At 60.4% G+C, this 57671-nt stretch carries 44 protein-coding genes, 1 pseudogene and 1 riboswitch (1 of these 46 running past the window's edge); of the genes and pseudogenes, 12 read left to right on the top strand and 33 right to left on the bottom strand.

The window, feature by feature from the left end; translation table 11 throughout:
• The 8 genes from parC to F8N62_RS19700 all read right to left on the bottom strand — a co-directional run.
• On the bottom strand, window positions 1-1641 hold the 5' portion of the coding sequence (parC, locus tag F8N62_RS19735) for a DNA topoisomerase IV subunit A (RefSeq protein ID WP_150712255.1). Its footprint begins 627 nt before the window's first position; the window shows 1641 of its 2268 coding nt (coding positions 1-1641); the start codon lies at window positions 1639-1641; the stop codon falls past the left edge of the window.
• A gap of 7 nt (window positions 1642-1648) precedes the next feature.
• The gene (locus tag F8N62_RS19730; protein WP_150712254.1) at window positions 1649-2173 is read right to left on the bottom strand and encodes a TIGR02281 family clan AA aspartic protease; all 525 of its coding nucleotides are present in this window, start codon (window positions 2171-2173) and stop codon (window positions 1649-1651) included.
• On the bottom strand, window positions 2170-3159 hold the full coding sequence (locus tag F8N62_RS19725; protein ID WP_150712253.1) for an esterase-like activity of phytase family protein: 990 nt from the start codon (window positions 3157-3159) through the stop codon (window positions 2170-2172). Before F8N62_RS19725 ends, F8N62_RS19730 begins: the two co-directional genes overlap by 4 nt.
• Window positions 3159-5063, bottom strand: coding sequence for a DNA topoisomerase IV subunit B (gene parE, locus F8N62_RS19720; RefSeq protein WP_150712252.1), 1905 nt, complete (start codon window positions 5061-5063; stop codon window positions 3159-3161). The genes F8N62_RS19725 and parE overlap by 1 nt, the downstream gene beginning before the upstream one ends.
• A gap of 54 nt (window positions 5064-5117) precedes the next feature.
• Window positions 5118-5726: a YqiA/YcfP family alpha/beta fold hydrolase gene (locus F8N62_RS19715; protein WP_150712251.1), complete on the bottom strand. Its 609-nt coding sequence runs from the start codon at window positions 5724-5726 to the stop codon at window positions 5118-5120.
• Between the two features lie 159 nt (window positions 5727-5885).
• Window positions 5886-6701 carry a 3',5'-cyclic-AMP phosphodiesterase gene (cpdA, locus tag F8N62_RS19710; RefSeq protein ID WP_150712250.1) on the bottom strand — a complete coding sequence of 272 codons (816 nt, stop codon included), beginning with the start codon at window positions 6699-6701 and terminating at the stop codon, window positions 5886-5888.
• 98 nt (window positions 6702-6799) lie between these two features.
• Complete coding sequence (locus F8N62_RS19705; protein ID WP_150712249.1) at window positions 6800-7252, bottom strand: DUF1249 domain-containing protein; 453 nt, start codon at window positions 7250-7252, stop codon at window positions 6800-6802.
• A complete protein-coding gene (locus tag F8N62_RS19700) occupies window positions 7243-7860 on the bottom strand; it encodes an NUDIX domain-containing protein (protein ID WP_150712248.1) in 618 nt (205 codons plus the stop codon). Before F8N62_RS19700 ends, F8N62_RS19705 begins: the two co-directional genes overlap by 10 nt.
• A gap of 206 nt (window positions 7861-8066) precedes the next feature.
• Here F8N62_RS19700 and F8N62_RS19695 point away from each other — a divergent pair, with 206 nt between their 5' ends.
• A complete protein-coding gene (locus F8N62_RS19695) occupies window positions 8067-8813 on the top strand; it encodes an RsiV family protein (RefSeq protein ID WP_150712247.1) in 747 nt (248 codons plus the stop codon).
• On the opposite strand, the gene cytX is transcribed toward F8N62_RS19695, so the two are convergent.
• Window positions 8782-10074 carry a putative hydroxymethylpyrimidine transporter CytX gene (cytX, locus tag F8N62_RS19690; RefSeq protein WP_150712246.1) on the bottom strand — a complete coding sequence of 431 codons (1293 nt, stop codon included), beginning with the start codon at window positions 10072-10074 and terminating at the stop codon, window positions 8782-8784. The two genes, F8N62_RS19695 and cytX, sit on opposite strands and share 32 nt — an antisense overlap.
• Window positions 10075-10243: 169 nt before the next feature.
• Window positions 10244-12133 carry a phosphomethylpyrimidine synthase ThiC gene (thiC, locus tag F8N62_RS19685; protein WP_150712245.1) on the bottom strand — a complete coding sequence of 630 codons (1890 nt, stop codon included), beginning with the start codon at window positions 12131-12133 and terminating at the stop codon, window positions 10244-10246.
• A 167-nt stretch (window positions 12134-12300) separates the two neighbouring features.
• Window positions 12301-12406, bottom strand: a riboswitch (TPP riboswitch).
• Between the two features lie 192 nt (window positions 12407-12598).
• Between thiC and F8N62_RS19680 the strand changes: the two genes are divergently transcribed.
• On the top strand, window positions 12599-14032 hold the full coding sequence (locus F8N62_RS19680) for a TolC family outer membrane protein (RefSeq protein WP_150712244.1): 1434 nt from the start codon (window positions 12599-12601) through the stop codon (window positions 14030-14032).
• Window positions 14033-14236: 204 nt separating this feature from the next.
• Here F8N62_RS19680 and waaA read toward each other — a convergent pair whose 3' ends face one another.
• Together waaA and F8N62_RS19670 are read right to left on the bottom strand one after the other, a co-directional pair.
• On the bottom strand, window positions 14237-15517 hold the full coding sequence (gene waaA / locus F8N62_RS19675; protein WP_150712243.1) for a lipid IV(A) 3-deoxy-D-manno-octulosonic acid transferase: 1281 nt from the start codon (window positions 15515-15517) through the stop codon (window positions 14237-14239).
• On the bottom strand, window positions 15510-16430 hold the full coding sequence (locus F8N62_RS19670; RefSeq protein WP_150712242.1) for a LysR family transcriptional regulator: 921 nt from the start codon (window positions 16428-16430) through the stop codon (window positions 15510-15512). The genes waaA and F8N62_RS19670 overlap by 8 nt, the downstream gene beginning before the upstream one ends.
• 102 nt (window positions 16431-16532) lie before the next feature.
• Between F8N62_RS19670 and F8N62_RS19665 the strand changes: the two genes are divergently transcribed.
• From F8N62_RS19665 to F8N62_RS19650, 4 genes are all read left to right on the top strand, one after another.
• Entirely contained in the window at window positions 16533-16865 is a 333-nt protein-coding gene (locus tag F8N62_RS19665; protein WP_008027887.1) for a DMT family transporter, read from the top strand.
• A 132-nt stretch (window positions 16866-16997) separates the two neighbouring features.
• Window positions 16998-18173 carry an NAD(P)/FAD-dependent oxidoreductase gene (locus F8N62_RS19660; protein ID WP_150712241.1) on the top strand — a complete coding sequence of 392 codons (1176 nt, stop codon included), beginning with the start codon at window positions 16998-17000 and terminating at the stop codon, window positions 18171-18173.
• Window positions 18170-18982, top strand: a complete 813-nt coding sequence (locus tag F8N62_RS19655) for an aldo/keto reductase (RefSeq protein ID WP_150712240.1) — start codon at window positions 18170-18172, stop codon at window positions 18980-18982. Before F8N62_RS19660 ends, F8N62_RS19655 begins: the two co-directional genes overlap by 4 nt.
• A gap of 32 nt (window positions 18983-19014) precedes the next feature.
• Window positions 19015-19980 (top strand): metal ABC transporter ATPase, encoded by a 966-nt coding sequence (locus F8N62_RS19650; RefSeq protein WP_150712239.1) that lies wholly within the window; start codon window positions 19015-19017, stop codon window positions 19978-19980.
• Window positions 19981-19991: 11 nt separating this feature from the next.
• Here F8N62_RS19650 and F8N62_RS19645 read toward each other — a convergent pair whose 3' ends face one another.
• The 5 genes from F8N62_RS19645 to msbA form a co-directional block, all read right to left on the bottom strand.
• On the bottom strand, window positions 19992-20798 hold the full coding sequence (locus tag F8N62_RS19645) for a hypothetical protein (RefSeq protein ID WP_150712238.1): 807 nt from the start codon (window positions 20796-20798) through the stop codon (window positions 19992-19994).
• Between the two features lie 61 nt (window positions 20799-20859).
• A complete protein-coding gene (locus tag F8N62_RS19640; RefSeq protein WP_150712237.1) occupies window positions 20860-21567 on the bottom strand; it encodes a hypothetical protein in 708 nt (235 codons plus the stop codon).
• 2 nt (window positions 21568-21569) lie between these two features.
• Entirely contained in the window at window positions 21570-22544 is a 975-nt protein-coding gene (locus tag F8N62_RS19635; protein WP_150712236.1) for a glycosyltransferase, read from the bottom strand.
• 130 nt (window positions 22545-22674) lie between these two features.
• Window positions 22675-24096: a bifunctional D-glycero-beta-D-manno-heptose-7-phosphate kinase/D-glycero-beta-D-manno-heptose 1-phosphate adenylyltransferase HldE gene (gene hldE, locus F8N62_RS19630; RefSeq protein WP_150712235.1), complete on the bottom strand. Its 1422-nt coding sequence runs from the start codon at window positions 24094-24096 to the stop codon at window positions 22675-22677.
• A 172-nt stretch (window positions 24097-24268) separates the two neighbouring features.
• A complete protein-coding gene (gene msbA / locus F8N62_RS19625) occupies window positions 24269-26071 on the bottom strand; it encodes a lipid A export permease/ATP-binding protein MsbA (protein WP_150712234.1) in 1803 nt (600 codons plus the stop codon).
• Between the two features lie 154 nt (window positions 26072-26225).
• Here msbA and F8N62_RS19620 point away from each other — a divergent pair, with 154 nt between their 5' ends.
• Complete coding sequence (locus F8N62_RS19620; RefSeq protein WP_150712233.1) at window positions 26226-28079, top strand: bifunctional O-antigen ligase/aminoglycoside phosphotransferase family protein; 1854 nt, start codon at window positions 26226-26228, stop codon at window positions 28077-28079.
• 146 nt (window positions 28080-28225) lie between these two features.
• Here F8N62_RS19620 and F8N62_RS19615 read toward each other — a convergent pair whose 3' ends face one another.
• The 16 genes from F8N62_RS19615 to glnE all read right to left on the bottom strand — a co-directional run bounded on the left by F8N62_RS19615 (window position 28226) and on the right by glnE (window position 47208).
• Window positions 28226-29110, bottom strand: a complete 885-nt coding sequence (locus tag F8N62_RS19615) for a glycosyltransferase (RefSeq protein ID WP_150712232.1) — start codon at window positions 29108-29110, stop codon at window positions 28226-28228.
• Entirely contained in the window at window positions 29107-30261 is a 1155-nt protein-coding gene (locus F8N62_RS19610) for a glycosyltransferase family 4 protein (protein WP_150712231.1), read from the bottom strand. Before F8N62_RS19610 ends, F8N62_RS19615 begins: the two co-directional genes overlap by 4 nt.
• Window positions 30258-31142 carry a DUF6625 family protein gene (locus F8N62_RS19605; RefSeq protein WP_150712230.1) on the bottom strand — a complete coding sequence of 295 codons (885 nt, stop codon included), beginning with the start codon at window positions 31140-31142 and terminating at the stop codon, window positions 30258-30260. Before F8N62_RS19605 ends, F8N62_RS19610 begins: the two co-directional genes overlap by 4 nt.
• Before the next feature lie 55 nt (window positions 31143-31197).
• Window positions 31198-32631, bottom strand: coding sequence for a PIG-L deacetylase family protein (locus F8N62_RS19600; RefSeq protein ID WP_150712229.1), 1434 nt, complete (start codon window positions 32629-32631; stop codon window positions 31198-31200).
• An 8-nt stretch (window positions 32632-32639) separates the two neighbouring features.
• Window positions 32640-33536, bottom strand: coding sequence for an antimicrobial resistance protein Mig-14 (locus F8N62_RS19595; RefSeq protein ID WP_150712228.1), 897 nt, complete (start codon window positions 33534-33536; stop codon window positions 32640-32642).
• Window positions 33536-34666 carry a glycosyltransferase gene (locus tag F8N62_RS19590; protein ID WP_150712227.1) on the bottom strand — a complete coding sequence of 377 codons (1131 nt, stop codon included), beginning with the start codon at window positions 34664-34666 and terminating at the stop codon, window positions 33536-33538. Before F8N62_RS19590 ends, F8N62_RS19595 begins: the two co-directional genes overlap by 1 nt.
• Window positions 34650-36407 carry a carbamoyltransferase gene (locus F8N62_RS19585; protein ID WP_008146248.1) on the bottom strand — a complete coding sequence of 586 codons (1758 nt, stop codon included), beginning with the start codon at window positions 36405-36407 and terminating at the stop codon, window positions 34650-34652. Before F8N62_RS19585 ends, F8N62_RS19590 begins: the two co-directional genes overlap by 17 nt.
• A 174-nt stretch (window positions 36408-36581) precedes the next feature.
• Complete coding sequence (locus F8N62_RS19580) at window positions 36582-36917, bottom strand: YceK/YidQ family lipoprotein (protein WP_150712226.1); 336 nt, start codon at window positions 36915-36917, stop codon at window positions 36582-36584.
• Window positions 36918-37116: 199 nt separating this feature from the next.
• Entirely contained in the window at window positions 37117-38568 is a 1452-nt protein-coding gene (locus F8N62_RS19575) for a lipopolysaccharide kinase InaA family protein (RefSeq protein WP_150712225.1), read from the bottom strand.
• Window positions 38568-39320, bottom strand: a complete 753-nt coding sequence (locus tag F8N62_RS19570; protein WP_150712224.1) for a lipopolysaccharide kinase InaA family protein — start codon at window positions 39318-39320, stop codon at window positions 38568-38570. The genes F8N62_RS19575 and F8N62_RS19570 overlap by 1 nt, the downstream gene beginning before the upstream one ends.
• Complete coding sequence (locus F8N62_RS19565) at window positions 39317-40051, bottom strand: lipopolysaccharide kinase InaA family protein (RefSeq protein WP_150712223.1); 735 nt, start codon at window positions 40049-40051, stop codon at window positions 39317-39319. The genes F8N62_RS19570 and F8N62_RS19565 overlap by 4 nt, the downstream gene beginning before the upstream one ends.
• Complete coding sequence (rfaP, locus tag F8N62_RS19560) at window positions 40051-40857, bottom strand: lipopolysaccharide core heptose(I) kinase RfaP (RefSeq protein WP_150712222.1); 807 nt, start codon at window positions 40855-40857, stop codon at window positions 40051-40053. The genes F8N62_RS19565 and rfaP overlap by 1 nt, the downstream gene beginning before the upstream one ends.
• Complete coding sequence (locus tag F8N62_RS19555) at window positions 40854-41978, bottom strand: glycosyltransferase family 4 protein (protein WP_150712221.1); 1125 nt, start codon at window positions 41976-41978, stop codon at window positions 40854-40856. The genes rfaP and F8N62_RS19555 overlap by 4 nt, the downstream gene beginning before the upstream one ends.
• Complete coding sequence (gene waaC, locus F8N62_RS19550) at window positions 41978-43039, bottom strand: lipopolysaccharide heptosyltransferase I (protein ID WP_150712220.1); 1062 nt, start codon at window positions 43037-43039, stop codon at window positions 41978-41980. Before waaC ends, F8N62_RS19555 begins: the two co-directional genes overlap by 1 nt.
• Window position 43040: 1 nt before the next feature.
• Window positions 43041-44075: a lipopolysaccharide heptosyltransferase II gene (gene waaF, locus F8N62_RS19545; protein WP_150712219.1), complete on the bottom strand. Its 1035-nt coding sequence runs from the start codon at window positions 44073-44075 to the stop codon at window positions 43041-43043.
• A 193-nt stretch (window positions 44076-44268) separates the two neighbouring features.
• Window positions 44269-47208 carry a bifunctional [glutamate--ammonia ligase]-adenylyl-L-tyrosine phosphorylase/[glutamate--ammonia-ligase] adenylyltransferase gene (gene glnE / locus F8N62_RS19540; RefSeq protein WP_150712218.1) on the bottom strand — a complete coding sequence of 980 codons (2940 nt, stop codon included), beginning with the start codon at window positions 47206-47208 and terminating at the stop codon, window positions 44269-44271.
• Window positions 47209-47592: 384 nt separating this feature from the next.
• Here glnE and aceE point away from each other — a divergent pair, with 384 nt between their 5' ends.
• From aceE to msrA, 5 genes and pseudogenes are all read left to right on the top strand, one after another.
• On the top strand, window positions 47593-50238 hold the full coding sequence (gene aceE / locus F8N62_RS19535) for a pyruvate dehydrogenase (acetyl-transferring), homodimeric type (RefSeq protein ID WP_150712217.1): 2646 nt from the start codon (window positions 47593-47595) through the stop codon (window positions 50236-50238).
• A gap of 11 nt (window positions 50239-50249) precedes the next feature.
• Window positions 50250-52205, top strand: coding sequence for a dihydrolipoyllysine-residue acetyltransferase (aceF, locus tag F8N62_RS19530; protein WP_150712216.1), 1956 nt, complete (start codon window positions 50250-50252; stop codon window positions 52203-52205).
• 270 nt (window positions 52206-52475) lie between these two features.
• Window positions 52476-53869 (top strand): annotated as a pseudogene (locus F8N62_RS19525) (alkaline phosphatase D family protein).
• Window positions 53870-54148: 279 nt separating this feature from the next.
• Window positions 54149-56842 (top strand): putative bifunctional diguanylate cyclase/phosphodiesterase, encoded by a 2694-nt coding sequence (locus F8N62_RS19520; RefSeq protein WP_150712215.1) that lies wholly within the window; start codon window positions 54149-54151, stop codon window positions 56840-56842.
• Between the two features lie 123 nt (window positions 56843-56965).
• A complete protein-coding gene (gene msrA, locus F8N62_RS19515; protein ID WP_150712214.1) occupies window positions 56966-57613 on the top strand; it encodes a peptide-methionine (S)-S-oxide reductase MsrA in 648 nt (215 codons plus the stop codon).
• Window positions 57614-57671 lie beyond the last annotated feature (58 nt).

Below are 57671 nucleotides of genomic sequence, written 5' to 3'. Positions count from 1 at the left end.
CCCGGCCGCCAGTGCTTTGAAACCATCCCCGGCCTTGTAGGAAAGTCCGGTGGCGTCGATTTCGTGCCCTTTGGCGGAACGAACCCAGCCTTTTTCCGACAGCACAACGCTGACTTTCTCGTTCGGCAGCAGATCGTGCTCGGTCAGGGCCTTGGCCTCGGCGCGCTCGACGATTGGCGAACGACGGTCGTCGCCGTAAGTTTCGGCATCTTTGATCAGCTCGGTGCGCACCAGCTTTTTCAGCTTGGCTTCGCTGCCCAGCAGGGCTTGCAGCTTGGCTTGTTCCTTGAGCAGTTCATCCTGCTCGGCCCGCAGCTTCATTTCTTCCAGTCGCGCCAATTGACGCAAACGGGTGTCGAGAATGTAGTCGGCCTGGATTTCGCTCAGGGCAAAACGCGCGATCAATGCGGCTTTGGGATGCTCCTCGGTGCGGATGATATGAATCACTTCATCCAGGTTGAGGTAGGCAATCAACAAACCGTCCAACAGGTGCAGGCGGCGCTCGACCTTGTCGAGGCGAAATTGCAGACGACGCCGCACAGTCTGCACGCGGAATTCCAGCCACTCGACCAGCAAGGCGCGCAGGTTCTTCAACTGCGGCTTGCCGTCCAGGCCGATGATGTTGACGTTGACCCGGTAGCTCGACTCCAGCTCGGTGCTGGCGAACAGGTGTTGCATCAGCGCGTCGTGGTCAAAGTTTTTCCGTGCGCCGGGAATAATCACGATCCGGCACGGGTTTTCGTGGTCGGATTCGTCGCGCAGGTCGGCGATTTGCGGGGCCTTGGACGGCTTGGCCTGCATCATGGCCGCGATCTGTTCCAGCACCTTGGCGCCAGACACCTGATGCGGCAGCGCGGTGACAATGATGTCGCCGTCTTCAATGTGGTACACGGCGCGCATGCGCACCGAGCCCTTGCCGGTTTCGTACATTTTCAGCAGGTCGGCGCGGGGTGTGATGATTTCCGCTTCGGTCGGGTAATCCGGGCCCTGAATGTGTTCGCACAGCTGTTCGACCGTGGCTTTCGGCTCATCGAGCAAGCGCACGCACGCCGTCGCGACTTCGCGCAGGTTGTGCGGCGGCACGTCGGTGGCCATGCCGACGGCGATGCCGGTAGTGCCGTTGAGCAGGATGTTCGGCAAACGTGCCGGCAACACCAGCGGTTCGTCGAGGGTGCCGTCAAAGTTCGGGCCCCAGTCCGCTGTGCCCTGGCCCAATTCGCTGAGCAGCACTTCGGAGTAGCGCGACAACCGCGCTTCGGTGTAACGCATGGCGGCGAAGGACTTGGGATCATCCGGCGCACCCCAGTTACCCTGCCCGTCGACCAGCGTGTAGCGGTAGCTGAACGGCTGGGCCATCAGGACCATGGCTTCGTAGCACGCCGAATCGCCGTGCGGGTGGAACTTGCCGAGCACGTCACCGACGGTACGCGCCGATTTCTTGTGCTTGGAATCGGCATCCAGCCCCAACTCGCTCATCGCATAAATGATGCGCCGCTGCACAGGCTTCAGGCCGTCGCCGATATGCGGCAAGGCACGGTCCATGATCACGTACATGGAGTAGTTGAGGTAGGCATTTTCGGTGAAGTCAGCCAGTGACCGGCGTTCTACACCGTCCAGGCTGAGATCAAGGGAGTCGCTCATGCGGGCCTCATCGGTTCGTTGTCTGGCGCAGCAGCATGGTGCCACCGCGCTGGGTAAATTCAAGTTTGTTCAGCGCGCTCATACCGAGCAGCACCTGTTTGCCATCCAGGCCGGGCACGACGATGGCGCGCACATCACGCAGCACAATGTCGCCCAGTTGCAGGCGGTCGACGCGGGTTCGATAACCCTCGGTACGACCGTTGGCGGTGCTCAGGGTCACCCCGAAGCCTTGCTCAAGCTTTAGCCGTTCGGCCATTTCTGCCGGGATCGCCACCTCGGTGGCCCCGGTGTCCAGCAAGAAATCCACCGGCTGGCCGTTGATCTGGCCGCTGGCGACGAAGTGACCCTGGGTGTTGCTGGCCAGTTTCACTTCGATAAAACCTTCACCCTGTTCCGAGGTAACGACGACGTTGGGATTGTGCTGTCGCGCCTCCCACTCGCCGAAAAAGCGTGTCGCCAGAAACAGCGCCGCGCACCAGGCCAGCACCATCAATACCCGACCGGCGCGTTTCCCCGGCGTTTGCGGGGTCATGGTTTTGCACTCCAGCCACCTTGCGGCGCGGCGAAGCGCCAGACGATCGGTCGGTATTCACCATCAGCACGGGCGCCATCGTTGTTGTCGATGCCGACCCACGCCCCATCGGCGTCCACGATCAGTGCTTCCGCCAGGCCGTAACCCTGCGGATAACGGCGATTGTCCTGCAATGCCTCGTCGGCGTACGACCAGCAGCGTTCGACTTTGGCCGTCACCGCGTCTCGGCGGCAGATCTCGAACGCATTACGCTCAAGCGTGAACAGTTTGCCGTTGAACAACGACAGGTCGGCGAAATCTCGCGACACTGCTCGGGCCCGGGGAAATTTCGCTGGCTGCATTTCCATCCCGGCTTCACTCAGCAGCACGCAACCGCCATCGCAATCCCAAACCGTTTGCTGGCGCTTGATCGACAGCAGGCCCCGGCGTTCGCGCTCGGCGGCGAACCACAACTGATCGCCAGCCGGATTGATCGCCAGGCCTTCGAACAGTGCGTTGAAGTGCAGCAGCATGCCGCTGGCCCGGGCTTCGCGAACCAGCATTGGCGAAATCCTCAGCCAGGACGCGGGCCCCACCGGCGGCACGTGCAGCACCGCTGCGTGGGTTTCGCTGACTATGTAGCGCTGGCCGGCGCTGTCGCAGGTGATGCCTTCGAAATCCAGGTCACCACCCCGTACAAAAGACGCGGCCCAGGTCCGCGAACGCAGGCCCCAAGGTAAACCGCTGTCCGGCACGGCAGGCACGGTAATGCCCACGGCTTCTGCCTGCCAGACCGTGTCAGCGGTTTGCAGGCGATAAATCTGATCATCGTCGCGATCGGAAATCGTCCAAAGATCCTTGCCACACTGGGCCAGCCCCGACAGGTTGCCGCCGCGCATGCCCTCCACGGGATGCTCGGACAGCAGGCGCAACTCCGGTGCCGGTTCGGCAAACGCCGAAACGGAGGCCAGGAGTAACGCACACGCCAGGGTAAAGCCAACCCGCATCAGCCAAGAACCTCGGCCAGGTTGCCTTTGGATTCGAGCCAGGATTTACGGTCGCCGGCGCGTTTCTTCGCCAGCAGCATGTCCATCATTTCTGAAGTCGCTTCGTAATCTTCCAGCGTCAGCTGCACCAGGCGCCGGGTGTTCGGGTCCATGGTGGTTTCGCGCAGCTGCGGCGGGTTCATTTCACCCAGCCCCTTGAATCGGGTGACCTGCGGCTTGCCGCGTTTCTTCTCGGCCACCAGACGGTCGAGAATGCCGTCACGTTCCGCTTCGTCGAGGGCGTAGTAAATCTCTTTGCCCAGGTCGATACGGTACAGCGGCGGCATGGCGACGTAGACGTGACCGGCATCCACCAGCGGGCGGAAATGCTGGACGAACAACGCGCACAACAGCGTGGCGATGTGCAGACCGTCGGAGTCGGCGTCGGCGAGGATGCAGATCTTGCCGTAGCGCAACTGGGCGATGTCCGCCGAGCCCGGATCGACACCGATGGCCACCGCGATGTTGTGCACTTCCTGGCTCGCCAACACTTCGCTGCCGTCGACTTCCCAGGTGTTGAGAATCTTGCCGCGCAACGGCAGGATCGCTTGAAACTCTTTGTCCCGTGCTTGCTTGGCGGAACCGCCGGCGGAATCACCTTCCACCAGAAACAGCTCGGAGCGCATCGGGTCCTGCCCGGCACAGTCGGCGAGCTTGCCCGGCAGTGCCGGCCCCGCCGTGATGCGCTTGCGCTCGACCTTTTTGCTGGCCTTGAGACGACGGCCGGCGTTGTTGATCGCCAGTTCCGCCAGGAGCATGCCGGTCTCCGGGTGCGCGTTGAGCCACAGGCTGAACGCATCCTTGACCACGCCGGAGACGAACGCCGCCGCTTCACGGGACGACAGACGTTCTTTGGTCTGGCCGGAGAATTGCGGCTCCTGCATCTTCATCGACAGGACGAAGGCGATACGTTCCCAGACGTCTTCCGGCGCCAGCTTGACGCCACGCGGCAGCAGGCTGCGGAACTCGCAGAACTCGCGCATTGCGTCGAGCAAGCCCTGGCGCAAACCGTTGACGTGGGTACCGCCCTGAGCCGTCGGGATCAGGTTGACGTAGCTTTCCTGCACGCTGTCGCCACCTTCCGGCAGCCACAGCAGCGCCCAGTCGACCGCTTCTTTATTCCCGGCCAGGCTGCCGCAGAACGGCTCGTCCGGCAGGCGTTCGAATTCGTTGACCGCGTCTACCAGATAGGAGCGCAGGCCGTCTTCGTAATGCCATTCGACTTTTTCGCCGGTGGCCTTGTCTTCAAAGCTGACCAGCAACCCCGGGCACAGAACGGCCTTGGCCTTGAGCACGTGCTTGAGGCGGCTGATGGAGAATTTCGGCGAATCGAAGTACTTCGGGTCCGGCGCGAAGAACACGCTGGTGCCGGTGTTGCGCTTGCCGACGGTGCCGACCACTTCCAGTTCGGTTTTCTTGTAACCGTCGGCGAAGGTCATCTGGTATTCGTTGCCGTCACGCTTGACGCGCACCCGGACTTCGGTCGACAGGGCGTTGACCACGGAAATACCTACCCCGTGCAGACCGCCGGAGAACTGGTAGTTCTTGTTGGAAAACTTGCCGCCCGCATGAAGCTTGGTGAGAATCAGCTCGACGCCCGACACGCCCTCTTCCGGGTGAATGTCCACCGGCATGCCACGGCCGTCATCGCTGACTTCCAGGGAGTGATCGGCATGCAGGATGACCTGCACCGACGTCGCGTGCCCGGCCAAGGCTTCGTCGACGCTGTTGTCGATGACTTCCTGAGCGAGGTGGTTCGGCCGACTGGTGTCGGTGTACATCCCGGGGCGTTTGCGCACCGGGTCGAGGCCCGAGAGGACTTCGATGGCGTCTGCGTTATAAGAGCTAGCGCTGGGAGTGGCCATGGGGTCTCGTCGTCCGCCTGTAAAAAGAGTGTTCGGTGAAAAAGAAGCGACGACTCACAGTGCTGTGAAATCAATCGCCTGATACAAATCTGCGCCGATACCGGCAAAACTCAGCATGGCCGGCAAATGCCCGGCAAAACCCTGGAAACTGTGGTCGCCGCCGGCCTGGATGCGCAAGGCGCAGGCCCGGTAGTACTGCTGGGCGAGGCGATAATCGAGCGTTTCGTCGCCGGTCTGCAACCATACCTGATACCGCTGTGGGTCCTGGGGCGCCGGCACTTCCAGTTCGGCCAGGGCCGTCACGTGGTCGTGGGTCAATTCCCAGGCTTCATCGGTATACAGGTTTTTCTGCGTCCCCAGATGTCCGTCGAACATCCGGTGCGGACTGACGGCCGGGTTGATCAACAGGGCCTTGAGGCCATGGCGCTCGGCCAGGTGAGTCGCATAGTAGCCGCCGAGCGAGCTGCCGACCAGCAGTGGCCGCCCAAGCTCGGCAATCGCCTGCTCCAGCTGACCGATGGCCTCGCGCGGATGGTGATGCAAGGCGGGGACGCGCAACTGATCGCTCAAGCCCAGACGCTCCATCACTTGCATCAACTGTGTGGCCTTTTTCGACGAAGGCGCGCTGTTGAAGCCGTGGATATAAAGGATCGAACCGGACATTTGAACTCCCTGTGCGTCGGGTAAAGAAGGCGGAGTTTACTGCAGGAGCCGTAGGAGCTGTCGAGTGCAACGAGGCTGCGATCTTTTGATCCTCCTTTTAAAAGGCAAAATCAAAAGATCGCAGCCTCGTTGCACTCGGCAGCTCCTACAGGGGTTGTGTCAGTAGCCGTCGGAGCCGTAATCGACCTGGAAGTCGAACCCGGTGACGCGTTCCACACCCGTTTCAATCTGACCATCGGGCAACAACCGCAACCACCGATACCCCGGTGCCTGATCCCCGACCTTGAAATCCTCACTGCCCGGCTCGAACTGGATGCAGGTCGAAGGCGAGGCCATCAGGCGTACGCCATTGCGATCCTGATCAATCTCCTGATGTACATGCCCCCACAACACCGCCCGCACCTGCGGAAAGCGATCGAGCACAGCAAACAATGCCTCTGGATTGCGCAAGCCAATCGGCTCCATCCACGCACACCCAATCGACACCGGATGATGGTGGAAGCACACCAGATGATGCCGCTCCGGCGCCTCGCTCAGCGAACGGGCCAACAACTGCAACTGCTCATCCTGCAAGTACCCCGGCACCGAGCCGGGCACCGCCGAGTCGAGCAAGGTGACGCGCCAGTTGCCGATATCCACCACAGGTTCCAGCAACGCGCTCTGCACGGCGGCTTCGGCCATGATCAGCGGCTCGTCGTGATTACCGGGAATCCAGCGTGCCGGGGCGTCGAGCTGGCGGGTCAGGTCACGAAACTGTTGATAGGACTCCAGCGTTCCGTCCTGGGAAAGATCGCCACTGGCGATGATCAGGTCGATCCTCGGCTGTTGCAACCGCACCAGTTCGATGACCTTTTGCAGGCTGTCGCGCGTGTTCATGCCCAGCAACGTCCCGTCCTTTTCGGCAAACAGATGACTGTCGGAGAGTTGCACCAGCAGCGCCGGATCGGCGGTGGTCAATGTGGATACGCTCGGCAAGGCGTTCTCCCAGGGCGTGATCACGGGATGGTTGAGTGCCGCAATTATGCTGGGGGACGATCAAAAGTGGAAATGCCTGAACCTGACGCAGTTCACATCTAACGCACGACTTCGTATTCATGCCCCAAGGCCAGGCAATGACTCAACCATTCGCCCAGAAACATATTCAGTTGGGCTTTTTCATCCGGCTGGTGCATGGCGGCGTTCGGGTAAGGATAGATGCCCCGAAAGCGTCGCGCATGTTCGGCGCTGACCACTTCAGCCATGCAGGCGTCGTGATAGACCTGAACTTCCAGCTGCGGCACCGGCAGCCACGGCAGGCTGTGTTCCTGGCGCACTTGCAAGGTGGTGGTGTACGGACAGACCTGCAGCACTTCGAGGGCCAGCACGCCAAGCATCTGCTCGCCATGGGTCACGGCAATGCGTCGCGCCGCAGGTTCATTGCGCATGTCCGGCAGCAGTCGCATCAGGCGCGCATAGTTGGCCTCGCAGGAGGCTTGCAGCCCCGCCAGGTCAACCCGATAGCGATCGCGCAACTTGTTTACGACCATAACCCCCTCACTTCAGCGCGGTTCAATGCCAGCCATTGCAAGGCAATGATGCTGGCCGCGTTGGCAATTCGTCCGTCGCGTACGGCTTGCAGGGCGTCTTCGAAGGCCCAGACCGTGACGCGGATATCTTCTGCTTCTTCCTCCAGCCCATGCAGGCCGCCAGCCCCGGTTGTCTCGCAACGCCCCAGGTACAAGTGCACGAATTCATTGCTGCCGCCGGGCGATGGAAAATACTTGGTCATCGGCCACAGCGCCCCGAATACCAGCCCAGCTTCCTCCTGCGCTTCGCGGTGAGCAACTTCTTCCGGTACTTCATCCTTGTCGATCAGACCGGCGACCAGTTCGATCAGCCACGGGTTGTCGGTCTTGCCCATGGCGCCGACGCGAAACTGCTCGATCAGCACCACTTCGTCGCGCTGCGGATCGTAGGGCAATACGCAAACGGCATCGTGGCGAACAAACACTTCACGGTTGATTTCGCGGCTCATGCCACCGGCGAACAATTCGTGGCGCAAGTGCACGCGGTCGAGCTTGTAAAAGCCCTCGTAGCACTTTTCGCGCCGAACGATATCGACGGCGGTCGGAATGGCGTTGGCAAAATCAGTCATGACAATCCTCGTATCTGCACCGAGGCTCCTGCCTCGACTTCGCGCCATCCTAACGCGCCCGTGACGTTTGATGCAGCCCCTTTCCCGTCAGCGGGATGGACGGTGAGGGCGAAACCAACTCTAATTAGCTTAGTGGCGAACTGACTGCTTTGTTGAGAGTCGAAGCGGGTAACTTTTCGCCTTTCCCTGTTTTATGAAGGACGCCCATGTCGCTTTTTAAAATCGCCTCCGTGGCCGCAATCGCGCTGACTCTGGGCGCGTGCCAGAGCTTGTTCCAACCCAATTACCGGGCGCCGCTGGAAACCGTTCGCGATGCCGCAGAAACGCTGAAACCGGGTTGCACCACCCCGGAATGCCCGCTGGTGAACATCGATACCCTGCGCTTTCCCGACGAGCCGCAACTGGATGGCATCGTCGAAAAACGCCTGCTGCAAATGACCCGCACCTCGCCCGACGCCCCGGTGGCGCCGACGCTGGCGGCCTATCGCGATGAGTTTTTGCGCACCGCCGGCCCGCGCTACAGCAGCTATCTGCAAGCGAAAGTACGCGAGCAGCATGACGGCTTGGTGATCGTCGAGTTTTCCAGCTACCTGGACACCGGCGGCGCCCATGGCGCGCCGGGCCGCAGCTTTATCAACTATTCGCGCCAGCAGCATAAAGTGCTGACCCTGTCGGACATGCTGGTACCTGGGCAGGAAGAGGCGTTCTGGAAAGCCGCGCAAGTGGCTCACAACAGCTGGCTGATCAGCACCAAGCTCGATCAGGAAGCCGAGTTCGTGAAGAGCTGGCCGTTCCAGAAAACCCAGAACGTCGCGCTGACTTACGGTGGGGTGATCCTCAAGTACGAAGTCAGCACCATCGCCCCTTACGCGCTGGGCCACGTCGAGTTGAAGATCCCCTACCCGCGCCTGAACGGCATTCTCAAGCCCGAGCTGTTTCCCGGCCGTAACTGAAGGCCCGGCCCAGCACCAGCTGCAGCAACCCTGCCACAACCAACGCCGGCAGGGTTGCGCCGATGTCCGGGTACAGATTCGCCAGCAAATGATAGGTGCTCACACCGCCCAACCAGGCGAGCAGCGCCGGCCAGCGCAATGCGGCTGACGCCACTTGAGCACCGCGTTTGCGCAAGATGAAATGATCCACCAGCACTACGCCGAACAGCGGCGCAAACACCGAACCGATCAGCAGCAGGAAGTTCTGGTACTGGGCCAGTGGCGCCAGCAAGGCGATCAGCGTGCAGATCACGCCGATGGCCAACGCCAGGTGCTCGACTTTCAAGCGCAACAGAATCCCGCTGGACACCGCCGCCGAGTGAATATCGGCGAAGGCGTTTTCCGACTCGTCCAGCAGAATCAGCAGCAGCGGAATGCCCAAACCTGCCCCGGCCAATGCCAACAGCAAGGCATTCACTTCGCCGCTCGGCGCGAACGCCAGGGTGTAGGCCACGCCCAGGCTCATCAGCCAGAAATTACCAATAAAGAAGCCCACGGCTGTACCGCCGAACACGTTCTTTGCACGCTTGCCGAAACGCGAGTAGTCGGCAATCAGCGGCAGCCACGACAGCGGCATGGCGATGGCAATGTCAAAACCCACGGCGAACGGCATCGATCCATCGCCGGCTTGCGCCCACAAGGCGGCCAGATCGGCCTTGGCGAACAGGTTCCAGGTCAGCCAGATGCACGCGGCCAGCAGCAGCCAGATGCCCCATTTGCGCAGGATTTGCCGCACAAATGTCAGCGGACCGCTGACGGCGAGCAAGGTCGCCAAGCCACCGAAAAACACGGTCCAGAGCAGCGGATTCGACAGCAGGCTGCCTTCGCTGAACGCACGCGCTCCGAGCAGGCTGGCGGCGTCGCGCATGACGATGATTTCGAACGAGCCCCAACCGATCAGTTGCAACAGGTTGAGCACGGCCGGCAGGCTCGCGCCATGTTTGCCGAGGCTGAGTTTCAGCGCGGCCATCGACGACAGGCCGGTATCGCTGCCGATCACGCCGACAGCGGCCAGCAGCAGAACGCCGACCAGGGTGCCGAGGAAGATCGCCAGCAGCGAGCCGGACAGGCCCAGACCTGGCGCGAGTAGAGCGCCGGTCTGCAACACCATCAGGCCGATGCCGAGGGAGAACCACAGGGAAAACAGATCGCGGCCGCCGAAGACACGCTTGTCCAAAGGCACCGCGATGTCGGGGGAATAAGTGCTGGGTTGAATGCTCAAGGGGGTTATCTCAGAGGGATATTTTTTGTCATTTAGATCCTGGCTGTCTGGTCGGCCGCCATCGCGAGCAAGCTCGCTCCCACATTGGATTTGAGTCGTTACAAATCCCCTGTGGGAGCGAGCTTGCTCGCGATGGCGGCGGTGTGGGCACCGCCGACCTCTGGTCAGATCAAACCTTCTTGTACAGCTGGCTACCTTCCTGCTTGAACCGCTCGGCCTGTTCCGCCAATCCCTGGGCGACTTCGGCGTCGATGGTTTCGATGCGCTGGTTGGCCGCGTACTCGCGGACTTCCTGGGTGATTTTCATCGAGCAGAACTTCGGCCCGCACATCGAACAGAAATGCGCGACCTTGGCCGAATCCTTGGGCAGCGTCTCGTCGTGATACGAACGGGCAGTGTCCGGATCCAGGCCCAGGTTGAACTGGTCTTCCCAACGGAATTCGAACCGCGCCTTGCTCAAGGCATTGTCGCGGATCTGCGCCCCCGGATGACCTTTGGCCAGATCGGCCGCGTGCGCAGCGATCTTGTAGGTGATGATCCCGGTCTTCACGTCATCCTTGTTCGGCAGGCCCAAGTGTTCCTTCGGCGTCACGTAGCAGAGCATCGCGCAACCGAACCAGCCGATCATCGCCGCCCCGATGCCGGAGGTGATGTGGTCATAGCCCGGTGCGATATCCGTGGTCAGTGGGCCGAGGGTGTAGAACGGCGCCTCGTCGCAGCACTCGAGCTGCTTGTCCATGTTCTCTTTGATCAACTGCATCGGCACGTGGCCCGGGCCTTCGATCATGCATTGCACGTCGTGCTTCCAGGCGATCTTGGTCAGCTCGCCGAGGGTTTCCAGCTCGCCGAATTGCGCGGCGTCGTTGGCGTCGGCAATCGAGCCCGGACGCAAGCCATCGCCCAGCGAGAAGCTGACGTCGTAGGCCTTCATGATTTCGCAGATGTCTTCGAAATGGGTGTAGAGGAAGTTTTCCTTGTGATGCGCCAGGCACCACTTGGCCATGATCGAACCGCCACGGGAGACGATGCCGGTCACGCGTTTGGCGGTCAGCGGCACGTAGCGCAGCAAGACGCCGGCGTGGATGGTGAAATAGTCGACGCCCTGCTCGGCCTGCTCGATCAGCGTGTCGCGGAACAGCTCCCAGGTCAGGTCTTCGGCAGCGCCGCCGACTTTTTCCAGGGCCTGGTAAATCGGCACGGTACCGATCGGCACCGGCGAGTTGCGGATGATCCACTCGCGGGTTTCATGAATGTGTTTGCCGGTGGACAGGTCCATGACCGTGTCCGAACCCCAGCGAATGCCCCAGGTCAGCTTCGCCACTTCTTCTTCGATGGAAGAACCCAGCGCGCTGTTGCCGATGTTGCCGTTGATCTTCACCAGGAAGTTACGGCCGATGATCATCGGTTCCAGCTCGGTGTGGTTGATGTTGGCCGGAATGATCGCGCGGCCACGGGCGATTTCGTCACGGACAAATTCGGGGGTGATGATTTTCGGTACGCTGGCGCCGAAGCTGTGGCCGGCGTGTTGCTGGTCCAGCAAGCCAGCGGCGCGGGCCACTTCGAGCTTCATGTTTTCGCGGATGGCAACGTATTCCATCTCGGCGGTGATGATGCCTTTGCGCGCGTAGTGCATCTGGCTGACGTTGGCCCCGGCCTTGGCGCGGCGCGGGTTGTTGACGTGGGCGAAGCGCAGTTTGGTCAGCTCGGCATCGGCGAGGCGTTCCTGGCCGAAGTTCGAACTCAGGCCCGGCAGGCGCTCGGTGTCGCCACGGGATTCGATCCACGGCGAACGCACATCGGCCAGGCCTTTGCGCACGTCAATAATGACGTTGGGATCGGTGTACGGGCCCGAGGTGTCGTACACCACGACCGGCGCGTTGATTTCGCCGCCGAAGTCAGTCGGCGTCACGTCGAGACTGATTTCGCGCATCGGCACGAGGATGTCCGGACGAGAGCCCTGAACATAGATTTTTTGCGAGCGGGTAAACGGCTGAACCGACTGTTGATCGACTTGGGCCGAATCACTCAGGTTCGTCGTATTTTTTAGTTTTATCGTCATCACGGGCTCTCCAGACACATCCAGGCAGTGGATTTTTGTCGGAGCGAACCTGTAACGAATGGACGCGACCAATCAGCGAAAACATGGCTGTTGGTGCTGTGCTCAGTGCTCGAGGGGTGTTCGATTGTCGAACAACATCCCGGACGAAGCACAAGAGGACTCGCCGGGTGACGAGAAATCTTGTTCCCTACGCAGGCGCTAACCTGATCAGGTTCAACGGGATCCGAAATTATTCGATCTCAGCCTCATAGCAAGGCACCCCGACAAGAACCCGGCCAGTCTAGACACAACCGGCAAAGAACGCCAACACCGCGGCAAACACCATGATGAATGGCGCAATTAACGGATTGTTGCCGAAGGTGCGCACAACTACACTCGCAACGGCCGCGCGCGGATTGACGCTGCGCGGTGCGCGCCTTACCTTTGGCGCTCAAATTATCAGCGTAATTTTTTAGGGATCGCCTCATGCTGCGCAAACTTTCACTGGCCCTTGCCGTGTCTTGTGCGTCCAACGGAATGGCCTGGGCAGCAGAAGCGCCCTTATCGACCCGTACCGATCTGGTCAGCGTTTATCAGGAAGCGGTGGACAACAACGCCGACCTCGCCGCCGCCCGCGCCCAGTACGGAGCCCAGAAAGAAGTCGTGCCCCAGGCCCGCGCCGGGTTGCTGCCGAATATCTCCGGCGGTGGCCAGGTCGCCAATGTGCGCACCGACATCGATCAACCGGCGGCGGTCGCCAACCGCAGCGCCAATTCCTGGCAAGCGACTCTGGCCCAGCCACTGTTCCGTGCCGATCGCTGGTTCCAGTATCAGGCTGCCAAAGACGTCAACGAGCAAGCTGCACTGCAACTCTCGGCGACCGAGCAGAACCTGATTCTGCAAACCGCCGAAAACTACTTCAACGTGCTGCGCAGCCAGGACAACCTGGCCTCGACCAAGGCAGAGGAAGCAGCGTTCAAGCGCCAGCTCGATCAGTCCAACGAGCGCTTCGATGTCGGCCTGTCGGACAAGACCGACGTGCTGCAATCACAAGCCAGCTACGACACCGCGCGGGCCAATCGGATCGTGGCGCAGCGTCAGGTGGATGATGCGTTTGAAGCGTTAATCACCCTGACCAACCGTCAGTACAACTCGATTCAGGGCATTGTCCACACGTTGCCGATCCTGCCGCCGGCGCCGAACGACGCCAAGGCCTGGGTCGACACCGCCGCCCGGCAGAACCTGAACCTGCTGGCCAGCAACTACGCGGTCAGCGCCGCCGAAGAAACCCTCAAGCAGCGCAAGGCTGGCCACGCGCCCACGGTGGATGCGGTGGCGAAGTACGAGAAAGGTGACAACGATGCCTTTGGTTTCAGCAACCCGAATGCTTTCGGCCAGGCGTATGGCGGCCCCATCGAGCAACGCACGCTGGCGCTGCAACTGAACATCCCGATCTACAGCGGCGGCCTCACCAGCTCCCAGGTTCGCGAGTCCTATTCGCGCCTGGACCAGACGGAACAGCAGCGTGAAGGTCTGCGTCGGCAAGTGGTGGAAAACACCCGCAACCTGCACCGCGCGGTGAACACCGATGTGGAGCAGGTGCAGGCGCGCAAGCAGTCGATCATCTCCAACCAGAGCGCGGTGGAAGCGACGGAAATCGGCTATCAGGTAGGCACGCGAAACATCGTCGATGTGCTGGATGCCCAGCGCCAGCTGTACACCTCGGTGCGCAATTACAACAACACCCGCTACGACTACATCCTCGACAACCTGCGCCTGAAGCAGGTCGCCGGCACGTTGAACCCGGGGGATTTGGAGGATTTGAAGCGCTTTCTCAAGGCTGACTACAATCCGGACAAGGATTTCCTGCCGCCGGACCTGGCCAAGGCTGCGGCGGAACAGCTTAAAGCCCGCCCGTAAAAGCAAAAGATCGCAGCCTTCGGCAGCTCCTACAGGGTGTACATCAATCCCAATGTAGGAGCTGCCGAAGGCTGCGATCTTTTCTTCAGACGACGCTTGGAATGCATTCCCCCGCAGGAGCTGCCGAAGGCAGCGATCTTTTCTTCAGACGAGGCTTGGAATGCATTCCCCCGTAGGAGCTGCCGAAGGCTGCGATCTTTTCTTTCAGACGATGCGGATCAACCGCCCCAACCCATCCAGCAACCGCTGCAATGCCCCCTGATTGGCACGCATCACTTTCAGCCCCGCCTCCGCCATCTGCTGCGCATCGCGCGGCAGTTCGAATAACTGCTGCACCGCCAGCGCGAGACCTTCGGCGTCTTCGACTTCCCGCAACGCTCCGGCGCTGCGCAACTGCGCGGCGATTTCCAGAAAGTTGAACAGGTGCGGGCCACTGAGTACCGGCTTCGCCAGTGCGGCGGGTTCCAGCAAGTTATGACCGCCATTGGGCACCAGGCTGCCGCCGACAAACGCGCTATCGGCCAAGGCATACAGAAACAGCAACTCGCCCATGGTGTCGCCGAGCAACACCGAAGTACCGGCGCTCACCGGCTCGCCAGTGGAACGACGCACCGTGGCGAAACCCTGCTGCTGGCACAGGTCAAACACCGAATTGAAACGCTCCGGATGCCGCGGCACCAGAATCAACAAGGCATCGCTATGACTGGCGAGCAGCTGACGATGAGCCGCCAGCACCACTTCGTCTTCACCGTCATGGGTACTGGCGGCGATCCACACCGGACGTTCCTGCGCCTGCCATTGCGCGCGTAACTCGGTGGCGCGCTGGAGCAGTTGCGGGTCGATGGTCAGGTCGAACTTGATCGAACCGGTCACCTCGACCGTTTCGTCGCGAGCGCCCAAATCACGGAAGCGCCGCGCCTCGGCTTCGGTCTGCACCGCGAACAGACTCATCTCGGCGAGCATCGGTTGAGTCAGCTTTCTGAAACGCCCGTAACCTTTGGCTGAGCGTTCGGACAGTCGCGCGTTGGCCAGTGCCACGGGAATACCGCGTTTTGCGCACTGGTGAATGTGGTTGGGCCAGAGTTCGGTCTCCATGATCACCGCCAGTGTTGGCCGGACCCTATCAAGGAATCGCGCCGCTGCGCACGGCAAGTCGTAGGGCAGATAGCAGTGCTGAACCCGCGGCTCGTTGGCAAACAACGCCTGAATGCGTTCGGACCCGGTCGGCGTCATACAGGTCACGGTGATCGGCAGCTGTGGATAACGTTGCAGCAAGGCGCGGATCATCGGCGCCGCAGCGATGCTCTCGCCCACGGAAACCGCGTGCACCCAGATGCCGCCCGGCTTCATCGCTGGCAACCCGAGGGAGAACCGCTCGCCGATGCGTTTGGCATACGCCGGCGCCTTTCGCGAGCGCAGCCACAGCCGAATCGCTACCAATGGCAGCCCCAGGTAAAACAGCGCGGTGTAGAGAGTTCTATTCATGGCGGCGGAGTTTATCGGTTTTTTCGCCGATCGCCTGCAAGTGCACGGCAAAACGTTCCGCCAGCCAACGCGCCGCCGGGCCGAGCGGTTCGTCGCGGCGCCAGACCAGTTCCACCACCAGCGCCGGCGGCGTCCATTCGCTGACCAGTTCGACCATTTGCCCCTGATACGCCGGGTATTGCACAACATGACGTGGCAGCCAGGCCCAACCGAGACCGCGCACCAGCCATTCAGCCATGACGTAAAAGCTGTCGGCCCGCCAGACTTGCGGGCTGGCCGGTTCGCTGCCGGGATAAACGCTGGACTGGGTCGACATCAGCAGCTGCCGATGCTGCGCCAGTTGCTGGCAATCTACCGGCGACTGTTTCGCCAAAGGATGGCCGACGCCGCACACCGTGACCATTTCGACGCTGCCCAGCACCCGCCGTTCGAGCGCCTCGGGAATCTGGTCGTGATAAAACAACAGACCGAGATCCGCGCGGCGCTCCACCAGTTTGCGCGCCACATCGCCCTGGGCGGCGCTGGTCAGTTGCACCTCAAGGCTGGGGAATTGTTCCGCGAGGGCCTCGAAACTTTCAATGATCGGCTGGTACGGCATGGCCTCATCCTGCGCCACGCGCAGCCGCGCCTCCTGCCCGCGCATCATCGCCAACGCCCGGCCGTTCAGGCGCTCGCATTGACGCAGCACTTCCCGCGCCTCATCCAGCAGGGCATTGCCGGCCTCGGTAAGTGTCGGCTGACGACCGCTGCTGCGATCGAACAGGCTCACGCCCAAGTCTTCTTCCAGCAGCGCGATCGAACTGCTGACCGCAGACTGCGCCTTGCGCTGATCCCGCGCCACGGCGGAAAACGAGCGCTGTTCCGCTACGCTGACAAACAACCGCAGCTGGTCGAGATTCCATTGAACGTTCATCGGCAACCCATCTTCAAATCAGATAGGTAATGACTTTACCGCATCTGGAGAATCTCTAAAATGCCGACCTCAGACAGTAACGTTGCACTCGAGGATGCTCCCATGACCGCTTACTACTACCTGGCCATTGCCATCTGCGCCGAAGTGATCGCCACTGTTTCGATGAAAGCCGTCAAAGGGTTCAGCACGCCGCTGCCGCTGATTCTGGTGATCGTCGGTTACGGCATTGCCTTCTGGATGCTCACGCTGGTGGTGCGCAGCGTGCCGGTGGGCGTCGCTTACGCGGTGTGGGCCGGGATGGGGATCGTGATGGTCAGCGTTGCGGCGCTGTTTATCTACGGGCAGAAACTCGATGTGCCGGCAATGCTGGGGATGGCGTTGATTGTGCTGGGCGTCGTGGTCATCCAGCTCTTCTCCAAAACCGCGGGGCATTGACGAAAAAGATCGCAGCCTTCGGCAGCTCCTACATTGGAATGCGAACTCTGTAGGAGCTGCCGAAGGCTGCGATCTTTTTTCCCGTCTTAGCTCTGTATACTGCGCCCTCGTCTTGAACACTGAGGTCGTCGCATGCCATCCGTTATTTCCACCGACGTGCTGATCGTCGGCGCTGGTGTCGCCGGCCTCTGGCTGAATGCGCGCCTGCGCCGCGAGGGTTTTTCGACCGTGCTGGTGGAAAGCGCCACCCTCGGTGGCGGGCAGAGCGTCAAGTCTCAGGGCATCATCCATGGCGGCGCCAAGTACGCCTTGCATGGCGCGCTGACCGGCGCCTCGGAAGCCATCGCCGACATGCCGCGCCGCTGGCGTGAAGCCCTCGCCGGCGACGGCGAGCTGGACCTGTCCGGTGTGCGCCTGTTGTCCGAAGCCCATTACCTGTGGTCGCCCGGTACGATCGCCGGCAACCTCACGAGTTTCTTCGCCAGCAAAGCCGTGCGCGGCCGCGTCGATCAGGTCAAGGGCGATCAACTGCCGCCGGCCCTGCAAGACAAGCGTTTCAAGGGCAAGGTCTATCGCCTGGCGGAGTTGGTAGTCGACGTGCCCAGCCTGGTTCAGCGCCTCGCCGATCTGGCGGGTGACGGGCTGCTTGCCGGTCAGCAGATCGAGCCGTTGCTGGAGGCTGGCGTGCTGGTGGGCCTGAAGGTCGACGAGCGCGAAATCCGCGCCCAGCGCATCGTCTTGAGCGCCGGTGCCGGGACTGCAGCGCTGCTCGAAAACCTGGGGCTGACCAAGCCCGCCATGCAACGCCGACCATTGCACATGATCATCGCCAAGGGCCCGGGCCTGAAACCGCTGTACGCCCATTGCCTGGGCGGCGGCACCAAACCGCGCATCACCGTCACCACCCACCCGGCCGCCGATGGTCAATGGGTCTGGTACCTGGGTGGCGACATCGCCGAGGCCGAAGGTGTTGCCCGCACGCCGGCCGAGCAGATTGCAACCGCACAGAAAGAGCTCGGCCAGTTGCTGCCGTGGATCGACCTCAGCACCGCGCAATGGGCAACCTTGCGCGTGGACCGCGCCGAACCGCTGCAATCAGGCCTGACCCGCCCGGACAACGCATTCCTGGCCGAAGAAGGCCGGCTGCTGGTCGGCTGGCCGACCAAACTGGCGCTGGCGCCAGACTTCGCCGACCGCGCCATCAACGCCCTGCAACGTGACGGCATCCAGCCAGGTCAGCCCGCGCCGCTGCCCGAACTGCCGAAACCGCCGATGGGCGTTCCTGCCTGGGAGCAACTGCTGCCATGAGCCTGCCGACCTTGCACGATCTGCATCGCCCGCTGGGCAGTACCGGCCTGGTGGTTTCGCCGCTGGGCCTGGGCACGGTCAAACTGGGCCGCGATCAAGGCGTGAAATACCCCAACGGCTTCAAGATTCCCGACGACGACGAAGCGCGCATGCTGCTCAAACAGGCACGCGACCTGGGCATCAACCTGATCGACACTGCCCCGGCCTATGGCCGCAGCGAAGAACGCCTCGGCCCGTTGCTGCGTGGCCAGCGTCAGGACTGGGTGATTGTCAGCAAGGTCGGCGAAGAGTTCGCCGATGGCCAGTCCCGACACGATTTCAGCGCCGTGCACACCCGGCTCTCGGTGGAACGCAGCCTGCAACGTCTGGAAACTGATTTTATCGATCTGGTGCTGGTGCACTCCGACGGCAACGACCTGGCGATTCTCAACGACAGCGAGGTCTACGCGACCCTCGCCGCGCTCAAGGCCGAAGGCAAGATTCGCGGCTATGGTTTCTCCGGCAAAACCGTCGAGGGCGGGTTGAAGGCCCTGGAGCAAGGTGATTGCGCGATGGTCACCTACAATCTGAACGAACTGAACGAGAAGCCGGTCATTGACTATGCTGCTGCTCACGGCAAAGCCATCCTGGTCAAAAAAGCCCTCGCCAGCGGCCACGTCTGTTTGAGCCCGGGCGTTGACCCCGTGCGCGCCAGCTTCGAGTTGTTGTTTGAACATCCGGGGGTGGCCAGTGCTATTGTCGGCACCATCAATCCGCTGCACCTCGCCCACAACGTCGCGACTGTTGCCCAGGTCCTACGTAGAAACTGATGCCGCCCACGCGGCCTTAAGCAGGAGCCGACATGCCGCGTACGCTCATTAGAAAGAACCCGAACAACTTCAAGACCCTGCCGTTATTCGTCGAAGCGACTCCCGAAGGCCTGAGTTATCAGAGCGTCGGGATGCCGCTGAATTTTTCCCAGACCCTGCAACGTCGTCGCCCGGTGGCGGTGGCCGACAATGAGCGGTTTGCCGTGGAGCTGGCCAACCTCGGGGTCTCGGTGCGCCTGACGCTGCATTGGCAGAATCGCGATTACTGGGTGCTGGTGCGTCAGCGTCGCCAGGACCGCGGCGATGTGGTGCTCAAGCTGATTTCCGGTTACGTGCCGGCCCATGAATTGAACCTGCCGCTGCACACGGCGATCCAGGAGATTGCCGAAGAGTGCCTGCTGGAGACGCCGGAAGGCTGGCTCGGAGGACGCTTCAACGACACCTGGCTGCCGGCGCCCTACGCATCCGCGTTGCACTATCGCGAAGCCTTGCCGTTTCGCCTCAGCCCGTTTTCCGGTGCGGCGCGGCCGGTGCGCTGCGCCAACATGCAATTGATCGAACGGCCGCGCGCCTACGTGCATTTGCCGACAGCCTCGCTGCAGCTGATCTATGACTTGCGCCTGGACGTGCCCAAGGAAGCCAAGTCCCTGAGCCTGTTCCACGTCGACGAACGGCTGGAAGGCGATCAACTGGTGGCCCGACTCGACCGCAAACGTCCGGATTTGTACCTGATGCCGTTGAAAGAGGGTGTGCCACTTCCCGAGCTGTACACGCTCAAGCGCGACAAGCTCATTCCTGCCAGCACCCGAGGGTTGTATCTGGCGGAAAGCTTTGCGATCCAGGAAGGCTGGACGGTGCGCGAAGAGCGTATTCGCTGGAAAGACTGGGTTGCCCAACAAGGGCTGGAAGTCAGGAAAGCGCCGCGTCGGGGCTTGAAGAAACTGAGCGTCAAGGCCCTGCGACTGGTCCGTATGGTGCGCGGCAGCTTGAGTAAATAAGTCCTGCCTGCCTAACCTGCTCGTCGCTTGTCCATCAAGGTGCGTAACCGCGCGAAAAAATGGAAGTAGCGGTTTTCGCGCTTGCCCATGCCGCGCTTGGGTGAAAACGATTCCTCGGCAAATGCTCCAGTGATTCGAACACGCGAAGCTTGAGTATCAATGGTGCAAATCCTGGCTGCGGCCTGTTGCAGTGCAAATTTGAGTAGTCGCTCGGAGTGCAGTTTTCTGCCCGTCACCTTGCTGAACTCGGCAATGCGTTCGATTCTTTTGCCGTAAGCGACAAAGGTGTCACGACCGCAAATCGCCAGCCGGTCATTAAGCCCGCCCCACCACTGCCAGTCGGGGATGTAGGCGTTGAGCCGCCGGGCTTTGGCATGGTTGAACACATACGCGGGAAGCGGTGTGTGGAAGAAGTTGTCTGGACGCACGAACACCACGAAATCAGGATTGAAAGACTCCATCATGGTCGTGACCCGGTGCAACGAATTGAGCTGATAGATCAGGTTGCGCAGTGAAGCGTAATCATCAGCCCAGGTATCACCCAGCGCTTTCACCTGTTCAAAATTCCAGCGTTCCAGCACACCCTCGGTCGACGTCAGCTCCCCGGTCATGGTCTCGAACGGCTCATAATTATGAGCCTGCAGTTCACCTTGTTCGCCGGAGCGCGTGTTCTGTACTTCATCGATTTTATACAGGTGGTAAAAGCACTTTACGTTACTGCCCGGAGGCAGTTGCGCCAGTACGTTTTCCTGGATGGAGGGAAAGCAGATTTGCGAATTTCTCGGGATACCAAAAAAAGCCACCGCAATATTCAACACTCGACAGCACCCCTTGAAAAAAACCGGACTTGTCTGTCGGCACCCGGCGACAAGTCATCCTTCATTTATGACGGCGCAGCAATTTCTGCCACCAGCGACGAGGCCGCAGCGCGACCACGGTAACGTCGGACTTTTGCAACCAGTCCCGTTCATAGTCCCAGGCGTGCCCGCTCCAGCGTTTACCGGCTTCGTTGGAAAAACCCAACGTCATGAGCTGATAGTTGAATGGCGGATGGCCGCGCAGCCAGTCTAGTACCACCAGCGCATTGAAGCCGGTGGTAGGACCGACATAGCGTTTACCATCTGGCCGATTGACCGGGTAATTCCACAAGGGTGGCAGCGGAATCCGCTCCCGGTAGAGCGCCACTTGCGGCAATGGGCACATGGCCTCGGTACAGCCCACCAACACAGTGAAACAACGGCCCTGCGCCTGGCTGAACAGGCGTTGCACTTCAGGCCCGTGGGGAAGGCCAAAAAAGTAGGCGTCCGGCGCATTGAAACCATGCACGAACACATTGACGCTCTGCGCACAAAGCAGTGGCGCCACCAGGCACTTGTTGAAGCTGACGACGACATCATCGACGCCAATATTCAGGGCCTGGAAATCGTCGCGGGTAATGGCTGGATTGTTGGCGACCAGCAAAACCCGGGGAGCCTTGCGCAAGCACTCCTTGAGTTCCTGCGGCAAGCCATCCAGAACCGATTGATCCCCGCCGGGCAGCGCATCCAGCGCCATCGGTTCATCGATTCGAGGCTGTTGACCTTCCATGTCTACTCTGGAACCTTCATGCCGTAACGTAATTTTACCCACAGCCGGGTGAACGCTGAAGGCGGTTGCCAGGGACGCATTTCACGCTGAATCTCGGCAGCGAGCGTACGACCCACTCGGGCAAAGGAGTAATGGTCCTGCGCAAACGCCTGGCCGTTACTGGCGATACGGTCCATCAGCACCGGGTCACTCTGCAGCAGTTTTATCTTCTCTACCGCCTCGTCTTCGGAGCGATAGAAAACCGTGTTGTGCATATCCCGAAAGCCCAGCAACTCGTCTTCTTCACCCTGACTCCAGGCCAACAGCACACAGCCGCACGCCATCGCTTCAAAGTTCTTGATCATGAATTCATTCATACCGATATCGGCACTCACAAAAATCTTGATGCGATTGAGCATTTCCAGATAATCGGCACCCGACTTGGTGCGGGTCACCAACATGCCGGTACGCCGGGCAAGGGATTCGAGAACCGCCCTGCGCTGCGCATATTCGTTACTTTTGAGACTGCCCAGAAATCCAAGCGCAATGTCGCGGGTACCCGACGTGTTGTGCAGCATCTGCTCGTCATATCCCTTGGATACGAACACAGCATCAATGTTTTCAGCCTGCATCCGCCGCGCAACGACGGCGCCGGACACCAGCGTGCGCGAACTGGGCAAACGGCTGTACAGGCGCGAGTACACCCTCAGGTATTTACTCTCGGGCATGTAGTTCTGGTAAGCGTCATGCTCGAGAAAGATCAGGCCGGGAATGCACTTCAATACCCTCAATTGAGGGACAAGGCGCTTGACCCTGGAAAAAATCACCACCCGGTCAAAGTTCTGATAGTTGACCGAGGCGAAAAACGGACCGAGGTTCAGTTGTTGCTTTTTGCTCAGGCGATAGATGACGCACTCGTCGCAGTTCTGCTGCACGATTTCATACAGGCGATCAAGAATGACGCGCTGCTCGTCCATCACCAGGAGCATGACTTTCATAAATCATTTACCACGAGACAAAAGCCGGCAAGAGCATTGAGTCCGTACCGGCCTATATCATCGGGGACGGTTATCTCCTCACGATAAAACCCGTTCATACACAGTATGAAAACGGGAGTCATCAATCTCATCAATGGTTGCGAATTTTCTCGACAATCGCTGTAGTCGAGCTGTTTTCCACCAACCCCAATACTTTCACGGTTCCGCCGTAAGCCGTCACGATGTCTGCACCGACCACCTGGTCGATTCCGTAATCGCCCCCCTTCACCAACACGTCCGGCTTAACCTCGCGCAGCAGGTTTTCCGGAGTGCCTTCAGCAAAACTGATGACCCAGTCCACAGCGCCCAACCCCGCCAGCACGGCCATGCGACGATCAACACTGTTGATCGGACGGCCAGGCCCCTTGAGGCGACTCACCGACGCATCATCGTTGACCGCAACGATCAACCGGTCACCCTGGGCTCGCGCCTGCTCGAGGTAGGTCACATGCCCGGCATGCAGGATATCGAAACAACCGTTAGTGAAGACGATCTTCTCTTTGTGCGCACGCGCGTCAGCCACCGCCAGCAGCAACTGCTCCAGGCCCAGCACACCGCGCTCGGAACCTTCTTCACGCTGAATGGCGCGGCGCAGTTCCGGAGCGCTGATCGCTGCGGTACCGAGTTTACCGACCACGATACCCGCCGCCAGGTTCGCCAACGCCACCGCGTGGGGCAATTCTTCGCCAGCGGCAATCGCCGCCGCCAGGGTGGAAATCACGGTGTCACCGGCACCGGTGACGTCGAACACTTCACGGGCGCGGGCCGGCAGGTGCAGCGCCGGATGGTCCGGACGCAACAGCGTCATGCCGTGTTCGCCACGGGTGACCAACAATGCGCCAAGGTCAAGGTCGTGCATCAATTGCGCGCCTTTGCTCACGAGCTCGTGCTCATCGGCGCAACCGCCGACGATGGTTTCGAATTCGCTGAGGTTCGGCGTGATCAGGCTTGCGCCGCGGTAGATCGAGAAGTCCTTGCCCTTGGGATCGGCCAGCACCGGAATGCCACGGGCACGGGCGGCCTGGATCAACACTTGATGGTTTTTCAGCGCGCCTTTGCCGTAATCGGACAGCACCAGCACCTTGATGCCTTCGAGCAGCTCATCCACTTGCTCGCCCAAGGCCAGCGCGTCGGTGGCGAAGGGTTCTTCGAAGTCGATGCGCAGCAATTGCTGGTGACGACTCATGACTCGCAGTTTGACGATGGTCGGCTGATGCGCAATGCGCTGGAACAGGGCTCGCACACCCGCGCCCTCTAGGCTGTTGGCCAGGCTGTCGGCAGCTTCGTCGTCGCCGGTCACACCCACCAGCGACGCAGGTGCGCCGAGCGCGGCAATGTTCAGGGCAACGTTCGCAGCCCCACCCGGGCGATCCTCGATTTGCTCGACCTTGACCACCGGCACCGGCGCCTCAGGGGAAATCCGTGAGGTACCACCATGCCAGTAACGGTCGAGCATGACATCGCCGACCACCAAAACGGGGGCTTGATCGAATCGCGGCATGGACAACTTCATGGAGCAACCCACATACAAAATGAACAAGGGCGGGATATTAGCACAGGGTTGGCGTAGGACTTGCGCAAGGCATGTACGAGTGCGCCAAAAGTAAAAAGCCGCAGCCTGTGCCTGTTCGCAAACCTCAGGCTGCGATTTTTCCCGGCCGTCCCGGCACTGCCCGCCACCGGACTCAGGCGATGTCTTCCGCCGGGGCATCGAGGCCCATGGCGTTGAGGCGAGCGTAATAGCCGTTCTGGGCCAGCAGTTCGGCGTGCGTACCGCGCTCGACGATGCGGCCCTGGTCCATGACCAGAATCAGATCGGCCTTCTCGATAGTCGACAGGCGGTGCGCAATGACCAGCGTCGTCCGGCCTTTCATTACCTGATCCAGCGCCGCCTGAATGTGTCGCTCCGACTCGGTGTCGAGGGCAGAGGTGGCCTCGTCGAGAATCAGCAACGGCGCATTCTTCAAAAGGGCGCGGGCAATCGCCAGGCGCTGACGCTGTCCGCCGGACAGCAATACGCCGTTCTCGCCGACCTGAGTGTCCAGGCCTTGGGGCAATTGCGCGATGAAGTCCATTGCGTAGGCGTCTTTTGCGGCTTTTTCGATGTCTTCACGCGGCGCGCCAGCCAGGTCGCCATAAGCGATGTTGTTGGCCACGGTATCGCTGAACAGCGTGACATGCTGGGTCACCTGGGCGATGTGCTTGCGCAGGTTCAGCAGTTTGTACTGCTCCACCTCGACGCCATCGATGAGAATTTCGCCCTTGTCATGGTGATAGAAACGCGGGATCAGGTTGGCCAGGGTCGACTTGCCACTGCCCGAACGCCCCACCAGCGCCACCATTTGCCCGGGTTCGACCGAGAAGCTGATGTCATTGAGCACCTGACGCTCAGTGTCCGGGTAGGTAAAGCTCAGGTGGCGCACATCCAGGCGACCGCTAACGGCGTCGCGCTCGACGGTGCCGGTATCGACTTCCGGTGCCACGTCCAGTTGCTCGAAGATACTTTCGGCACCGGCCACGCCTTTCTGAATGGTCGAGCTGACTTCCGACAACTGACGGATCGGCTTGGGCAACAGACCGGCCAGCGTGATGTAGGCGACCATGTCACCGGCGGACGCATCGCCGCGCAGGTACAACACAAGGAACATCAGGACAGCCATGGCGCTGTAGATCACCAGCTGCAGCAGCGGCGTGTAGATCGCGCCGGTGCGGGTCATGCGCAGTTGCTTGTCGGTGTTGCCCTGGCTGGCATTGAAGAAGCGTTTCTGTTCGAACACTTCGCCGCCGAAGCTGCGCACCACGCGATAACCCTGGATGGTTTCCGACGCCACGTGCGTCACGTCGCCCATTGCCGCCTGGATCTTCTTGCTCTGCTTGCGGAATTTCTTGCTCGCGGTACTCACCATCAGCGCAATCAGCGGCAGGATCGCGACCATGACCAGTGTCAGTTTCCAGTTCATGAACAGCAGCGAGGCAAACAGGAAGATCACCGTCATGCCTTCACGGATTACGACCTTGATCGCATCTGTGGCCGCCCCGGTGACCATGGTCACGTTAAAGGTGATGCGGGAAATCAGGTGACCCGAGTTATGCTTGTCGAAGTAGCGGTTGGGCAGGACCAGCAGGTTGTTGAACAACTGCACCCGCAGGTCATGGACCAGCCCGAGAGAAACCTTGGCCAGGAAGTAGTTGCCCAGATAAGATCCCAACCCCTGCCAGGCAGCGATCAGAATGATCAGCAGCGGCACGGCTTGCAGCAGTTGCAGATCGCGCAGGTACGGGACACTGGGAAACAGCACCGCCTCTGGATTGGACAGGCCATCGACGAAGTATTTAAGGATGTAGCCGAGCATTGGCTGCGTCGAGGCGAAAATCAGAAAGCCGACGATGCTGATCAGAAACAGGCTGATGTACGGCCGGACATAACCGAGCAGACGGAAGTAGATTTTCAAGCTCGATGGGCTTGCGGAGAGACTGGAGTCGGTCATATCACGCGAATGTCGATAAAAAGGACGCTGACTTTAGCACAGCTTTCTCAGGGTTCTGGCAATCGCATAAAGGCTGTTATTGTTAGACGGTATAAACGGTATCATATAGCCATCACCGGAACGACCGATCAACTTCAGGATTGAATCTCCCAGCATGCAAGTCAGCGGTTTCAACAACACGTCCAATCGAGTTTTCGATTTCATCTGCCTGTGGATTCTTCCGACCGGCTATCTCTTGCTCCTTAGCGCTCTGTTCTTTCTCCCCGAGCGCAACCTGCTTCACAAGCTTTACTACGCCTTGTTCAGCATTCCCTCACTGATTGCAGTGTGTCTGCGCCCCCGCCAATTCAAAGAGTTGGTGCGCGAGCCGATTTTCATCGCCCTGTTGCTATTCGCCGGGTGGGCATTGCTCAGCCTTTGCTGGAGTCCGGGCGAAGGAAGCATCACCGGCAAGCTCAAGCCTCCGCTGCACTTGTTGATGCTGTTCGCTGGATGTTACTTGCTGGTGCGCCACCGCAGCGAGATCGTCCAGCCGTTGCTGTTCAGTGCCGCCAGCGTCGGACTGATCTCTTCAATCTACGACCTGCTCATGTTCGCCCACCTCTATGAGCCGGGTATGCGCCTGATTGGCGGTGGAGCGTTCGACAACCCGCTCTTGAGCTCGCACCTGTTCGGTTTTTTCTGCGCCTACTGGCTCAGCGTAAGCATGACCTGCAAGCGCCCGCAGATTCTCTGGCTGAGTATTCCGGCGTTGGTGATCATGTTCACGGCGGTGATTGCCACCGGGTCCAGGACACCGTTGGTTGCCCTGACACTGGCGGCACTGTGGTTGGGCTTTATGTGCTGGAACCGACGGTCCGTGGTATTGCTGGCTGTCATGCTCGTCGGCGGGGCTTCAGTCACGGTGCTGTTGTCGGAGATGATCCTCAGCCGAGGCGCCTCGTATCGCTTCGAAATCTGGCAGATGGTCCTGCAAAAAATTGCCGAACGCCCGTGGATCGGCCATGGCTACAACGCCAGCATGGACGTTGATCCGGGCCTGGGCTACACGCTGGCAGAACCCCACAGTTTTGCCCTGGGCGTTCTCTTCTATGTCGGCATTCTCGGCTTTATCCCGTGGCTGTTCTTCCAGGCCTGGGCGCTGCTGAGCAGTTGGCGCCATCGACTGAACCCGCTGTTCATCATTGCTTCGACCTGGCTGGTGTTCGGCATCGGCGCGGGCCTGACCGAAGGCGGCGGGATCATTTCGCGCCCCAAGGAACACTGGTTCCTGCTGTGGATTCCCCTGGCATTGATCGCCGCGTTGAGCATCAACCAACGCGCTGGCCGCCTGCTGTCGCTGTCGATCAAAAAACTGACGCCTGCGGCGCTGCAAACGTTGAGCGCCAATGCCCAGGTGATCGAAGAGGATGGCCTGGGGCCGAAAGTTCTGCGCCTGGTCGACGGCAGCTTCCTCAAATTGTTCCGGCCTCGCCGCTGGTACACCTCGGGCAGCTTCAATTCGTACTCGGAACGCTTTGCCGTCAACAGCGAGCGACTGCGCCAGATGGGTTTCCCGACACCGCACATCCTCGACCTTTACCGCCTCGCTGATGGCAGCAGTGCTGTGCACTACACGCCGCTGCCGGGCCATACCCTGCGCCAGGTCCTGCAAGGGATCACGGCACCGGACGTGCGCCAGGCACTGGTGGAGCGCTTTGGCAAATTCATGGCGCAGTTGCACGAGCGAGGCGTGTATTTCCGCTCGCTGCATCTGGGTAATGTGTTGGTGCTGGAGGATGGCGAGTTCGGCCTGATCGATGTGGCCGACCTGCGTATTTACCCTTCTTCGTTGAGCCTGTCACTGCGTCAGCGCAACCTGCGCCACATGCAGCGCTACACGGTCGATCGACGCTGGTTGTTTGAAGACCACTTTCAGGCATTGCTGCAAGGTTATGGGGTGACAGCGTCGAAATCGGCTGTGGATGCATTGCACAAACAAGTATTGGCTAACCGCGAAGCTCACTGAACCGGGCTCCCCCGCCTCCTGTAGGAGCGAGCTTGCTCGCGATGGACGTCAACGATTACGCGTGTTGTCTGTATAACCACGTCGCTTATGAGTCCATCGCGAGCAAGCTCGCTCCTACAAGGGGGTTCAGCGCCAGGCTTGCTAGCTCAATCCTTCTCCAACGGCGAGAAATACAAGCGCCCCAAGCCGCGCCAGGTCTTCTTGTTCCAGGCCTTGAACGGGATCTGCGCCAGCAGTTCCCGCGCCAGTGCGCGGTCACGATTGGCGGTCTTCAGGAACATCGAGCTGAGAAACTTGTAGCGCACGTGGTCGTACAGCGGGTGATCGCTGAACAGCGCGTAGGTGCGCAGAATGTTGTCGATCATGAAGCGGTGATTCTTGTAGGAGTTGGTCGCGTGTTTGCGATAACGCGCCATCAACACGTTCAAGCCATCGATGAAGTAACCGGCATGGGTCACTTTCAGCTCAATCAGCAAGTCCTCCAGGCGAATCGTCGGATCGAACCCGCCCACCTTGTCCAGCGCCTCGCGGCGAATCATCAGGGTCGGTGCCGGTGGATAAGGCTTGCGCTCCAGGAACATGTCTTCGAAGTCCAGGCGGCGAAACGGCACATCGCGGCGCTGACGTGACTCCGGGTACGGGGTGCCTTCGGCATCCATCAGCTCGATGTTGCCGGCGCAGATGCCCACTTCCGGTTTGCCATCCATGTGCGCCACCTGCGTGGCAATTCGCTCAGGCAGCATGATGTCGTCGGAACCGAACGGCACGATCAGACTGCCCTTTGACCGGGCAATGGCACCGTTGAGGGTGTTGGTCAGCCCCTGATTCTGCTGAACACGGAAATCGAAGCCGTGGATCGCTTGCAAGGCGTTGATCCGATCAACGCTGTCATCGGTGGAACCATCATCGACCACCAGCAACTCGATGTTCGGGTAGGTCTGGTTGAGGACGCTGAGGATGCTTTCCTCGATATAGGGCGCGTGGTTGTACGATGCGATGATGACCGTGACGATGGGTGGTGCGGCACTCATGGTTGTTCCTTGCGGGCCTTGCTCAAGCCGGAGTCAATCAGGTTGAGGTACTCCTGACGGAACACCTCGATGTCGTGTTGTTCCTGAAGATAACGGTAGGCCTGTTCGCCCTTGTCCCTGAGCGCGTCATCCGACAGCCCGAGGTAGTTATCCAGTGCAGCGACCAGGGATGGAACATCCTTTGGCGTGATCGTCAGGCCGCCAGCGCCCTCGATCAGCGGCAGCATCGCCGGCACGTTGGAGGCGATCACCGGCAGATGACCGCTCATGCCTTCCAGCAAAGCCAGCCCCAGACCTTCGGCCAGCGAGGGCATGGTCCATATGTCGAAGGCGCGAACGTACTGCAAGGCGTTTTCCTTGAAGCCCAGCAGGTGCGCACGACCGCTCAGGCCCAGGCGCTCGATTTCAGCCGCCAGGCGCGACTCTTCGCGACCGGCGCCGATGATCGCGAGCTGGGTATTCGGGTACTTGTCCTTGAGCGCAGCAAACGCCTGCAACAGGTAGGTGTGCCCCTTGACCGGCACCAGCCGGCCCAGCGCCCCGATCAACCGCACCGACGGATCGATGCCGAGCAGTTCACGGGCGCGCTCGCGGCTGTGCTGCAAGGCTTCGGCCTGTTCGATATCGATGGCGTTGGTAATGGCCCAGGTATTTGCGTCGGTGAAGCCGCAGTTGCAATCCATCAAATACTGTTTGACCGCCGGTGACACGCCGACGAAACGCCAGTGACGATCGATCAGGCGCTGGGTCTGCCGACGCCGGTAGAATCGGTCGAACTCGCCAAAACCGTGGGAGATGCCGATGCACAGTGGCACTTTCAGCCAGCGATTGAGCATCAGCATCATGTTCACCGGCTTGAAGCGGTTGCAGATCACCACGTCGAATTTTTCCGCGCGGCAAAACTTGTACAACTGCCACATCGCCCGCAGACGCATACCCTTGAGCGACTTGTCGGAAAACTCGAAATACACAGAACGCGCGGCACGACTCACCGCCTCGCCCGGACCGGGCTTGCCACGCAGGAACGCTGCCGTCACCTCATAGCGATCCTGCGGCAGAGCCTTGACGATCTGCTCCGCGAGGTCGGCAAAGTCATGGGCTTTGACGTTGTAGTCAGGCTGCAATTGCAGAACCTTTAACCTGTGACTCATAACGCTCCCCGGTGAAATCCAGTCGCATCGATGACCCACGCAGGTTCAGCGGCGAGGCGCCGGATCTGCGCCGGATCGGGTTGAGGCAACTGTGGCCATTCGTTGCGTTTCCAGCAGACGAAATGGAAATACGGAAACCGGCGATCGCCATCGCGATCATTGGTCAGCTGGCCGTCGCGCCAAAACCACTGGTGCGGGAAATCATCCGTGCCGTCGTGCCACTTGATGCAGCCACCCGGCGTACTGAATGCCTCGGTGAATTCGCTGCGCCGGCGCCATGGGTTGAACTTGCCCACCAGCTTGAATAACGGCTCGGGAAAATTCTTGCGCCAGAGGAAGATCCGGCTGAAGGCGCCCTCGTCCAGCGCGTGATGTTTCTGGTCGGTGAAGCGTGCTTCCCAATCCTTGATCTGCCTGAACAACTCACGCTTGCGGGCAGTGTTGCGAATCAGACAGAGATGCCCTGCCACGCGCCGCTCGTGAGTGGAGTAAAGGTCATAGCCAGCGAGCCGCTCAGCCGTGAAGTAGCTGCGCAGGTCGCCGTACACCAGGTCGATATCGCCGAAAGCCCAGAAATCGTAGCCCTCCAGGCGATCGGCATGAATAAGCCCCATCGCCGGCCTGATGTCGCACAGCTTGTAGGCCTGGGCAGGCGCGAAGTCGATCCCCAGCCGTTGAGATACCAGTCCACAGTAGTCGCTGAACATCATGCTTTCGACGGTGACGTTGGGTGGCAGATTCTCGGGAACGCCGCAGTCAGTGAAGAACAACCAGTCGATGTCGGCATTGCGACGGCAGCTTTCGAGAAAAAACGGCATCCAGAATGGCCATTGGCCAAAGTAAGGCATCAAAAACAAGATACGTGGGGTGGGATTGATCACGGAAAACACTCACGGTAAAGACTGGAAACAGCGCCATGCTAGGCAGCTTTGTACGTCAGGGATGCTCTGCAGGTGTTTCACCATGCTTCAAAAGCCAGAAAAGCTCCTGGCGCCTGACGGCCTTGCGGAAGAACTCATTCTCTCCGTAAAGCGACGGCACTCGGCGGGCCAACAGCCACTGTATGAACCGACGCACTCGCCGCTTGAACGGCATTCGCGGCTGCAGATCGTGCATCATGCCCAGCGCCATGGCCTTGGCCCGCTGGAGTTCGAGCGGCATCGGCAGCGAGTAAGGCTGCACCGGTACAGACGAATCAAAGGCTGGCGGCAGTGCGATGCCATGGCCAGCATCCCCCATCGGCCAGCGATCGTTGTCGTGCAAGTGGTTGGCATAACCGAGCAACGTGGTCGGCTGCCACTCCAGGCCCCGCAATGCTTCTAGCACCGCTTGCTGCGCACAGATGTGGTCGGGATGAGGGTCCAGCGTCGGGTGCGGCAGTACGATGACTTCAGGGCGGGCTCGCAGCAATAACGCGCGCAGATCGGCCAGCAAATTATTCCAGGTCGGCTGTCCATCGACGTCGCCAGGCAATGCGATGGGATTGAACTGACGGAACAGGCGGATATCGTCCATCTCCGCCTCACGCGAACCTACCGGTTGCGTCGGCGCAGCGCGCATCGCGGCCAATTGCAGGCAAAAGTAGCCTAACTGCACGCAATTGGCTTCGGGCACCCCGGCCCAGCGCGGTACAGCAATGCTGTCCCAGGCGCGCAGACGACCCTTGAGGCGCGACGCGTCGACTTTGCCCAATCCCATTTGCTGATAATGTTCGGCTTCGATTTCACCGGCGGTCAGCGTCACGATCCACGCTTCTTTGGCCTGACTGTATAAGCCGTAGGCCGCCAGCTCGGCATCGTCGGCATGAGGGGCGATCACCATGACCCGCTGATGGCGATAATCCGGCTGCTCAAATGCGCGAAGCACGGGCTCGCCGGACACCCGGCAGAAACGTCCGAGCAGACGCAGTTCGCCCCGCGACAGGACCTGCGCCTGCCCCGAGAGATTGAGATAGCGCAGCCCGTTGACACCCCGCTCGAAGGTTTGCCGGTCAGGGTGATCCCCGCCTGACAACTCGATTGCCGGGTCGATAAAGCGCCCCAGCCAGGTGCTTTTTATCCGCAGGGCCAACACCAGCGTGGCGTCATCCACCAACATGACGCCTTCATCCAGCCGCAAGCGCTCGCCGTCGAGGTGCACCTTGGGTTGCTGGGTATAGGGCGCGAAGCTGTATTCGTAGTCGTCACCGGGGGAGTAAAACAGATGGTCAGCGAACCACGCCTCGTGAGCGATCCAGCCCAACAGGGCCAACACCAACGGCAGCCACCAGACCACCAGCACGCCGATCGCAATCAATAGCACCAAGGCGATCAACAGGCCGATGCGTTTGTTGCGCCGGTGGCGCTTGAGCAATTGTTGTTTGCGGCTCATGGGTTGGCTCATACGGTGAAGACCGGCACAGGATTACACCAGCGGTCCTTGTATTCACGGTCGGCGCGACCAAAGGAAAAGCGCAGGGGCTTGTCCAGCGCACGTGCATGCTCCCAGGCGCTTTGGGTATTGAGAAAACTCAGGACGCTGCCGGGGCTGAATTCACGGGTTTCGGGATCGACGCCACCGTTGATGTATTCGACACTGACCCACTGCGGCGCCTCGACGCGATACACCAGTTGAATGGCGATGGGCGCATCGTTGAGGAAAATCACCGAGCCGATCAACAAGTCACGCAGTAACTCGATCACCTCGGCCATGCGCTCGGCGCCGGTTGCCGGAAAACCCCAGCGACGCTTGAACAAATCACAGTAGATGGCGGCCAGTTCGCTACTGGAGAACTCGCTTACCGGCCGTACCACGCCGCCAGCCTCCTCCAGCAAGCGCAATTCGCGACGCTGGTTGTAACGAAATTTTTTCGATAAATCTTCGGGCGTGCGGGCCATGGCCAACTGTTCGGCCTGCAACCGAATGCCACTGAAGCGGGCTTCATTCAATGCGGACAGGTAGCGTGCACGATGGCGCAGAGGTGCCTGCGCATCAGCCGCAGCGGGCAGAATGATCTCGGCATTGCCAAGGTCGAACAGACCCTTTTTGCCGCTGCGCTTGAGCACGTCCTTGGACAACGCAAGGTCGCGACCCCAGGTCGGAATCGCCGCCAGGACTTGGCCGTTTTGCGCCCACGCCAGGTAGCGCACCGGGATGTCGGCCAAACGCGCCAATCGCTCGACTACCATCGGATGAGTCGCCACACTGCCGCCATATCGGTGCCAGGCCTCGGCATACACCGAGTCGTCGACCACCGTCCAGCCACGTTCGCGCCAGCCTTGAAGTCGGTTGAGCATCAGCTCCTCGACGCCAGTTCGGAAACGTTGGGCAAACGCCAGAAAACATCGCGCACCGCGCGATCGGAGAAGCGTTCCTGCAAGCGATCAAGCATCAACTCAGCACACTGGTGACGCTGCTGATCGTCCATCGCAGCCAAGTGTTGCAGCCCTTGAGCCAGATGCTCTGCATCGCCCAGGGGAAACAGAATACCGACACCTTCGACCACTTCCCTGGCGCCACCACAGGCAGTCGCGAGCAACGGCACACCCGCGGCCATGGCCTCCAGCAGCACCATTCCGAACGGTTCGTGATCGGAGCTCAGGGCAAACACATCGAAGGCGCGGAAATAGCGCCTGGCTTCGGCCACTTGTCCGAGGAAGAACACGCGATCACCGATGCCCAACTCTCGAGCGCGATCCTTGAGGTCCTGTTCCAGCCGACCAATGCCCAAAATCACCAACTGACTGTTGGCCGGCAAGCCCGGCAAGGCAGCGGCAAAACCTTCCAGCAAGGTGGCCTGATCCTTATCCGGATGCAGCCGCCCGACATTGCCGACGACCCAGGCATCCATCGATAAGCCCAAGGTTGCCCGGGCATCGCGAACGGAGACCTGGCTGTCGCGCAACGCGTCCACATTGATGCGGTTATGCAGCGTTTGAATGCGTGCGGCCGGCCATTTGGGCAAGCACTTGCGAATGTCGTCACGCACGGCATCGGAGACACCCAGCAGGCTCAGGCGCTTGTGGAAAAACTGCGCAAAAAGCCTGCGGTTGACGCGCTCGTAGTCATCAAACGCGTGATGCACACCGATCACCGGCAGCGAAGTGCCCAGCAAAGCGATGTAGATCGGCTTGAACCGATGGGCGATGCAGAAACTGAAATTACGCGACGCGGCGATCTTGCGCAGATCGCCGATGGCGCCCAGCTTCAAGCCACGAATGGCCCTGGAGCTGTACTCCATGAACAGCACTTCGTCGGACGCGCAGCTCGCGGCCACCCTGGCATCGGCGGCTCCGGTGAGAAACACCGTGGTCACTCGATACCCGGTCCCCGCGAACAGGCTGGCGTATTGCCGGGCGCAGTCCAGAAACGGCCCGTCATAGCCGTGACAGAACTGCAGCACGTGGCGTTCAGCCGAGCGTGTCATATGCGTCCGCGCCCTCTTTGACCACAAGAATGTCTTCCATGATCAAATACTGTAGGTCGGATCCGAAGAACATGTTCAGTGCGTCCGTCGGCGAGCAGATCATCGGCTCGCCACGACGGTTGAGCGAGGTGTTCAGCGACACGCCATTGCCGGTCAGGACTTCCAGCGCTTTCATCATGTCGTAGTAGCGCGGGTTGTACTCGCGCTTGAGCACCTGGGCCCGGGACGTGCCATCTTCATGGACGACTTCCGGCACGCGGGTCTTCCACTCTTCGGCCACTTCAAACGTGAACGTCATGAACGGCGCCGGGTGATCGATCTTGATCATCTGCGGTGCAACGGTGTCGAGCATCGACGGGCAGAAAGGCCTCCAGCGCTCGCGGAACTTGATCTGGTGGTTGATGCGGTCAGCCACGCCGGTCGCGCTCGGGCAACCGATGATCGAACGACCGCCCAAGGCACGCGGACCAAACTCCATACGGCCCTGGAACCAGGCAACCGGGTTGCCGTCGACCATGATCTTGGCGATGTTTTCCGGCATGTTCTCGAGCTTGCGCCAGACCGGCTTGCTCGGGTGGCGGGCACAGGCTGCCAGTACGTCTTCGTTGGTGTACGACGGGCCGAGGTAGACGTGTTCCATCTTCTCGACCGGCACGCCACGGGCGTGAGATACATAAGCCGCCGCGCCCACCGCAGTACCGGCATCGCCGGACGCCGGCTGGACGAACAGTTCTTTGACGTCGTCGCGGGCGATGATCTTCTGGTTCAGCTTGACGTTCAACGCGCAGCCGCCAGCGAAGGCCAGCTTGCCGGTTTCCTTGAGCACGTCGCCCAGGTAATGGTCGATCATCTGCAGCGAGATCTTTTCGAACAGCGCTTGCATGCTGGCGGCGTAGTGGATGTACGGCTCGTCGGCGATGTCGCCTTCGCGCTTGGGCCCCAGCCACTCGATCAGCTTTGGCGAGAAGTAGAAACCTTTGCCCTTCTCTTTATAACGGCGCAGGCCGATGACGTTGGCGTAATCGGTGTTGATCACCAGTTCGCCATTCTCGAACGAGGCCAGACGCGAAAAATCGTATTTCGAAGCATCGCCATACGGCGCCATGCCCATGACCTTGAACTCGCCGTCCAGCATCTCGAAACCGAGAAACTCGGTGATCGCACCGTACAGGCCGCCGAGGGAGTCCGGGTCGAAGAATTCCTTGATCTTGTGGATCTTGCCGTTTTCGCCGTAACCGAAGAAGGTCGTGGCATATTCACCTTTGCCATCGATCCCGAGGATCGCGGTTTTCTCTTTGAAACCGGAGCAGTGGTAAGCGCTGGAAGCGTGGGCCAAGTGGTGCTCGACCGGCTCGATCTTGATTTTCTTCGGATCGAAACCCAGTTGCTCAAGGCACCAGACAATCTTGTTGCGATAGCGCTTGTAGCGGCGGTTGCCCATCAGAATCGCGTCGAGCGCGCGGTCCGGCGCGTACCAATAACGCTTGGCGTAATGCCAGCGCGCCTTGCCGAACAGGCTGATCGGGGCGAACGGGATGGCGACCACGTCAACGTCGGACGGCTTGATGCCTGCCTGCTCGAGGCAGAACTTGGCCGATTCGTAAGGCATGCGGTTCTTTGCATGTTTATCGCGCACAAAGCGCTCTTCCTCAGCCGCCGCGACCAGCTTGCCGTCGATGTACAAGGCTGCGGAAGGATCATGGCTAAGGGCGCCGGACAGGCCAAGAATCGTCAATGCCACAGGGGTCTAGCCTCTTAAGTCTGCATGCAGGCGCTACGCGCCTCAAAAATGAATGTGCCCTCGCAAGGGGCGAGAGACAGCTAAAGGGCGGGATTATAGCGTAAACATGGCGGGAATGACCCTTACGGTTATCAGCACCATAAAGTTGTTCACGAGAGACGAGGGTAGCCCGGATCATCTGCGACCCGACCTGAAGTAAATCCTGATATTGCCATCCACGCCCTGCCGGTAAATCGTGTACGGCAAGGCCACGGTGTCCAGCGCGCCGGACAATGCCAGATCCAGCAAGAGGAGGGGTACGAGGACCCCAGTGGGGTCGGGTGGCGCGTTCAGCACGCAGAAATCGTAGGCGAGGCCGCTGTAGATGCGTGGAATGGATTGGCAGTAGGTCTTTTGCTTTCTGAGACCGCGAACGGCGTCTTCGTCAGTTTGCAGGACCGTGACGGCCGTCCCGCAGCCGGACAACGCTATTGAACACACGCCAAGCATGACAGCCGTTTTCATCGTCAAGATTTGCCCTCCGCAGTGGTCAGGCAAACTAGCATCGTGACGGGTTAGGGCCCAGTTCATGGGCTCCGGAGATCGTGTAGGACGCTTCTCAAGAACCTGTCCCTAAAGCTGCGGTGGCTGCTCTGGCCTCTCGCGAGCAGGCTCGCTCCCACATTTGAAATGCATTTCCCTGTGGGAGCGGCGTTCCGACGAAGACGATTCAGACTGCGCTGGAGATATCTTTAGGGAGCCGCTGATCAATGACCTGATACAGCGCACTGCTCTCCGGCCAGTTACGCATGAAGCGCGCCCGGTCTCGCGCATACGCCGGGGCGAAGCTGCCGGGTGAAGCGTGCTGGCGCATCGAATCGAGGTCGATCAACGCCCAGCGATCCCGGTCCCAGAACAGGTTGTGGCCCTTGAAATCGCCGTGGCTGATGCGCTCGCGAATCAGTTGCGCAAACAGATGATCCAGCGCCACCAGCTCAGTCTCCGGCGCTTCACCGCTCTCAATGTACGGCGCAAACCGTTCGATGATGTCCGGCCCCGGCAGGTGCTCGGTGACCAAATAAGCCCGACCACGCAACCCAAGAAAACGCTTCTCCAGCAGTGCCAACGGGGTCGGCGTGGCGATCCCGAGGAATGCCAGCCGATTGCCTTCACGCCACGAGTGCCAGGCGCGTGTCGGGCGCCAGAAGCGCGTGAGCCAGTGGGCAAACCCTTTGATGTTGTAGCGTTTGATCACCAGCGCGCGGCCGGCTGCTTCGACCAGGCCGACAGTCGCCGTGCCGCCGGTCTTGTACAGATGCCCCCGATCAAGCAGTCCATCAGCCTGCTCCAGCACCGGCAGCATGGCCGCCTCTTCCTCGCGACGAATCGCGCGCAACCCGAACGCGCCACGCTGCACGCTGAACAACGTGCATTCGCGGCCGACCTTGATCAGAAAGTCCTTGAGGCGCCAGCTGCGCACCTTGTCGATTTGCTTCTGCAACGCCTCCATCGGCAAGGCATGCTCGCCATTGCTCAACAGGTAATACACCAGCAATTCTTCGGTGAAAGGCTCCAGCGACTTGGGCAACTGGGCGAAAAACACGCCGAGATTTTCCAGGACTTTCTGCCGCGACAGCGGCTTGCCCGGGGTTTCCGCGCAGATTCCGGCACCGTCGATTAAATACAGCCGACCGCGCTGACGCAGCAAGTTATCGAGGTGCAAGTCTTCCTGCCACAGCCCCTTGCGATGCATCTGGCCGATGGCGCCCAACGCCTCGGCCAGAACGGCCCCTTGCCCATCGGAGAGCACCGGCAAATGCTCGACCTGCTTCCAGGTGTCACCGAGGCTCTCGGCGCCCTCGAGAAAATCGAACAGCAGCCAACCACCCTCGCCCTCTTTCAGGCCATCGGCAAGCAGCTGTGGCGTGGTCAGCCCTTGGGAAGCGAGCAGACGCACACCGTCCAACTCCCGCTGAAAATGCCGCGCCGCCTTGTTGCCGACCAATAATTTGGCCAGCACCGGCCGGCCACGCCAGACGCCGGCACCGACATAACGCTGACCCGGCAACACCCGCAACAGGCTCAGCAACTGCAATTGAGCAGGTCCGGCGGCGTCCGCCAGCGATACGCTCAGCGGCAAGCCCGGGTTGCGACCCGCGCTTTTAAGTTCGGACAAACGCATCAGCTCGCCCTCTTGTAACTGCGTCGCGCGGTCAAACGCGTCAGCCAGCTGTCGACCAGCGAACTGTCCCGCGCCTGATCAAGATAGGTCGCCAACAACTCGCGCAACTGCGCCTCGCTCCACTGGGGTGCGCGGCGGGTCAAGGGTTCCAGATCCTTGACCCGGTCACGCCGACCGAACAGCAGCGGCCGGGTTTTTTCCAGGTCGATCAGTTGAGCGGCGTAACCGTCGCCGGTGGCCTGCAGGAAAATGTGTTTGGGGTAGAAACATCCGTGCACCTGACGTGCGCCGTGCAGACGCCGAGCCAGTTGCCCGCACGCCTGCAAAATGGCCGAGTGCTGCGCCGGGCTCAGGTCTGACCAGCGCTTTAACAGCGAATCCAGGTCGTCCCAGCCGTCCAGCGCGCGGGTCAGCAGAATCGCCCGCACTTCGCCATCGACCTTGCGCTCACCGAAGAACGCCGCCTTCAGCGCCGGAACACCAAGCTTTTCATAACGGCTGATGTTGCGAAATTCCCGGGCGAAACTGGGCTCGCCAAAGGGTGCATGCAAGGTGTGCATCTGATAGTTGCTTTGGCGCTTGAGGTAAAAACCGTGACCTTCGAGATCCAGCCGAAACACACTGCTCCAGCCGCCGCGCGCAGTGTTGGGTTCATCCACCGCCTCGAGCTGCCGGGCCCAGAGTGCATCGAAGTTGCCGAGACCGTGACGCTCCAGTAGCGCACGGTCGTCAGCGGCCAGAAAATCAGTCATTCGCGTCCCTCGAAGAATCTCACCACGTGCCGAATCCGTTTTTTATCGGCGGCATTGAGCCGGGTCCGTTGGCGGTATTGCAGGTAAAAGCGCAGGCGCTGGGTGGCCGACAAGTGATATTTGGCCACTTTGTCCAGGCACGCCAGGTCTTTGGTGATGCGATATTTGAGCCAGAAGCCGCGCCAGAAATCACCGTTAGGGCAATCGATCAGGAACAGTTGCGCCTGATCGTCGATCAACAGATTGCGCCATTTCAAATCGTTATGGGTGAAGCGGTGGTCGTGCATGGTCCGGGTAAAACCGGCCAACTGTTGACTGACGTGATCGACCCAGGCGCGATCCGTCAGTTTCGGGTCTCGCCGCTCAGCCAAGGCATTCAAGTCTTCGGTATTGGGCAGCTCACGGGTGATCAGCGCACCGCGATCATAGGTCGCGCCACGCCGCTCCAGACCCCAGGCCACCACCTCAGCGGTGGGAATGCCCCACTTGGCAAAACGCTTGAGGTTCTGCCACTCGGCTTTTACCCGGGGTTTGCCCAGGTAGCGGCGCAGGCCTTTACCCGCGCCGACGTAGCGCTTGACGTAATAGTTGACGCCTTTGCGCTGAACCCGGACGACTTCGGACAACGGGTCACGGGTCAACTGCTCGCCTTGAAGGGCAAACACCGCTTCGAGGCTGCCGAAATCCTCAGCCAGATCGCTGTAGGCAGGTTCCAGTGTCCAACCAGACATTAGAGCGCATCCCCGTATCGCTGTTTTCGTTCGTAGAGTTTGCCGGCCTTGCCTTCGAGCCAGGCAAGCAAACCGGCTTCTTCGCCGAGGACCTGGCGCAGGGGGCGCTGGAAATAACCCTTGAGGAATCGCAGTTTGTCACGCCGGGTCAGGCCGATGTCCAGCGCCGAAAAGTACAGGGCCGCCAGATCCTTGTTGCGCCAGCGCTGGGTGATCGTCGGGCGGGTCTGGGCGCGGTGCAGGTCGATGACCGAGAGCTTGAAATCGTCCGCCGTCACCGGTTTGTCGGTGTGCAGGAGGAAGTGGCAAATGTAGCAGTCGCGGTGATTGACCCCGGCGCGGTGCATCATGCCAGTCATGCGCGCGACTTCGGCGATCAGGGCACGCTTGAGTGTTGGCTCCGGCGGGTTCTTGACCCAGTCGATACTGAAGTCTTCGAGACTGACGGTCGGCGCCAGCTCTTCGGTGACGATGAACGAGTGCTGGTCCGCCGGATTGCTGCCCTTCTCGCCGTAGGCAACAGCGGTCATGGTCGGAACGCCGACTTCGTGCAGACGTTGTATGGCCTTCCACTCCTGCCCGGCGCCCAGCACCGGCAACTTGGCGGTCAGCAGGTTTTTGAAGATTTCACTCCAGCCGATGCCACGGTGAATCTTGACGAAATAACCGTGGCCATTCACTTCGGTACGCAAGGTGCGGCGCGCTTCCAGCTCCCGGTAAACCTCGCCCTCAAGTCTTTCGACTTCGGCGAACGCATCGCGCCCGGCCCAAAGGCTCTTGAACGGTTCATCCAGAATCAATTTCATTGAGCGTGCTCCGCCAGAATCACATCGGCCGCGTGCTGCGGCATGCTGTAGAGGTCGGCCCTCTCGGCGAAGGCCAGACCGTTGCGGCTCCATGCCGTGCGTGCGTTTGCGTCGTTCAACATGCCGGTCAGGTATTGCGTCAGCTGCGCCTGATCGAAGGGCTCATCCAGCACCAGGCCGGCGTCGGCCTCGGAGATGTAATGGGCGTAACCACAAACCGCGCTCACCAGTACCGGCAATCCGGCCACCAAGGCTTCGAGCAACACCGTGCCGGTGTTTTCGTTATACGCCGGATGGATAAGCAAATCGGCACCCAACAGAAAACGCGGAATGTCGCTGCGGCCCTTGAGGAACGTCACGTTGTCGCCGAGCCCCAGTGCGGCGCTCTGCACCTGGAATAATTTGGGGTCGTCCTGGCCAATTACAAACAATCGCGTGCGCGGCTTTAGTTCAGGGTGTAACCCGGCCAGCGCCTTCAGGCTGCGATCCACGCCTTTGGTCTTGAACCCGGAGCCGATCTGCACCAGCAACAGGTCATCGTCCTTGAGGTTGAATTCACGACGGAATTCAGCACGAATCTCGCCAGCATTGGCGGGCGCGCGACGGTCCTGAGAGATGCCCGGCGGCAGCAAATGGAAGCGTTCCAGCGGCGTGTCGTAATGCTTGATGAACAGCGGCTGCTGGACCTCGGAAATCATCAGGATTTCCGTCTTGGCGTCCTTGGCGAACACTGCGCGCTCGTACTCGGCGAAGTGCCGGTAGCGGCCCCAGCGACGGTACAGCGAGTTGCGCAGGTTCTGCGCTTTGTCTTCGAAGCAGCCATCGGCGGCGTAATACACATCCAGGCCGGGCATTTTGTTGAAGCCGATCAGACGGTCAACCGGACGCTTGGCCAGATCGGCCTCCATCCATTCGCTGAGTTTCTCGTTGCGCCGATGGTTGAAGAACGCCTTGACCGGCGCGACCAGCACTTCGAAACCCGGTGGAATGTCGCCTTCCCAGATCAGCGTGTAGACACGAATCTGATGGCCGCGCTGCTGACACTCCAGGGCGATGCGCATGAAATCGCGCTGCAAGCCGCCGAACGGAAAGTATTTGTACAGGACGAATGCCAATTGCATCAGCGCAGCTCCTCAGCCAGTAACAACGTGCTCAGTCGGGTCGCGACACGCTCGGGATTCAGACGCGTGAAGCACAGCGGCCACTCGCGTTTCAGGTCGAACCGGCGGGCATCATCGGCCGTCGGTTGATAAGTGCATTTCTTTTGCAGGCACGGGGCGCAGGGGAAATCGCTGGCGATGTGAATCTGCGCCTTGCCATACGCGCCGGTCAGGCCCGGATTGGTCGGGCCGAACAGTGACAGGGTCGGCACGTCGAGGGCGGCGGCGAGGTGCCCGAGCCCGGTGTCCACCGCCACGCACGCTTGCGCACCGGCGAGCACTTTGCCAACACCCGCCAGGTTAAGTTTCGGCAGCACTTCAACGTGACGCATGTCCTTGGCGATGCGTTCGGCCCGCGCCTTTTCGGCCGGATTGCCCCACGCCAGTTTGACGCCGACACCCAGATAGCCGACGCGCTCGGCCAGCTCGCGCCAATAGGCTTCCGGCCAGTGTTTGGTGTCCCACGTGGTGCCGTGCAGGAACAGCACGTAAGGGTTCTTGCGCGGCAGCTCCACCAGACGTTCGACGTTCAGGCCGTAGTCGCCCAGGCCCTTGGGCAAGTCGTAGCCCAGCGCGATCGCGAACAACTGACGTACTCGCTCCACCGCGTGTTGACCACGGGCAACCGCCAGACGCCGATCATAAAAACGCGCAGCGATCGGCTCCCGCGCCGAACCTTTATCGAGGCCGGCGACCGGTGCTTTGACATAACGGGTGAGCAGCGCGCTTTTAAGCAGGCCCTGGGCGTCAATCACCAGATCATATTTCGTGGCGCGAACGCTTTGTTTAAAGCGCTTCCACTCGCCACTCTTGATGGTCTGCCAGATGTTCTTGCGCCAGCGCCGGATCGCGACCGGAATCACCTTGCCCACGGCCGGGTGCCAGGTCGGAATCTCGGCGAAGCCTTCTTCCACCACCCAGTCGAACGTGATGCCGGGGATCGCCCGCGCCGCGTCGGTCAACGCCGGCAACGCATGGATCACGTCGCCCAGCGAAGATGTCTTGATCAGCAGTACCCGCAAACTATTGGACCTCGACCGCAGTGCCTTGCAACCGCTGCAAGGCTTCATTCACCGCTTGCGGCATGAGCTGGCGCAGGCAGTTGTAGTGACCGAAACGGCAAGTGCGATCAAAGCACGGGCTGCATTCGATGCCCAGGCGCACGATTTCGACGTGCTCGGCCAAAGGCGGGGTGAAGCCCGGCGATGTCGAGCCGTACACCGCCACCAGCGGGCGGTTCAGCGCCGCCGCGACGTGCATCAGCCCGGAATCGTTGGACACCACCGCGTCAGCGCAGGACAGCAGATCGATGGCCTCGGCCAGGGACGTGTCGCCACTGAGGTTCACCGATTCTTCACGCAGACCCGGAATCAGGCGCGCGCGGATGTCTTCGCCCACCGCGTGATCGTTTTTCGAACCGAACAGCCAGACTTGCCAGCCTTCGCGGATTTTCGCTTCGGCGACCTTGGCGTAATGCTCGGACGGCCAGCGCTTGGATTCGCCGAACTCGGCACCGGGGCACAGCGCCAATACCGGGCGGTCCAGGGTCAGGCCGAACTTGGCCAGAGCCGCTTCGCGGGTGACCGGATCGATCTGCAAGATTGGGCGCGGATAAGGTTTGGGCAGTTCAAGGCCGGGTTCGAAAGCCAGCGCCATGAAGCGCTCGATCATCAGCGGGTAACGTTCCTTGTCCAGCGTGCGCACGTCATTCAACAGGCCGTAGCGAAATTCGCCACGCCAGCCGGTGCGTTTGGGGATGCCGGCGAAGAACGGCACCAATGCCGACTTCAAGGAATTGGGCAACAGGATCGCCTGGTCGTACTGCCCGGCCAGGGATTTGCCGATGCGCCGACGCGTTGCCAGCTCGAGGGCACCGTGGCCGAGCGGAAAGCTCAAGGCCTGACGCACTTCGGGCATGCGCTCAAGAATCGGCCGGCTCCACTCGGGGGCCAGCACGTCGATTTCGCATTGCGGGTGGCGTTGTTTCAGGCACTGAAACAGTGTCTGTGCCATCACCATGTCACCGACCCAACTGGGCCCAACGATCAGAATTTTCATGTGGTTTCCAAAAACGAACCGGGGAGGCATACGCCTCCCCTTCTACATATCACTGCAGATCAACTGTAGGAGCTAGCTTGCTCGCGATGGTCGTTAACGATAACGCGACAAGTCTGGCACCCTGCGGCGCTTTCAATTTCATCGCGAGCAAGCTCGCTCCTGCAGGGGAAATTGGCGTATCAACTACCCCCGTTCAGCTTAGTCCCAGCTCACCCCATATCCGCAATACCTGCCGTCGCTCGTCTGCAAACTGGTCGCCCGGTATCACCCCCGGGTCCTTTTGCAAGGCCTGCCGGTGGGCGGCGGAGCGGTAGGCTTTATAGGCCTCGCGCAACAGGCTGGCGTCTTCGGCGGGCATCAACCCTTCGTGTTCCAGCTCTTCCAGAATGCGGATATTGTCGGTCCAGCGCAGCAATGGCGGGTGTGTTTCGGACCACGCCAGGGCCGCGTATTGCACCATAAATTCAATATCGACGATACCTCCGGCGTCCTGCTTGAGATCGAACGGCGCCGTGGCCTCGAAGGCATTTGCCCCGGTACCGGCCGCGGTGCTCTTGCTGCCGAGGTTATCGCGCATCTTCGCGCGCATCTCGCTGACCTCCTGACGCAAGGTCGGCAGGTCCCGGGCCTTGCCCAATATCGCCGCGCGAACCTTCTCGAACGCCTGGCCAACATCGCGGCTGCCCACCAGCACCCGCGCCCGCACCAGCGCCTGATGTTCCCAGGTCCAGGCTTCGTTTTCCTGATAACGGGCAAACGCCCCCAGCGAACTCACCAGCAAACCCGACGCGCCGGACGGACGCAGGCGCATGTCCACTTCATACAGCTGCCCCGAGTTGGTCTGCGCCGTGAGCAAGTGGATGATCCGCTGCCCAAGCCGGGTGAAGAACTGCGCGCCGTCGATGGGTTTCGGGCCGTCGGTTTCCGCCTGCGGATCGCCGTCGTGGATGAACACCAGGTCCAGGTCTGAACCATGCCCCAGTTCCAGCCCGCCGACTTTCCCGTAACCGACAATGATGAAGCCCGGATCGCACAACGTGCCGTCATTGCGCAGCGGCGTGCCGTATTTGGCCACGGTCTGGCGCCAGGCCAGTGCCAGCACCTGTTCGAGAATCGCTTCGGCGAGCCAGGTCAGGTAATCGCTGACCTTCATCAACGGCAGATTGCCGGCGATTTCCGACGCGGCCACGCGCAGGCGGTGCGCCAGTTTGAAATGGCGCAGGGCTTCCATTTGCTGTTCGAGGTCGTCTTCGGGAATCCGTGTCAGGCGCTCGCGCAACTCGGCGGCCAGTTCTGGCGCCAAGGGCGGCTTGAACAGGCGGCCTTCATTGAGCAATTCGTCAAGCAGCAGCGGGAAGCGGGTGATCTGCTCGGCGATCCACGGGCTCGCCGCGCACAGGGTCAGCAAGCGTCGCAGCGCGCCGGGATTTTCCGTCAGCAACACCAGATACGCGGAACGCCGCGCCACCGCCTCCACCAGCGGCAGCACGCGCTCCAATACCAGGTCCGGATTGGCGTGCTCCACCGCCTGCGCCAGCAAGCGTGGAATAAAGGCATCCAGACGCTCGCGCCCCAACCGCTGCATCGCCCGCAGTTGCGGGCTGGCGCGCAGGCCGGCCAAGGCTTTCAGAGCTTTGGTGGCATCGGCGAAACCACCCTCTTCCAACTGGCGACACGCGGCCTCTTCATCCTGTGCTTCTTCCCACAGCGGCAACCATTCACCGCCCACCACCACTTCGCTCTCGGTGCCTTCTTCTTCGTCAGGGTCGGCGATCACCTGGCCAAAATGCCAGGCCACTCGCCCGCGCCAGTACATAAGCTGCTCATGAAAGGCGTCCCAATCGGCGAAGCCCAGCATAAAGGCAATGCGCGCCTGATCTTGCGCTCCGTCCGGCAGCATCTGCGTCTGGCGATCGGCAATCGCCTGAATTGCGTGCTCGGTGTAGCGCAGGAATTCGTAGCCTTCGCGCAGCTCGCTGATCACCGCCGGCGGCAGATAACCCTGACCTTCGAGCGTGCTCAGGACTTTAAGGAGAGGCCGTTGCTGCAGGCTCAGGTCGCGACCGCCGTGGATCAGCTGGAAGGCCTGGGCGATGAATTCGACTTCGCGGATACCGCCGGAGCCGAGCTTGATGTTGTCGGCCATGCCCTTGCGCCGCACTTCCTGCTGGATCAACTGCTTCATGGTGCGCAGCGCTTCGATGGCCGAGAAGTCCAGATAACGCCGGTAAACGAACGGGCGCAGCAAGTCTTGCAACTGCGCGCCTGCCACTTGATCGCCGGCCACCACCCGCGACTTGATCATCGCGTAGCGTTCCCAGTCGCGACCCTGGTCCTGGTAATACTGCTCCAGCGCGTTGAAGCTCAGTACCAGGGCGCCGGCCGAGCCGTAAGGGCGCAGACGCATGTCGACGCGGAACACAAATCCATCGACCGTCATCGGGTCCAGCGCCTTGATCAGGCGCTGGCCGAGCCGGATAAAGAATTCCTGGTTATCCAGCGAGCGCTTCACGCCGACGGTTTCGCCGCCCTCGGGGTAAGCAAAAATCAGGTCGATGTCCGACGACAGATTCAACTCGACCGCGCCGAGCTTGCCCATGCCGAGGATGACCATCTGCTGCGGCTCGCCGCTGCGTCGGCCGGTGGGCACGCCGTATTGCTGGCAGTGGCGCGTGTACAACCACTGATAGGCCTGATCGATACTCGCATCGGCCATGTCCGAGAGGTCGCGGCACGTCTGGACCAGATCAGCCTGACGGGTCAGGTCCCGCCAGATGATCCGCACTTGCTGACGGGTGCGCTGACGGCGCAGGGCACGACCGAGCTCGTCTTCGGTTTCGGCCGCATTCACCGCTGCCGCGATCTGCCCGCACAACTCGCCGGGGGCCAAACCGCGATCGAGTTCGCCGGACTGCACCAGCGACAGCAACATCAAAGGGTCGCGCACACTCTGTTCAATGACAAAGTCGCTGGCGGCAGTGACGCGGGCGAATTGCGCCCAGCGATCAGGCGTCCACGCCGACAGCCCGTGATCCTCATCCAGCACCTCGACGGCCGCACGGAACGACTGCTCGGCACGGGTGACAAACGGCAGAAGAATGCCGGGCAGTTCGACAAGCGAAGGGAGGCTCATGGTCTATCCTTGATCGGCGTGTAGAGGGCTGCATGTAGTGAATTTTCAAAACGCACTACGTGATCGACTGTCGAACAAAGGTTAGAAATAGCTGAAATTTCTTCATTTTTGGCAGACAGCATCAAGCTTTCACCTTTTTCGGTTGGCAAAAGACCAACCTTAACGATTATTCTCACAACGCAGCCGGAGGCCACAAGCCGCTCATCTGTAGTTTTACTACTCGTATATACATTCGGATAGCTGAAATGCCGGATGATTTGTAGTAAAACTACACGCCGCCGGAACCTACCACTCGGCAATCCAAGAATTTATATCGTCTGCCCACAAGGCCAGTCGCAAACTCAGGCAACCGATTCTGGAAGCCTTTCCGCCCTGGAGCAAGCCATGCAAGACCTCGATCCCGTCGAAACCCAGGAATGGCTGGACGCCCTGGAATCGGTTCTCGACAAAGAAGGCGAAGACCGCGCTCACTATCTGATGACCCGTATGGGCGAACTCGCAACCCGCAGCGGTTCGCAATTGCCTTACGCCATCACCACGCCATACCGCAACACCATTCCCGTGACCCACGAAGCACGCATGCCTGGCGACCTGTTCATGGAACGCCGCATTCGCTCGCTGGTTCGCTGGAACGCGATGGCCATGGTGATGCGTACGAACCTGAAAGACTCTGACCTGGGCGGTCACATCTCCAGCTTCGCCTCCAGCGCAACCTTGTACGACATCGGCTTCAACTATTTCTTCCAGGCCCCGACCGACGAACACGGCGGCGACCTGATCTACTTCCAGGGTCACACCTCGCCAGGCGTTTACGCCCGTGCGTTCATGGAAGGCCGTATCACCGAAGACCAGATGAACAACTTCCGCCAGGAAGTCGACGGCCAGGGCCTGTCGTCCTATCCGCACCCTTGGCTGATGCCTGATTTCTGGCAGTTCCCGACTGTTTCCATGGGTCTGGGCCCGATCCAGGCGATCTACCAGGCGCGTTTCATGAAGTACCTGGAAGCCCGTGGTTTCATTCCGGAAGGCAAGCAAAAAGTCTGGTGCTTCCTGGGCGACGGCGAGTGCGACGAGCCGGAATCCCTGGGCGCGATCTCGCTGGCTGGCCGCGAGAAGCTCGACAACCTGATCTTCGTCATCAACTGCAACCTGCAGCGCCTCGACGGCCCGGTTCGCGGCAACGGCAAGATCATCCAGGAACTCGAAGGCGTGTTCCGCGGTGCTCAGTGGAACGTGACCAAAGTCATCTGGGGCCGTTTCTGGGACCCGCTGCTGGCCAAAGACGTCGACGGTATCCTGCAACGTCGCATGGACGAAGTCATCGACGGCGAGTACCAGAACTACAAAGCCAAAGACGGCGCGTTCGTGCGTGAACACTTCTTCAACTCGCCAGAACTCAAGGCGATGGTTGCTGATCTGTCCGACGACGAGATCTGGAAACTCAACCGTGGCGGCCACGACCCGTACAAGGTCTACGCGGCGTACCACGAAGCGGTCAACCACAAAGAACAACCGACCGTTATCCTGGCCAAGACCATCAAAGGTTATGGCACCGGTGCCGGCGAAGCGAAAAACACTGCGCACAACACCAAGAAAGTCGATGTCGACAGCCTGAAGTTGTTCCGCGACCGCTTCGACATTCCGGTCAAGGACGAAGAACTGGAAAACCTGCCGTTCTTCAAACCAGAGCCAAACAGCGCCGAAGCCCGCTACCTCAGCGAGCGCCGCACTGCACTGGGCGGTTTCGTGCCCCAGCGTCGCGCCAAGAGCTTCGACATCCCGACGCCGCCACTCGATACCCTCAAGGCTATCCTGGATGGCTCGGGCGACCGTGAAATCTCCACCACCATGGCCTTCGTGCGGATCCTCGCGCAACTGGTCAAGGACAAGGAAATCGGCTCGCGCATCGTACCGATCATCCCGGACGAAGCCCGTACCTTCGGTATGGAAGGCATGTTCCGTCAGTTGGGCATCTACTCCTCCGTCGGCCAGCTCTACGAGCCAGTCGATAAAGACCAGGTGATGTTCTACAAGGAAGACAAAAAGGGCCAGATCCTCGAAGAAGGCATCAACGAAGCGGGCGCCATGAGCTCCTTCATCGCTGCCGGTACTTCGTACTCCAGCCACAACCAGCCAATGCTGCCGTTCTACATTTTCTACTCGATGTTCGGCTTCCAGCGTATCGGCGACCTTGCCTGGGCCGCTGGCGACAGCCGCACCCGTGGCTTCCTGATCGGCGGCACCGCCGGCCGGACCACGCTGAACGGCGAAGGCCTGCAACACGAAGACGGTCACAGCCACATCCTGGCTGGCACCATCCCGAACTGCCGCACCTTTGATCCAACCTACGGCTACGAGCTGGCGGTGATCATTCAGGACGGCATGAAGAAGATGACCGAAGAGCAGCAGGACGTTTTCTACTACATCACCGTGATGAACGAGTCCTACCAGCAACCAGCCATGCCGGCCGGTGTCGAGGAAGGCATCATCAAGGGCATGTACCTGCTCGAAGAAGACACCCGCGAAGCGGCGCACCACGTTCAGCTGATGGGCTCCGGCACCATCCTGCGTGAAGTCCGTGAAGCGGCGAAGATCCTGCGCGAACAGTTCAATGTCGGTGCTGACGTATGGAGCGTTACCAGCTTCAACGAACTGCGTCGCGATGGCCTGGCCGTAGAACGCACCAACCGTCTGCACCCGGGCCAGAAGCCTAAACTGAGTTATGTGGAAGAGTGCCTGAACGGCCGTCAAGGTCCGGTGATCGCCTCTACCGACTACATGAAGCTGTTCGCCGAGCAAATTCGTCAGTGGGTACCGTCCAAGGAATTCAAAGTCCTGGGCACCGACGGTTTCGGTCGCAGCGACAGCCGCAAGAAACTGCGTCATTTCTTCGAAGTTGACCGTCATTTCGTGGTGTTGGCAGCCCTGGAAGCTCTGGCTGACCGTGGCGACATCGAACCCAAGGTGGTGGCTGAAGCCATCGTCAAGTTCGGCATCGACCCGGAAAAACGCAACCCACTGGACTGCTGAGGAGACACTCTGTGAGCGAACTCATTCGCGTACCTGACATCGGCAGCGGTGAAGGTGAAGTAATTGAACTGTTTGTGAAGGTCGGCGACCGTGTCGAAGCCGACCAGAGCATTCTGACGCTTGAGTCGGACAAGGCGAGCATGGAAATTCCTGCGCCCAAGGCCGGCATCGTCAAAAGCATCAAAGTGAAACTGGGTGATCGCCTGAAAGAAGGCGACGAGCTGCTCGAGCTGGAAGTCGAAGGTGCCGCAGCTGCGGCCCCTGCGGCTGCCGCTGCGCCGGCTGCAAAAGCCGAAGAGAAACCGGCTGCTGCTCCAGCGCCGGCCGCTCCTGCGGCTGCGCCGGCTGCTGCTTCGGCGCAGGAAGTGCACGTGCCGGATATCGGTTCGGCAGGCAAGGCCCAGATCATCGAGATTCAGGTCAAGGTCGGCGACACCGTCGAGGCTGATCAGTCGCTGATCACCCTGGAATCCGACAAGGCGAGCATGGAAATTCCATCGCCTGCCGCAGGCGTGGTCGAAAGCATCAGCGTCAAGCTCAACGACGAAGTCGGTACTGGCGACCTGATTCTGGTGCTGAAAGTAGCGGGTGCTGCGGCCCCTGCTGCCGCCGCGCCCGCTCAGGCTGCTGCGCCTGCCGCCGCTGCTCCGGCTCCGGCCGCTGCAGCCCCGGCCGCTCCGGTTGCCGACAGCGTTCAGGACATTCATGTCCCGGACATCGGTTCGTCGGGCAAGGCCAAGATCATCGAAGTGCTGGTCAAGGCTGGCGATACCGTCACTGCCGACCAGTCGCTGATCACCCTGGAATCCGACAAGGCCAGCATGGAAATTCCATCGCCAGCCGCTGGCGTGGTGGAAAGCGTTTCCATCAAGCTCGATGACGAAGTCGGTACCGGCGACCTGATTCTCAAGCTGAAAGTCAAAGGCGTTGCACCTGCTGCGGCTCCGGCTCCAGCGGCGGCAGCACCGAGCGCTCCTGCGCCAGCCGCGGCGACACCTGCTGCTTCGGCACCGGCGGCTCCGGCCGCTGCACCCGCCAAGTCTGGCGCCAAGGTTCACGCAGGCCCGGCGGTACGCCAACTGGCCCGCGAATTCGGCGTCGAGCTGAACGCGGTCAGCCCAAGCGGCCCGCACGGTCGTGTGCTCAAGGAAGACGTGCAGGTTTACGTCAAAGCCATGATGCAGAAGGCCAAGGAAGCACCGGCCGCTGCTGGCGGTGCAACCGGCGGCGCGGGCATCCCGCCGATTCCGGTTGTAGACTTCAGCCGCTTCGGCGAAACCGAAGAAGTGCCGATGACTCGCCTGATGCAAATCGGCGCGTCGAGCCTGCACCGCAGTTGGCTGAACATCCCGCACGTGACTCAGTTCGATTCGGCTGATATCACTGAGCTGGAAGCGTTCCGCATCGCTCAGAAAGCCGTTGCAGAGAAGGCTGGCGTCAAGCTGACCATCCTGCCGCTGCTGCTCAAATCCTGCGCGCACCTGCTCAAGGAACTGCCGGACTTCAACAGTTCGCTGGCACCAAGCGGCAAAGCGATCATCCGCAAGAAGTACGTGAACATCGGCTTTGCAGTGGACACGCCTGAAGGCCTGCTGGTCCCGGTCATCAAGAACGTCGACCAGAAGAGCCTGCTGCAACTTGCGGCTGAAGCGGCTGCGCTGGCTGCCAAAGCCCGCGACAAGAAGCTCACCGCTGACGACATGCAAGGCGCCTGCTTCACCATTTCCAGCCTCGGCCACATTGGCGGCACCGGCTTCACGCCGATCGTCAACGCGCCGGAAGTGGCGATCCTCGGTGTTTCCAAGGCAACCATCCAGCCAGTCTGGGACGGCAAAGCCTTCCAGCCGAAACTGATGCTGCCGCTGTCGCTGTCCTACGATCACCGTGTGATCAACGGCGCCGCTGCTGCACGCTTCACCAAGCGTCTGAGCGATCTGCTGGCGGACATCCGCACCATTCTGCTGTAACACCGGCTGGCCCTCCTTCATCGGAGGGCCTGTCGAGTTCAACGATTTCCGAGCGCCACGCTCGTACCTCAACCCCGCCCATTTGGCGGGGCTTTTTTTGTCCGATTAAAACCAGCTTCCTACATTTGTGGCAGACATCGCCCACAAGTTGAATCCATTTCGGCTCGATATTTTATAGTGCCCAATAACTAAGCTCACTGACAGGACCCTAAAAACAACCATTGAATAATTAATCATGAAATTTCAATTTAATATCGAATGGATTCGATCATGCTGAAACCAACAGTCGGCCCTATTATTGGCCACACCACAACTAACCACGCGCGCATTTTTTTACGGGGACTTAAACAGAACAACGCCCTGGTATTTGCGGGCATTCGCTACCGACGCAGTAGCGAAGTACGTTGGTCAAAAGGTGTCTTTGCGCAACTGACATCGGCTCGTGACATGTCCGACGTTATCCTTTTGAACGACCTCGACGCCGGTACCGAGTACGAATACCAGGCAGGCTGGTTCAGCCCCATGAGCCCGATGCACTCCGTGGAGACGATTCAGGAACTGCCACTGCAATGGCCCCGGGATGTCTATCGTTTCACAACGCAATCGCGTGATAACAGCGCGCCAAGAGCCTACGTCGTCGGCTCGTGCCGCTACCTGCGCATGACCGCGGGCATCCCTTCCCTCCCGCAGTTGGGGGATCGCATCTTCGCCTCGATCATGAATCTGATACAGCGCGCGGAACCGCCAGTCAGTGCGTTGTTGATGACCGGCGACCAGGTATATATCGATGACTTGAACATCATCGCGCCCGACCGGGATTACCAGCAAATACTCAAAAAATATCGCACGGCTTTTTCCCAGCCTCATATTGGAAAGTTGATGTCCAGCGTGCCCACTTACATGATCCTTGACGACCATGAAATCGAAGACAACTGGCCCACCAACAAACACCAGAACGACGATTTTTTATATAACAATGCAATCGCCGCTTATGAGTTATATCAAGCCAGTCACAGCCCGGCTCATGCGTTCTTGAGGACGGATCAATCAACCGGCGTCTGGACCGTTATTGGTATCAATTCGCGGACGGGGAGGTTGAATGGTTTGTTACCGACAGCCGGACCCGACGCAATCTGGCAGCCGGCGACCGGCGCATCCTCGACGAAGAACAGGAAAAGGCCTTGTGTAGCTGGCTGATCCACAGTCCGGCCCGGGTGAAATTCGTGGTCACCAGTGTCATGTTCTACCCCGACCGCAAACGCCTGGGTGATGACGCCTGGAAAGCCTTTCCGGAACAACGCCTACGGCTGCTGGAGACCATTCGTACACAGCGCATCAAGAACGTGTTCTTCGTGTCTGGCGATGTGCACGGCTCCCTGACCAGCCGCCTGACCCACAGCGAAGATCCGGATTTCGAAGTTCACACCATCGTTTCGTCACCGCTGTGCAACAGCAAATTGCTGCCCTATGCCAAAGCGGCAACCTTCATCCTCGATCAGCCACTGGTACAAACGGCCGCCGGGGATTATCGGCATGAATTGACCAGCGAAGTCATCAGCCAGGATAACTTCGCCCGCCTGGTTGTCGATCGGCAGCAGATTCAGGTGAATTACCACGATCGGGAGGGTAAGCCGTTGCATACGACAAACATCGAATTGCGTTAGGCCCAAAAAGATCGTCCGATCGCGGCCCGAGCCTCCGGCAGCTCCTACATGAGACCGCGCTACCCGTAGGAGCTGCCGCAGGCTGCGATCTTTTGGGGTCAAACGACTTACTTTTCGCCCCGCGCTGAAGAAAACTTCGTCCCGGCCGACATATTCTTATAGCACTTGGCCTTCATGTCTCTTGTCAGTCGGTGTTGCAATGATGCAACCTTGCCGAAGGCAACAGTTAAGAGGGCGAAAGCCCGGCGCGATCAGCACATTCGAAGCGAGTTTCCCTCAATGAAAAGCCAACCCGATGCCGCCAGCCGTATGGTGGCCGAGGTAGTGACGCAGTTGCCTGTGCCCTCGCGGCTCGGCATGCTGCGTTTCGAACGGCTGAATGAACCAAGCTGGGCGCTGTTGTTTCTCGATCCCAATTGCGAGCGACAGTTCGGCTTGCCGGCCGTGGAACTCTGCGCCCTGGTCGGCTCCCCCTACGCGAGCCTGATGGAGCCCGAAGCGCGCTATCAACTGCATGACGCCGTGCAGCAGCAACTGACCGCCAGTCCGCATTATCTGATCCGCTACACCCTGCACACCGCCGCCGGCACCCTGAGCCTGCTGGAAATGGGCGAAGCGTACAAACAACACAATCGGCACCTGCTGCGCGGCTATCTGCTGGTGGTTGACGGTCTGTTCGAGGGCGAGGCGCTATTACCGGCGCTGGACCTGGAAACCCAGAACTCGCGCTTGCAGATCGCCCTGGAACTCAATCAGCGCGCTCAGCAGGAACAACTGCAGCACCTGGATCGCGTGCGCGCTCAGCAAGACTTGATTCTGCTGCTGACGCGTCAGCGCTACAGCACCGGCAATTCCCTGCAAGAAGCCGCCGAACTGATCACCCGCAGCGCCTGCGACATCTACGAAATCGACTGCGCCAGCCTGTGGAATCTTGAAGGTTCGATGCTGGTGCCGATCTCGGCGTATCACCGTGAGACTCAGGAATACCTACTGCCGGAGCCCATCGACATCAGCGGCTTCCCCGATTACATGGACGCGCTGCACGGCAGTCGCGCGATCGATGCGCACAATGCGATTCGTGATCCGCGGACCCGGGAAATGGCCGAGAGCCTGCGCCCGCGCGATGTCAACGCGATGCTCGATGCCAGCATCCGCGTCGATGGCCAGGTGGTCGGCGTGCTCTGCCTTGAGCAGACCGGTGCGACCCGCGCCTGGCAGTCCGACGAAATCGCCTTCGCCGGCGAGCTGGCCGACCAGTTCGCCCAGGTCATCAACAACCACAACCGCCGCACAGCCACCAGCGCCCTGCACCTGTTCCAGCGCGCGGTCGAGCAAAGTGCCAACGCCTTTCTGCTGGTCAACTGCGACGGCGTCGTGGAGTACGTCAACCCGAGCTTCACCGCGATCACCCAGTACAGCACCGAAGAAGTCCACGGCCAGCGCCTGTCGGAACTGCCGGCCCTGGAAAACCTCAGCGAACTGCTGTTCGACGCACCCTCGGCGCTGGCCAAGAGCAACAGTTGGCAGGGCGAATTCAAGAGCCGCCGGAAAAACCTCGAACCCTACTGGGGTCAGCTGTCGATCTCCAAGGTCTACGGCGACAATCGCGAGCTGACGCATTACATCGGCATCTACGAAGACATCACCCAGACCAAACTTGCGCAACAGCGCATCGAGCGCCTGGCCTACACCGACAACCTGACCAACCTCGGCAACCGCCCGGCATTCATCCGCAACCTCGATGAACGCTTCGCCCGGGACAGCGATACGCCGGTCAGCCTGTTGCTGGTGGACATCGACAACTTCAAGCGGATCAACGACAGCCTCGGCCATCAGACCGGCGACAAGCTGCTGATCAGCCTGGCCCGACGCCTGCGCAACAGCCTGATCCCGAGCGGCAGCCTGGCGCGTTTCGCCAGTAACGAGTTCGCCGTGCTGTTGGACAACGCCGACCTCGCCACCGGCCAGCAAGTCGCCAATCAGTTGCTGGCGACCCTCGACAAGCCGATGTTCGTCGACAACCAATTGATCAGCGTCACCGGCTCCGTCGGCCTGGCCAGTTCGCCGCTGCACGGTCGCGACCCACAAACCCTGATGCGCAACGCCGGGCTGGCCCTGCACAAGGCCAAGGCCAACGGCAAACACCAGGTCCAAGTGTTCACTGAAGCGCTGAACGCCGAAGCCAGTTACAAACTGTTCGTCGAAAACAACCTGCGCCGCGCCCTGACGCAAAACGAGCTGGACGTGTTCTACCAGCCCAAACTGTGCCTGCGCAGCGGTCGCCTGCTGGGCATGGAAGCGCTGCTGCGCTGGAACCATCCGGAAAAAGGCATGATCCGTCCGGACCAGTTCATCAGCGTCGCCGAAGAAACCGGGCTGATCATTCCGATTGGCAAATGGATCGCCCGCCAGGCCTGCCGCATGAGCAAAGACCTGACCGCCGCTGGCCTGGGCAATTTGCAAGTGGCGATCAACCTGTCACCCAAGCAGTTTTCCGACCCGGACCTGGTGTCGTCGATCGCCAACATCCTCAAGGAAGAAGCGCTTCCGGCGAACTTGCTGGAGCTGGAACTGACCGAAGGCTTGCTGCTGGAAGCCACCGAAGATACGCACTTGCAACTCGACCAGCTCAAGCGCCTGGGCCTGACCCTGGCCATGGACGATTTCGGCACCGGTTACTCGTCGCTGAGTTACTTGAAAAAATTCCCGATCGACATCATCAAGATTGATCGAAGCTTCATTCACGAAATCCCGGACAACCAGGACGACATGGAAATCACCTCCGCGGTGATCGCCATGGCCCACAACCTGAAGCTCAAGGTGGTGGCGGAAGGCATCGAGACCGCCGAGCAACTTGCGTTTTTGAGGCGCCACCGCTGCGACGTCGGCCAGGGATACCTGTTCGACCGACCGATCCCGGGCACCGAGCTGATCGAAAAGCTCAAGCGCTACCCGCGCGGGCCAATCGTCTGAGCACACCCCAATCCCTGTGGGAGCGAGCCTGCTCGCTCCCACAGAGGTAGTGCGTAACTGGACGGCATTGGGCACACTGGCGGTCTGTCTATTTACATTTCTACCCACCTGAGAGGACTGATCATGGTTCTGCGCTCGGAAATTCTGGTGAACAAAAACGTGCTCCCGACTAAAGAACAAGCTCTGCCTGGCCGCGAAACTCCGATGAACCTGCCGGAAAAACACTTTGTCCACGACGCACCGCTGCTGGGCCCATTCGCCATGGACGTGGATTTTGCGATCTTCGGCCTGGGCTGTTTCTGGGGTGCGGAACGCAAGTTCTGGCAGCGCGAAGGCGTGGTCAGCACGGTGGTGGGTTACGCCGGCGGCTACACGCCAAACCCGACGTACGAAGAAGTCTGCTCAGGCCTGACCGGCCACAGCGAAGTGGTTCTGGTGGTCTACGAGCCGGCGAAAGTCAGCTACGAAGCGCTGCTGAAGATGTTCTGGGAACTGCACAACCCGACCCAGGGCATGCGCCAGGGCAATGACATCGGCACGCAATATCGCTCGGTCATCTACGCCACCAACCCGACCCAACTGGACGCGGCCAAGGCCAGCGCGAAAGTGTTCCAGGCTGAGTTGACCAAGGCGGGCAAAGGCACCATCACCACCGAAATCGACGAAGCGCCGACGGTGTACTTTGCCGAGGCGTATCACCAGCAATACCTGGCCAAGAATCCTGAAGGGTATTGCGGGATTGGCGGTACGGGCGTCACCTGCCCGATCTAAACCCGTAAAGCAAAAGATCGCAGCCTTCGGCAGCTCCTACAGGGTTTTGTGTACACCT

It is taken from the genome of Pseudomonas fluorescens (assembly GCF_902497785.1).
Taxonomy (GTDB): domain Bacteria; phylum Pseudomonadota; class Gammaproteobacteria; order Pseudomonadales; family Pseudomonadaceae; genus Aquipseudomonas; species Aquipseudomonas fluorescens_BO.
Note: the sequence above shows the minus strand (reverse complement) of the source record. Positions and strands in the feature narration are given on the sequence as shown.

Bases quoted from the DNA above. Each gene is read 5' to 3' on its own strand.
- F8N62_RS19660 (WP_150712241.1), top strand. From the start codon at position 16,998: ATGCCATCCGTTATTTCCACCGACGTGCTGATCGTCGGCGCTGGTGTC.
- thiC (WP_150712245.1), bottom strand. From the start codon at position 12,133: ATGACGATAAAACTAAAAAATACGACGAACCTGAGTGATTCGGCCCAA.
- F8N62_RS19665 (WP_008027887.1), top strand. From the start codon at position 16,533: ATGACCGCTTACTACTACCTGGCCATTGCCATCTGCGCCGAAGTGATC.
- msbA (WP_150712234.1), bottom strand. From the start codon at position 26,071: ATGACCGACTCCAGTCTCTCCGCAAGCCCATCGAGCTTGAAAATCTAC.
- F8N62_RS19615 (WP_150712232.1), bottom strand. From the start codon at position 29,110: ATGAGTGCCGCACCACCCATCGTCACGGTCATCATCGCATCGTACAAC.
- F8N62_RS19620 (WP_150712233.1), top strand. From the start codon at position 26,226: ATGCAAGTCAGCGGTTTCAACAACACGTCCAATCGAGTTTTCGATTTC.
- msrA (WP_150712214.1), top strand. From the start codon at position 56,966: ATGGTTCTGCGCTCGGAAATTCTGGTGAACAAAAACGTGCTCCCGACT.
- rfaP (WP_150712222.1), bottom strand. From the start codon at position 40,857: ATGAAATTGATTCTGGATGAACCGTTCAAGAGCCTTTGGGCCGGGCGC.
- parE (WP_150712252.1), bottom strand. From the start codon at position 5,063: ATGGCCACTCCCAGCGCTAGCTCTTATAACGCAGACGCCATCGAAGTC.
- F8N62_RS19570 (WP_150712224.1), bottom strand. From the start codon at position 39,320: ATGACTGATTTTCTGGCCGCTGACGACCGTGCGCTACTGGAGCGTCAC.
- F8N62_RS19640 (WP_150712237.1), bottom strand. From the start codon at position 21,567: ATGGAAGGTCAACAGCCTCGAATCGATGAACCGATGGCGCTGGATGCG.
- F8N62_RS19555 (WP_150712221.1), bottom strand. From the start codon at position 41,978: ATGCAATTGGCATTCGTCCTGTACAAATACTTTCCGTTCGGCGGCTTG.
- F8N62_RS19565 (WP_150712223.1), bottom strand. From the start codon at position 40,051: ATGTCTGGTTGGACACTGGAACCTGCCTACAGCGATCTGGCTGAGGAT.
- F8N62_RS19635 (WP_150712236.1), bottom strand. From the start codon at position 22,544: ATGAAAGTCATGCTCCTGGTGATGGACGAGCAGCGCGTCATTCTTGAT.
- F8N62_RS19705 (WP_150712249.1), bottom strand. From the start codon at position 7,252: ATGGTCGTAAACAAGTTGCGCGATCGCTATCGGGTTGACCTGGCGGGG.
- F8N62_RS19680 (WP_150712244.1), top strand. From the start codon at position 12,599: ATGCTGCGCAAACTTTCACTGGCCCTTGCCGTGTCTTGTGCGTCCAAC.
- F8N62_RS19730 (WP_150712254.1), bottom strand. From the start codon at position 2,173: ATGACCCCGCAAACGCCGGGGAAACGCGCCGGTCGGGTATTGATGGTG.
- glnE (WP_150712218.1), bottom strand. From the start codon at position 47,208: ATGAGCCTCCCTTCGCTTGTCGAACTGCCCGGCATTCTTCTGCCGTTT.
- F8N62_RS19590 (WP_150712227.1), bottom strand. From the start codon at position 34,666: ATGACACGCTCGGCTGAACGCCACGTGCTGCAGTTCTGTCACGGCTAT.
- hldE (WP_150712235.1), bottom strand. From the start codon at position 24,096: ATGAAGTTGTCCATGCCGCGATTCGATCAAGCCCCCGTTTTGGTGGTC.
- F8N62_RS19600 (WP_150712229.1), bottom strand. From the start codon at position 32,631: ATGAGCCGCAAACAACAATTGCTCAAGCGCCACCGGCGCAACAAACGC.
- waaF (WP_150712219.1), bottom strand. From the start codon at position 44,075: ATGAAAATTCTGATCGTTGGGCCCAGTTGGGTCGGTGACATGGTGATG.
- F8N62_RS19715 (WP_150712251.1), bottom strand. From the start codon at position 5,726: ATGTCCGGTTCGATCCTTTATATCCACGGCTTCAACAGCGCGCCTTCG.
- F8N62_RS19650 (WP_150712239.1), top strand. From the start codon at position 19,015: ATGCCGCGTACGCTCATTAGAAAGAACCCGAACAACTTCAAGACCCTG.
- waaA (WP_150712243.1), bottom strand. From the start codon at position 15,517: ATGAATAGAACTCTCTACACCGCGCTGTTTTACCTGGGGCTGCCATTG.
- F8N62_RS19695 (WP_150712247.1), top strand. From the start codon at position 8,067: ATGTCGCTTTTTAAAATCGCCTCCGTGGCCGCAATCGCGCTGACTCTG.
- F8N62_RS19520 (WP_150712215.1), top strand. From the start codon at position 54,149: ATGAAAAGCCAACCCGATGCCGCCAGCCGTATGGTGGCCGAGGTAGTG.
- aceE (WP_150712217.1), top strand. From the start codon at position 47,593: ATGCAAGACCTCGATCCCGTCGAAACCCAGGAATGGCTGGACGCCCTG.
- F8N62_RS19575 (WP_150712225.1), bottom strand. From the start codon at position 38,568: ATGCGTTTGTCCGAACTTAAAAGCGCGGGTCGCAACCCGGGCTTGCCG.
- F8N62_RS19655 (WP_150712240.1), top strand. From the start codon at position 18,170: ATGAGCCTGCCGACCTTGCACGATCTGCATCGCCCGCTGGGCAGTACC.
- F8N62_RS19670 (WP_150712242.1), bottom strand. From the start codon at position 16,430: ATGAACGTTCAATGGAATCTCGACCAGCTGCGGTTGTTTGTCAGCGTA.
- F8N62_RS19725 (WP_150712253.1), bottom strand. From the start codon at position 3,159: ATGCGGGTTGGCTTTACCCTGGCGTGTGCGTTACTCCTGGCCTCCGTT.
- F8N62_RS19700 (WP_150712248.1), bottom strand. From the start codon at position 7,860: ATGACTGATTTTGCCAACGCCATTCCGACCGCCGTCGATATCGTTCGG.
- F8N62_RS19610 (WP_150712231.1), bottom strand. From the start codon at position 30,261: ATGAGTCACAGGTTAAAGGTTCTGCAATTGCAGCCTGACTACAACGTC.
- F8N62_RS19595 (WP_150712228.1), bottom strand. From the start codon at position 33,536: ATGCTCAACCGACTTCAAGGCTGGCGCGAACGTGGCTGGACGGTGGTC.